47 protein-coding genes and 2 tRNA genes (2 of these 49 only partly in view) are annotated in these 57,671 nt (G+C 46.7%); 23 read left to right on the forward strand and 26 right to left on the reverse strand.

What is annotated here, in order from left to right; genetic code table 11:
• Window positions 1–173: the start of an IS982 family transposase gene (locus tag AC0VXX_RS08420; RefSeq protein WP_475514308.1), read on the reverse strand. The gene continues 715 nt to the left of window position 1, outside the view; the window shows 173 of its 888 coding nt (coding positions 1–173); its start codon is at window positions 171–173; the stop codon falls past the left edge of the window.
• Between the two features lie 91 nt (window positions 174–264).
• Window positions 265–1,995, reverse strand: a complete 1,731-nt coding sequence (gene ggt / locus AC0VXX_RS08425) for a gamma-glutamyltransferase (RefSeq protein WP_475516741.1) — start codon at window positions 1,993–1,995, stop codon at window positions 265–267.
• Between the two features lie 224 nt (window positions 1,996–2,219).
• On the opposite strand from ggt, the gene AC0VXX_RS08430 reads away from it, so the two are divergent.
• The gene (locus tag AC0VXX_RS08430; protein WP_475516742.1) at window positions 2,220–3,431 is read left to right on the forward strand and encodes a GNAT family N-acetyltransferase; all 1,212 of its coding nucleotides are present in this window, start codon (window positions 2,220–2,222) and stop codon (window positions 3,429–3,431) included.
• Between the two features lie 25 nt (window positions 3,432–3,456).
• Here AC0VXX_RS08430 and AC0VXX_RS08435 read toward each other — a convergent pair whose 3' ends face one another.
• From AC0VXX_RS08435 to AC0VXX_RS08445, 3 genes are all read right to left on the reverse strand, one after another.
• Window positions 3,457–4,071 carry a LysE family translocator gene (locus AC0VXX_RS08435; RefSeq protein WP_110458000.1) on the reverse strand — a complete coding sequence of 205 codons (615 nt, stop codon included), beginning with the start codon at window positions 4,069–4,071 and terminating at the stop codon, window positions 3,457–3,459.
• Between the two features lie 120 nt (window positions 4,072–4,191).
• Entirely contained in the window at window positions 4,192–5,232 is a 1,041-nt protein-coding gene (hppD, locus tag AC0VXX_RS08440; RefSeq protein ID WP_475516743.1) for a 4-hydroxyphenylpyruvate dioxygenase, read from the reverse strand.
• A gap of 95 nt (window positions 5,233–5,327) precedes the next feature.
• Window positions 5,328–6,494 (reverse strand): homogentisate 1,2-dioxygenase, encoded by a 1,167-nt coding sequence (locus AC0VXX_RS08445; protein ID WP_475516744.1) that lies wholly within the window; start codon window positions 6,492–6,494, stop codon window positions 5,328–5,330.
• A gap of 173 nt (window positions 6,495–6,667) precedes the next feature.
• Here AC0VXX_RS08445 and AC0VXX_RS08450 point away from each other — a divergent pair, with 173 nt between their 5' ends.
• On the forward strand, window positions 6,668–7,567 hold the full coding sequence (locus tag AC0VXX_RS08450; RefSeq protein WP_475516745.1) for a LysR family transcriptional regulator: 900 nt from the start codon (window positions 6,668–6,670) through the stop codon (window positions 7,565–7,567).
• A 280-nt stretch (window positions 7,568–7,847) separates the two neighbouring features.
• Window positions 7,848–8,207, forward strand: a complete 360-nt coding sequence (locus tag AC0VXX_RS08455) for a DUF6508 domain-containing protein (RefSeq protein WP_475516746.1) — start codon at window positions 7,848–7,850, stop codon at window positions 8,205–8,207.
• 137 nt (window positions 8,208–8,344) lie between these two features.
• Here AC0VXX_RS08455 and AC0VXX_RS08460 read toward each other — a convergent pair whose 3' ends face one another.
• Window positions 8,345–8,575 carry a PGPGW domain-containing protein gene (locus tag AC0VXX_RS08460; protein ID WP_475516747.1) on the reverse strand — a complete coding sequence of 77 codons (231 nt, stop codon included), beginning with the start codon at window positions 8,573–8,575 and terminating at the stop codon, window positions 8,345–8,347.
• 37 nt (window positions 8,576–8,612) lie between these two features.
• On the reverse strand, window positions 8,613–9,023 hold the full coding sequence (locus AC0VXX_RS08465; RefSeq protein WP_475516748.1) for a YccF domain-containing protein: 411 nt from the start codon (window positions 9,021–9,023) through the stop codon (window positions 8,613–8,615).
• A 427-nt stretch (window positions 9,024–9,450) separates the two neighbouring features.
• Between AC0VXX_RS08465 and AC0VXX_RS08470 the strand changes: the two genes are divergently transcribed.
• On the forward strand, window positions 9,451–10,371 hold the full coding sequence (locus AC0VXX_RS08470) for a 1-aminocyclopropane-1-carboxylate deaminase/D-cysteine desulfhydrase (protein WP_475516749.1): 921 nt from the start codon (window positions 9,451–9,453) through the stop codon (window positions 10,369–10,371).
• Between the two features lie 147 nt (window positions 10,372–10,518).
• Here the strand turns inward: AC0VXX_RS08470 and AC0VXX_RS08475 are convergent, their stop codons facing one another.
• A complete protein-coding gene (locus AC0VXX_RS08475; protein ID WP_110457992.1) occupies window positions 10,519–10,692 on the reverse strand; it encodes a hypothetical protein in 174 nt (57 codons plus the stop codon).
• Window positions 10,693–11,461: 769 nt separating this feature from the next.
• Here AC0VXX_RS08475 and AC0VXX_RS08480 point away from each other — a divergent pair.
• Window positions 11,462–12,406 carry a chemotaxis protein CheV gene (locus AC0VXX_RS08480; protein WP_475516750.1) on the forward strand — a complete coding sequence of 315 codons (945 nt, stop codon included), beginning with the start codon at window positions 11,462–11,464 and terminating at the stop codon, window positions 12,404–12,406.
• Here the strand turns inward: AC0VXX_RS08480 and AC0VXX_RS08485 are convergent.
• Window positions 12,403–13,050 carry a hypothetical protein gene (locus tag AC0VXX_RS08485; protein WP_475516751.1) on the reverse strand — a complete coding sequence of 216 codons (648 nt, stop codon included), beginning with the start codon at window positions 13,048–13,050 and terminating at the stop codon, window positions 12,403–12,405. The two genes, AC0VXX_RS08480 and AC0VXX_RS08485, sit on opposite strands and share 4 nt — an antisense overlap.
• Window positions 13,051–13,100: 50 nt before the next feature.
• Complete coding sequence (locus AC0VXX_RS08490) at window positions 13,101–13,460, reverse strand: DUF2750 domain-containing protein (RefSeq protein ID WP_119976890.1); 360 nt, start codon at window positions 13,458–13,460, stop codon at window positions 13,101–13,103.
• A gap of 284 nt (window positions 13,461–13,744) precedes the next feature.
• Between AC0VXX_RS08490 and AC0VXX_RS08495 the strand changes: the two genes are divergently transcribed.
• From AC0VXX_RS08495 to AC0VXX_RS08505, 3 genes are all read left to right on the forward strand, one after another.
• Window positions 13,745–14,923 (forward strand): lytic murein transglycosylase, encoded by a 1,179-nt coding sequence (locus AC0VXX_RS08495; RefSeq protein ID WP_475516975.1) that lies wholly within the window; start codon window positions 13,745–13,747, stop codon window positions 14,921–14,923.
• A gap of 152 nt (window positions 14,924–15,075) precedes the next feature.
• Window positions 15,076–15,558 carry an FKBP-type peptidyl-prolyl cis-trans isomerase gene (locus AC0VXX_RS08500; RefSeq protein WP_119976888.1) on the forward strand — a complete coding sequence of 161 codons (483 nt, stop codon included), beginning with the start codon at window positions 15,076–15,078 and terminating at the stop codon, window positions 15,556–15,558.
• A 132-nt stretch (window positions 15,559–15,690) separates the two neighbouring features.
• Complete coding sequence (locus AC0VXX_RS08505; RefSeq protein ID WP_475516752.1) at window positions 15,691–15,915, forward strand: DUF3389 family protein; 225 nt, start codon at window positions 15,691–15,693, stop codon at window positions 15,913–15,915.
• Window positions 15,916–16,000: 85 nt separating this feature from the next.
• On the opposite strand, the gene AC0VXX_RS08510 is transcribed toward AC0VXX_RS08505, so the two are convergent.
• The gene (locus AC0VXX_RS08510; RefSeq protein WP_475516753.1) at window positions 16,001–16,993 is read right to left on the reverse strand and encodes a glutathione S-transferase family protein; all 993 of its coding nucleotides are present in this window, start codon (window positions 16,991–16,993) and stop codon (window positions 16,001–16,003) included.
• A gap of 375 nt (window positions 16,994–17,368) precedes the next feature.
• Between AC0VXX_RS08510 and AC0VXX_RS08515 the strand changes: the two genes are divergently transcribed.
• The 3 genes from AC0VXX_RS08515 to AC0VXX_RS08525 all read left to right on the forward strand — a co-directional run bounded on the left by AC0VXX_RS08515 (window position 17,369) and on the right by AC0VXX_RS08525 (window position 21,164).
• Window positions 17,369–18,040, forward strand: a complete 672-nt coding sequence (locus AC0VXX_RS08515; RefSeq protein ID WP_475516754.1) for an alpha/beta hydrolase — start codon at window positions 17,369–17,371, stop codon at window positions 18,038–18,040.
• A gap of 589 nt (window positions 18,041–18,629) precedes the next feature.
• A complete protein-coding gene (gene ushA / locus AC0VXX_RS08520; protein WP_475516976.1) occupies window positions 18,630–20,345 on the forward strand; it encodes a bifunctional UDP-sugar hydrolase/5'-nucleotidase UshA in 1,716 nt (571 codons plus the stop codon).
• Between the two features lie 375 nt (window positions 20,346–20,720).
• A complete protein-coding gene (locus AC0VXX_RS08525; RefSeq protein WP_475516755.1) occupies window positions 20,721–21,164 on the forward strand; it encodes an Hsp20 family protein in 444 nt (147 codons plus the stop codon).
• A 142-nt stretch (window positions 21,165–21,306) separates the two neighbouring features.
• On the opposite strand, the gene AC0VXX_RS08530 is transcribed toward AC0VXX_RS08525, so the two are convergent.
• The 9 genes from AC0VXX_RS08530 to rmuC all read right to left on the reverse strand — a co-directional run bounded on the left by AC0VXX_RS08530 (window position 21,307) and on the right by rmuC (window position 39,922).
• The gene (locus tag AC0VXX_RS08530; RefSeq protein WP_475516756.1) at window positions 21,307–22,317 is read right to left on the reverse strand and encodes a D-alanine--D-alanine ligase; all 1,011 of its coding nucleotides are present in this window, start codon (window positions 22,315–22,317) and stop codon (window positions 21,307–21,309) included.
• A gap of 131 nt (window positions 22,318–22,448) precedes the next feature.
• Window positions 22,449–24,365 (reverse strand): exodeoxyribonuclease V subunit alpha, encoded by a 1,917-nt coding sequence (gene recD / locus AC0VXX_RS08535; RefSeq protein WP_475516757.1) that lies wholly within the window; start codon window positions 24,363–24,365, stop codon window positions 22,449–22,451.
• Window positions 24,362–27,955: an exodeoxyribonuclease V subunit beta gene (gene recB, locus AC0VXX_RS08540; RefSeq protein WP_475516758.1), complete on the reverse strand. Its 3,594-nt coding sequence runs from the start codon at window positions 27,953–27,955 to the stop codon at window positions 24,362–24,364. Before recB ends, recD begins: the two co-directional genes overlap by 4 nt.
• 1 nt (window position 27,956) lies before the next feature.
• Complete coding sequence (gene recC / locus AC0VXX_RS08545) at window positions 27,957–31,433, reverse strand: exodeoxyribonuclease V subunit gamma (protein ID WP_475516759.1); 3,477 nt, start codon at window positions 31,431–31,433, stop codon at window positions 27,957–27,959.
• Window positions 31,434–31,580: 147 nt separating this feature from the next.
• The gene (locus AC0VXX_RS08550; RefSeq protein ID WP_475516760.1) at window positions 31,581–33,614 is read right to left on the reverse strand and encodes a transglutaminase TgpA family protein; all 2,034 of its coding nucleotides are present in this window, start codon (window positions 33,612–33,614) and stop codon (window positions 31,581–31,583) included.
• A complete protein-coding gene (locus AC0VXX_RS08555; RefSeq protein ID WP_475516761.1) occupies window positions 33,607–34,698 on the reverse strand; it encodes a DUF58 domain-containing protein in 1,092 nt (363 codons plus the stop codon). The genes AC0VXX_RS08550 and AC0VXX_RS08555 overlap by 8 nt, the downstream gene beginning before the upstream one ends.
• A 4-nt stretch (window positions 34,699–34,702) precedes the next feature.
• Window positions 34,703–35,614, reverse strand: a complete 912-nt coding sequence (locus AC0VXX_RS08560; protein ID WP_475516762.1) for an AAA family ATPase — start codon at window positions 35,612–35,614, stop codon at window positions 34,703–34,705.
• Between the two features lie 668 nt (window positions 35,615–36,282).
• Window positions 36,283–38,217, reverse strand: coding sequence for a transglycosylase SLT domain-containing protein (locus AC0VXX_RS08565; RefSeq protein WP_475516763.1), 1,935 nt, complete (start codon window positions 38,215–38,217; stop codon window positions 36,283–36,285).
• Window positions 38,218–38,416: 199 nt separating this feature from the next.
• A complete protein-coding gene (gene rmuC, locus AC0VXX_RS08570) occupies window positions 38,417–39,922 on the reverse strand; it encodes a DNA recombination protein RmuC (RefSeq protein ID WP_475516764.1) in 1,506 nt (501 codons plus the stop codon).
• Between the two features lie 169 nt (window positions 39,923–40,091).
• On the opposite strand from rmuC, the gene msrP reads away from it, so the two are divergent.
• Window positions 40,092–41,123, forward strand: a complete 1,032-nt coding sequence (gene msrP, locus AC0VXX_RS08575) for a protein-methionine-sulfoxide reductase catalytic subunit MsrP (RefSeq protein WP_475516765.1) — start codon at window positions 40,092–40,094, stop codon at window positions 41,121–41,123.
• A gap of 139 nt (window positions 41,124–41,262) precedes the next feature.
• On the forward strand, window positions 41,263–41,880 hold the full coding sequence (gene msrQ / locus AC0VXX_RS08580) for a protein-methionine-sulfoxide reductase heme-binding subunit MsrQ (protein WP_475516766.1): 618 nt from the start codon (window positions 41,263–41,265) through the stop codon (window positions 41,878–41,880).
• Window positions 41,881–41,986: 106 nt separating this feature from the next.
• On the opposite strand, the gene AC0VXX_RS08585 is transcribed toward msrQ, so the two are convergent.
• The 3 genes from AC0VXX_RS08585 to AC0VXX_RS08595 all read right to left on the reverse strand — a co-directional run bounded on the left by AC0VXX_RS08585 (window position 41,987) and on the right by AC0VXX_RS08595 (window position 45,633).
• Entirely contained in the window at window positions 41,987–43,336 is a 1,350-nt protein-coding gene (locus AC0VXX_RS08585; RefSeq protein WP_475516767.1) for a HAMP domain-containing protein, read from the reverse strand.
• 15 nt (window positions 43,337–43,351) lie between these two features.
• On the reverse strand, window positions 43,352–44,329 hold the full coding sequence (locus tag AC0VXX_RS08590; RefSeq protein WP_475516768.1) for an ABC transporter substrate-binding protein: 978 nt from the start codon (window positions 44,327–44,329) through the stop codon (window positions 43,352–43,354).
• A 989-nt stretch (window positions 44,330–45,318) separates the two neighbouring features.
• Entirely contained in the window at window positions 45,319–45,633 is a 315-nt protein-coding gene (locus AC0VXX_RS08595) for a hypothetical protein (RefSeq protein WP_475516769.1), read from the reverse strand.
• A gap of 219 nt (window positions 45,634–45,852) precedes the next feature.
• Here AC0VXX_RS08595 and AC0VXX_RS08600 point away from each other — a divergent pair, with 219 nt between their 5' ends.
• Genes AC0VXX_RS08600 through AC0VXX_RS08610 form a run of 3 tightly spaced genes read left to right on the forward strand, consistent with a single transcriptional unit; the run spans window position 45,853 to window position 48,806 of the window.
• Complete coding sequence (locus AC0VXX_RS08600) at window positions 45,853–46,347, forward strand: putative 4-hydroxy-4-methyl-2-oxoglutarate aldolase (protein WP_475516770.1); 495 nt, start codon at window positions 45,853–45,855, stop codon at window positions 46,345–46,347.
• Between the two features lie 39 nt (window positions 46,348–46,386).
• Window positions 46,387–48,213, forward strand: coding sequence for an AsmA family protein (locus tag AC0VXX_RS08605; RefSeq protein WP_475516771.1), 1,827 nt, complete (start codon window positions 46,387–46,389; stop codon window positions 48,211–48,213).
• The gene (locus AC0VXX_RS08610; protein WP_475516772.1) at window positions 48,213–48,806 is read left to right on the forward strand and encodes a BsuPI-related putative proteinase inhibitor; all 594 of its coding nucleotides are present in this window, start codon (window positions 48,213–48,215) and stop codon (window positions 48,804–48,806) included. Before AC0VXX_RS08605 ends, AC0VXX_RS08610 begins: the two co-directional genes overlap by 1 nt.
• A gap of 176 nt (window positions 48,807–48,982) precedes the next feature.
• On the opposite strand, the gene AC0VXX_RS08615 is transcribed toward AC0VXX_RS08610, so the two are convergent.
• Both AC0VXX_RS08615 and gloB read right to left on the reverse strand, forming a co-directional pair.
• Window positions 48,983–50,521 carry a LysM peptidoglycan-binding domain-containing protein gene (locus tag AC0VXX_RS08615; RefSeq protein ID WP_475516773.1) on the reverse strand — a complete coding sequence of 513 codons (1,539 nt, stop codon included), beginning with the start codon at window positions 50,519–50,521 and terminating at the stop codon, window positions 48,983–48,985.
• An 87-nt stretch (window positions 50,522–50,608) separates the two neighbouring features.
• A complete protein-coding gene (gene gloB, locus AC0VXX_RS08620; RefSeq protein ID WP_475516774.1) occupies window positions 50,609–51,388 on the reverse strand; it encodes a hydroxyacylglutathione hydrolase in 780 nt (259 codons plus the stop codon).
• A gap of 172 nt (window positions 51,389–51,560) precedes the next feature.
• Between gloB and AC0VXX_RS08625 the strand changes: the two genes are divergently transcribed.
• Entirely contained in the window at window positions 51,561–52,298 is a 738-nt protein-coding gene (locus AC0VXX_RS08625; RefSeq protein ID WP_475516775.1) for a methyltransferase domain-containing protein, read from the forward strand.
• A 4-nt stretch (window positions 52,299–52,302) separates the two neighbouring features.
• Window positions 52,303–53,199, forward strand: coding sequence for a LysR substrate-binding domain-containing protein (locus AC0VXX_RS08630; RefSeq protein ID WP_475516776.1), 897 nt, complete (start codon window positions 52,303–52,305; stop codon window positions 53,197–53,199).
• Between the two features lie 13 nt (window positions 53,200–53,212).
• On the opposite strand, the gene rnhA is transcribed toward AC0VXX_RS08630, so the two are convergent.
• Window positions 53,213–53,692: a ribonuclease HI gene (gene rnhA / locus AC0VXX_RS08635; protein ID WP_475516777.1), complete on the reverse strand. Its 480-nt coding sequence runs from the start codon at window positions 53,690–53,692 to the stop codon at window positions 53,213–53,215.
• A gap of 68 nt (window positions 53,693–53,760) precedes the next feature.
• Here rnhA and dnaQ point away from each other — a divergent pair, with 68 nt between their 5' ends.
• From dnaQ to AC0VXX_RS08660, 5 genes are all read left to right on the forward strand, one after another.
• The gene (dnaQ, locus tag AC0VXX_RS08640) at window positions 53,761–54,489 is read left to right on the forward strand and encodes a DNA polymerase III subunit epsilon (RefSeq protein WP_475516778.1); all 729 of its coding nucleotides are present in this window, start codon (window positions 53,761–53,763) and stop codon (window positions 54,487–54,489) included.
• Window positions 54,490–54,535: 46 nt separating this feature from the next.
• A complete protein-coding gene (locus AC0VXX_RS08645; RefSeq protein ID WP_475516977.1) occupies window positions 54,536–55,819 on the forward strand; it encodes a TIGR03503 family protein in 1,284 nt (427 codons plus the stop codon).
• Between the two features lie 98 nt (window positions 55,820–55,917).
• Window positions 55,918–55,994, forward strand: a tRNA-Asp gene (locus AC0VXX_RS08650).
• Between the two features lie 57 nt (window positions 55,995–56,051).
• A tRNA-Asp gene (locus AC0VXX_RS08655) sits at window positions 56,052–56,128 on the forward strand.
• A gap of 287 nt (window positions 56,129–56,415) precedes the next feature.
• A protein-coding gene (locus AC0VXX_RS08660) for a cation:proton antiporter (protein WP_475516779.1) crosses the window boundary here: on the forward strand, window positions 56,416–57,671 show its 5' portion. Its footprint extends 619 nt past the window's final position; the window shows 1,256 of its 1,875 coding nt (coding positions 1–1,256); it begins with the start codon at window positions 56,416–56,418; its stop codon lies beyond the right edge, outside the window.

Below are 57,671 nucleotides of genomic sequence, written 5' to 3' on the forward strand. Positions count from 1 at the left end.
CGATGATTAGACATATGGAAGGCGATGATAATTGTCATAATTTCACTCATCGTCATTCTGCCTGCGCGCTTACGCTTGCGAGTTCCATCGGTTAGGCACTGTTGTTCCCATTGAGGAATAAAAGCATTACAAAAATCATCGACATCACAAAATACATCCACTAAATTATTCATATGCCCTCTGCGTGATTGATTAATCTTGGTCGAGAGATCTGATCACAAAGAGGGCTATTAGTTCAATTTCTTATCCCGAGTTCAGGTTATGTTAATAACCCGCCGTTTCACTACCCGCACGTCTTGGATCTGATGCGCCATAGATCCCTTCAGGAGTAACCATAATCGATTGGGTCGAGCCAATAGCATTGCCTATCGTCACTTTGTGGCCTTTGGCTTCTAGCAGCTTAATAGTGTCGCGATTGAGGCTTTTCTCAACCCTCAGCTCATCTGGCAGCCATTGATGATGGACTCTGCTGGCATAGCTGGCTTCGGCAATGTTGAGCTTATGGTCAATCACATTCATGATCACCTGTAAGGTGGTGTTGATGATCCGCGAGCCCCCAGGGCTGCCGGTGACAATAAAAGGTTTGCCATCTTGCATTACTATGGTCGGGCTCATTGAGCTTAACGGGCGTTTATGCCCCTCAACCGCATTAGCATCACCGCCAATTAACCCATATCCGTTAGGCACGCCGGGTTTTGCCGAAAAATCATCCATCTCATTATTAAGTAAAATCCCCGTGCCTTGAGCCACTAAACCAGAGCCGTAACTAAAATTAAGGGTGTAGGTGTTCGCGACTGCGTTACCCCATTTATCGACCACAGAATAGTGGGTCGTTTGTGGGCTTTCATAGCCCGAGACTTTACCTGGGTTGATAAGATGACTTGGGGTCAATGTTTCTAAGGTGATGGTTTTAGAACGCTGCTCGGCATAGGGCTTACTGATAAGCTCAGCCACCGGCACAGAGACAAAGTCGGGGTCGCCTAAGTATTTACTGCGATCGCTATAGGCGCGTTTCATCACCTCAGTCATCACATGCAGGGTATCGGCGGTGTTATGGCCCATTTTATCGATGGGGAAGGGCTCGAGCATGTTGAGCATCTCTATGATATGCACGCCGCCCGATGATGGCGGTGGCATAGACACTACCCGATAACCGCGATATTCGCCACTGACGGGTTCGCGTTCAACCACATGATAGTCGGCCAGATCGGCCAGAGTCATGATACCGCCAGCGTCGGTTGCTGCGGTCACGATTTTTTCAGCCGTACTGCCTTGATAGAAGCCTTTACTGCCTTGCTCGGCGATAAGTGTTAGCGAGTGAGCCAGATCCTGTTGTACTAAGGTGTCGCCAATCTCAAAGTTACTGCCATCGGGTCGATAAAAAATTGCTTTCGAACTAGGCCATTGGCTAATGCGACGTTTAAGGCCTGCAAGGGAGGTGGCTAAATCTGGGGTAACGACAATGCCTTGCTTGGCTAAAGTGATGGCGGGGGCGATGACTTGTGCTAGGGTCATGGTGCCATAGTGCGCTAAGGCTAACTCCATGCCCATTACGGTGCCGGGCACGCCTACGGCGAGGCCATGTTCACGGCTGAGCTTAGCGACGGCGTCGCCTTGCGCGTTCAAAAAAATATTCTTATCGGCTTTTGCTGGCGCGACCTCGCGATAATCGATGGCAATAGTTTTATTGTCTTTGGCGATATGAACCAGCATAAAGCCTCCGCCGCCGAGGTTACCCGCGCGCGGTAGGGTAACCGCTAGGGCAAAGCCAACGGCAACGGCAGCATCGACGGCATTACCTCCTTGCTGCAAAATATCCACCCCAATTCGGGTGGCGAGCGCTTCTTGGCTGGCGACCATGCCATGCTTTGCCCATACCGGTTGGACGGTAGCGCTATTACTGTATATTGATGATTCAGCCGCGTGGCTATACTGGCCTAAGGTGAAAGGCAGTGAAAGCGATAGGGCGATAATGAGGGTGTTAAGTGGGCGCACAATTGATCCTTTGTGTCTAAATTTGTCCCTCAATGTGCCGACTATTGCTGTTAAAATCAAGCTGCTGGCATTATTAATAGCAAGTCATTGCTGTCAAAAGAGTCCAGTTAAAACAGCTTTTTGTCAAAGCGTGCTGTCAAAAAGACGCTTATCAAGTAGCCATTAGCAAGTGATGCTTGCCACAGCGCGTTGCTGCACTTAAACCATCATCCTAAAGGAGTCTTGTGCCCTTGTTTACCTTCACGTGCGTCAGTCAGATATGTCAAATAGGCCAGCGGCAGTGGGCGCAGTTAATGGGCAGTGATAACCCCTTTAGCCGCTATGAATTTTTACACGCATTAGAAAACAGTGGCTGCGTGAGTATCGAAACGGGCTGGCAGCCGATGCATGTCATCGTCAAGCGGGCTCAGGATGAAGCGACTTTCGGTACTAATATCGATGCTGAAACTAACGTAGTCGCTGTCATGCCTATGTATCTTAAGACCCATTCCTATGGCGAATATGTGTTTGATTGGGCATGGGCGCAGGCCTATGAGAGGCATCAACTCAACTACTATCCCAAACTCGTTAGTGCAGTACCTTTTACGCCAGTGACCGGGCCGCGGCTGGTAATATCGACGCAGTTAAATGCCGCACAGATGCAGGCGTTGTTAACGCAGCTCAGTCGTTACCTTGAACAGCAGGTTGCACGTGTTGCAGGCTCTGGCTGGCATCAACTGTTTCATCCTCACGCCGAGCATCAGCGTTTGGCCAGTACCGGGTGTTTAACCCGCTTGGGCACTCAGTTTCATTGGCATAATCGTGGTTATCATGATTTTAATGAGTTTTTAGCGCAAATGAGCAGCCGCAAGCGCAAAAACATCCTCAAAGAGCGACGGCAGTTACAGGATAAATCGCTGCATTTTCGGTTTGTTGAGGGGCAGCAGATCACCTGTGATGCATTGCAACACTTTGTGGCGTGTTATCAAGCGACCTATTTTAAACGCTCAGGTCATAGCGGTTATCTTAACTTAGCTTTTTTTACTCAGCTGGTGGCCACCATGGGCGATGCGATACGCCTGTTATTGGTGAGCCAGCAAGAGGAAGGCGGTGAGTCTATGATTGCGGCGGCGCTCTATTTTGTCTCTGACAACACCCTCTATGGGCGTTATTGGGGCACCTTAGTTGAGCTCGATGGGTTGCACTTTGAGGCCTGTTACTATCAGGGGATCGAGTATGCTATTACCCATGGGCTTAAGGTGTTTGATGCGGGGGCTCAAGGCGAACATAAGGTGTTACGGGGTTTTGAACCGGTGGAAACCTACTCGGCCCATGAGATAGTCCATGGGCAATTTCGCGCCGCCATCGCCGACTTTACCCAGCAAGAACGGGCACAGGTGCAGCATTACATGACACAGCTTAAACAGGCTCTGCCTTACAAAAAAGGGCAAGAGTGAAGCGGTTTACGTTAGAGGCTGGCGTCTAACCTAGCGCCAGCCAGCAACCCACACCCACCATTAAGCTTCCGGCGATGCGGTTGAGCCACTTAATATTGTCACCACGGCTTAAAAACAGTTTGAGGGATTTACCGCCGCTGGCATAAGCCAACATGCTAACAAATTCGGTCAACATGATGACGGATAACAGCATCATCATTTGCGGCGCAATGGCGTTATCGACATTGATAAAAGGCGGCAGTAAAGAGATCATAAAGGCCCAGCCCTTAGGGTTAGCGATGGCGGTGACAAAGCCTTGAGTAATAAGGGCGCGATTACTGATCGAGGTCGAGGTTTCTAAACGGGCGAGTTTACCTTTGGCGCGCCACATCTGCACCCCGATAAAGGCGAGATAGAGGCCACCAACCCATTTTAAGATCTCAAATATCTGGGGGTAATTGAGCATCATGCTGGCCACGCCCATTACGGCGGCAATGGCCACGAGTGCCACGCCCACCAATTCACCTATCATCATCCACAGGGTGCGGCGTACCCCAATGCTCATGCCTAAGGTCATGGCTAAGGTCATGCACATACCTGGGGTTATCGAGACAAAGAAAAAGGTCGGTAAAAATACCGCAATAAGAATGTGTTCGGACATGGTGATAAGGACTAATAAGTGAATATAAACAGGCCACTAGTGTAGTGATTTATCGCATGGCTGCCAATAAAAAACCAGCTGTTGAGCTGGTTTTTATTATCCTATGAGAGCCGGTGGGCTTTAGAGCACACCGCGGCGTACTTGATCACGCTCAATGGATTCAAATAACGCCTTAAAGTTACCTTCGCCAAAACCTAAATTGTTTTTACGTTGAATAATCTCGATAAAAATGGGCCCAAATAGGTTTTTGGTGAAAATCTGTAATAGGTAACCCTCTTCATCGCCATCGACCAGTATTTGGTGATGCTTAATACGTTCTCTGTCTTCGGTGACTTGTGGCAGCTTGTCAAAGATGGTGTCGTAGTACTCGGGAATGATGTCTAATGTTTCAATGGAGCTGCCTTCCATCGCATCGAGCGAGGCTACTATGTCGCGGCTGCGAAAAGCCAGATGTTGTACACCCGGGCCATCATATTCTTTTAAGTATTCATCAATTTGGTTTCTATCATCGCCTTTACCCTCATTGATCGGGATACAGAAACTGCCATCGGGTGAGCGCAGTGCATAGGAGATCAACGCCGTTTGCGAGCCTTTAATATCGAAATAACGCACCTCGGTAAAGCCAAACACCTCTTTATAGAAATTAGACCAATGCTCCATGGTGCCTTTGTAGACATTATTGGTCAGGTGGTCGACTTCGATAAAACCTTTCTCTTGGGTGATAACGGGCTCATCTAAGTCAATAAAGTCATTGGCATAAATGTTGTTTTGTTCACCAAAGGTGTCGATAAAATAGATAAGGCTGTCACCAATACCGTAAATTGCAGGATAGGGCAGATCTTTCGCTGCTTCTGTAGCGGGCTTTGCACCGCGCGCCACGGCACCGTCAAAGGCAAATTGAGCGTCTTCCACACGCCAGCCCATTGAGCTAATAGCTGGGCCATGCTTTTTGGCAAAGGCGCAGGAGAACCCTTTTTTGTCATTATTTAACAGAAAGTTGATGTCATTTTGTTTGTAGTAAAAAATCTCTTTCTGCTGATGTTTTTTTAACTTAGAGAAACCAAAGTCGATAAATACCTGATGCATAAACTCACTGTCAGGCGTGCAAAATTCTGTAAATTCGATACCTAATAGTCCTAGGGGATTTTGTTCGCTTGCCATGTCAATGTCCTCGTTCAATATGTTATCTCGCCGCGGTGTATTGCTCCATCGGCCTGAGTTGTGTTGGGTGTTGGCAGCTTGGCTACCATGAGTGGTTATTGTTTTTCTTCTATCCACGAGCGGTTGTAATCTGGGCTCATACAAGCTTGTACGTGCTGGGTGAGTTGTAGTGGGGCGAACGTATCGACCATAACGGCATATTCATATGTTTCGGTTTTGCCTATGGAGGCTTCGGTGCGTCCCGGTTGGGGCCCATGTGGTACCCCTTTTTGATGCAAGGTGAGGTAACCGGCCTCAATGCCAGTTCGGCTCATGAAGTCGCCGTCGACATAATAGAGCACCTCGTCACTGTCAATATTGTTGTGGTAGTAAGGTGCCGGGATCGACTGGGGATGAAAATCATAAGGGCGCGGCACAAAGTTACAGATGACAAAATTATGGCCACTAAAGACTAAATGCTCTGAGGGCGGCAAGTGAATTTGCCCCACTTTTGGCGCGTAATCTTGGATGTTAAACGCCCAAGGGTAAACACAGCCATCCCAGCCGACTAAGTCAAATGGGTGCCATTCCAGTTGGGTGAGCTGGTAGCGCTCGCCAAATTTAGACACTAACGGAAATGTTCCTTGCTCTACTGTGGCGGCTTGCAAGGTTGGCACCCGAATATCGCGCTCGCAATAGGGCGCCGATTCGGTCAGTTGACCATATTCGTTACGAAAATGTTTGGGGACTTCCACCATGGAAAAGGATTCAATTACCAACAGGCGGACATGATCAACATCGGTAAATTTAAGTTGATAGGTGGTGCCTCGCGGGATCACCAGATAATCCCATTTATTAACACTAATGGTGCCATATTCGCTGTAAAGCGTGCCTTGTCCTTCATGAATAAACACCACTTCGTCGGCATAGGCATTACGATAAAACTCGTCGGTATCTTGGGTGACTTTAGCGGTATAGATCGCCACATCATTATTGAAAAAAATCTTATTACGGGCGGAGAAAAAGTGGCCTTGGCGATCCACTTGCTTTGAGTCAAGTTTGTAGTTTTGGATCAGTGGGTCTTGCCAAGTATCGCCGTGGTTTAAGTCATATGGTGCCACCGTCAATGCTTTGGTGGGCATATTGTGGTGATATTTATTGGAGTAAATATTGGCAAAGCCGTGGGTAGAAAACAGCTCTTCACGATAAAGCTCACCATTGTCTTTTTTAAAGGTGATGTGACGCTTGGGTGGGATCTGCCCCTGCTTGACATAAAACGGCATAATGTTCTTCCTCGGTGCTTTACCTGCACACAGATCTTGTTATTGTGGTGAACGCGTTTTTTGTGATCGAGTTATCAATTTAGTTGCTAGCATTAACAAAAAAAAGAATAATAAATAGCTTAACTAAATCTAATATTTAGATAGTTGTATTTGCTTTACGCTTTGGAAGGCTGATGAAAATTGATATTGAAGCATTTAAGGTACTCGAGGTATTAGTCGAAGAGGGCAGCTTTGCCAAGGCGGCAGAACGTTTACACAAGGCGCAATCGGCAGTGAGCTATCAGGTTAAAAAACTTGAGCAACACTTAGGTGTAAAGCTTTTTTGTCGCGATAAGTATCGAGCCGAATTAACCGCAGAAGGCAAGGTTATGTTGGCCGAGGGTCAAAGGCTGCTGCAGTATCTGGGGAATATTGAGCATTTGGCCAGCCGATTTAGCCAAGGCTGGGAGCCTAAATTGGAATTGGTGGTCGATGGATCATTACCCATGGAGCCGATAATGCGCGCGCTTAAGCAAGTGGCCGAGCAGAATATCCCCACTAAAATCCAGCTTAATGTTGAATTTTTAGGTGGGGTGCAACACAGGTTTGAGCGTGACGCCGCCGATCTTATGCTGGTGAAAGATTATCGCTCTGGCCCTAACTATTGCCCTCAACCTTTGCCCATCATTAACAGTGTGCTGGTGGTCTCGCGCGAGCACCCACTCGCCGCGATGCAACAAGTGGCCTTATTTGAGTTATTGCAGCATGTGGAGCTCACTATTCAAGATTCATCCCCCAGTGTGCACCACAGTGACCAATTACAGTTTGGTGGCGATAAGGTGTTTTATTTATCAGGTTTTATTATGAAGAAAAATGCGCTGCAGATGGGCTTAGGTTTTGGGTGGATGCCTGAATTTTTGATTCAAACTGAACTGGCCTCGGGGGTATTAGTGGAAGTGGACTTTGTCGGCGCCAGCCGTTACAGCTTTACTCCGCAACTTGTCTCCACCATGGAGCGGCCTTTAGGCCGAGCTGGTCGTTTATTTACCGATTTGATTTTAAAGGAGTTTGCACTGTATCAGCACTCGCTCTGATAGGTTATATCAGCAGCGACTTCTTTAATTAATTTGCCAGTGAATCTGAGCGTCCATTTATATGACTATCCCTCTTGTGCGGCGCTAGTCTCTCGAATTATGATCCACCGCTAGGCATATTATTAGCCGTTAAGCCATGGTTCAGCCGCGTTGACTTAGCCTAATTACCCGTTAGTTGGTAAAGGTGACGTGCTTATCTCTTTTGTCGTTAGTTCAGTGCTACGCGCCCCATTGTTCATTGTTGGTTGCGTGTTCTGACATTTCGCTTTAGGAGGTCGGTATGAGTGATATTATGTCAGTACAAATCGCTGCATTATATGCGCAATATGCTAAGCATTTTACCCAAGGAGAACACCTTGTGTGTAGCAGTAAACTGCATGACTTTACTGAGCAGTTGCATGAGTGTGGTCTGTTACTGGATCGCTTGGACTGGAATGATTGGTATCAAAATAGCCATCTTATCGATAGACCTGAATATATTGGTGATGCTAGCTTGCAAGAGTGTCAGTTGCTGCTGACCGCTATGACGCGTCTTGAACGCTTTAGTGCAGGCTTGCTCGACAATATGCGTCGCCAAGGGGTGTTATTAGCCATTTTAGAGCGACTTAACCAGATGACCCATAGCCCAAGCAAACGCTAGCGAGATTAATTTAAGCAAAATCATTATAGGCTGCTCCTTAATTGCTTGTCGGAGCTATGAGCGCTTGGCAATATGACTGTACTGGCAATGAATAACGCGCAGCAACTAATTACTGCGCGTTATTTACCTTGCTTAACTTAACTTTTCCTATTGGCCCAACGTTTATCTAACCAAAGTGCCGATTGTTTCATCTGGCGTTGACTCAGTTTGAGCCAACGCTTGGCCCATGGGTATTCCACACTCAATACTGCTAGCCCTATAGGCAGTAGTAGCCATGCAGGGCCTGGCAGTATTATTAGTACAGCACCAAGCAATACTAAGCTGCCTCCTATCATGGTGATAGCCATTTTACGCAATGGGTTACCCATTAATGATTACTCCGCAAATAGTGATCAACATATTGAGTTAAACGGCTTTGCTTTTGATGGTTTGTCCTATTGGCGTTAGGCTGAGTAGGGCCAGTTTTAAATGCTGGAGCCCAAATGGAATGCCGATAATGCTGACAAATAAAGCCAGTGCATGGGCAAGGTGGCCTATCGCTAACCAGAAACCAAATAATATAAACCAGATGACATTGCCTATCATACCCAATGAACCGGTACCCAGATCCTCAACGCCAGTCAGCGATTTACGGTTGTGGCTCTCTTGACCAAAGGGCCAAAAAGCCATTTCGCCAATCACAAAGCAGGCGCGGCCAAAGGGAATGCCAATAATGCTGATAAAACAGAGTAGGCCTGCTAACCACCAGGCTAACCCCATCACTAATCCACCTAAGATGAACCATGCAATATTGAGTAGTAAACGAATGACGGTCATTGAGCGCTCCTATTATTATTTTCACTTATGCGATCGATTTAATGCCGACCTAAAGTATTCAATACATCGGTTTTTGAATATCTGTTGTTAACTAAAATGTACCTTGATGAATAGCAACTTATTATGGGGATGATCGCCAGTTACAGGCTAACGCATCTCACTTTATGACAGTAAGTGTTAATCATCTAGAAATGCAATAAAGCGATAATCGTGCCAATATTTAAACTGCTGTTTATTATGCCTTTTAATTTTTATTACAATCACAGATGGTTTTTTTCACTACTGTTTAGCGCATCAGACTAACGAATAGGGGGGCAAATCATGCTATCTAGATAGAGCGCCATTGAGGCGCTAAGGTACTTGAGATTGAAGTTAGCCAAGGCGTAACAGCCCGTGTAAAATGGAGTTCTTTATCTATGATCTGCTTATGATACAACTGACTGATACACCGGTGCATATGCTACATGTTGATGGGCATGATGTTTTTGTCAAACGTGATGACTTGCTCCATCCGGCATTTTCTGGCAATAAGGCGCGCAAGTTTGCCTATTTTCTCGAGCAGGATTTCCCCGGCATTAGCACTGTGGTTGGTTATGGTTCACCCCAGGCTAACTCACTTTATTCGATGTCCGCGCTGGCTAAACTTAAGGGCTGGCAATTACAGTTTTATGTCGATCATATTGCCAGTTATCTGCTTAATCATCCGCTGGGTAATTACCGTGCTGCGCTGAAAAATGGCGCCAATATTATTGATTTAAGTTCGCGTAACGATAGGGCAGATCTCGATTGTGCGAGCTATATTGAGCAATGCGTATTGCCGGGCCGTGACGATCTGTTATTTATTCCAGAAGGTGGTCGCTGTCAGTATGCCAAACCGGGAGTGCGACAATTGGCGTGCGAAATCATAGCGTGGAAACAGGCCGAGCAGTTAAGTCAGCTCGTGGTTTTTTTACCTTCAGGTACAGGTACGACAGCCTTATTTTTACAAAACAGTTTTACCGAACTTGATGACAGCATTCAAGTGATGACGTGCTCAGTTGTTGGCGGTGATGATTACCTTAAGCTGCAATGGCGAATGTTGGCTAGCGATGAGTCAATGTTTCCTCAAATTTTAAGCCCGAATAAGCGTTACCATTTTGGTAAGCTCTATCCCGAATTTTTTCAAGTATGGCAAAAGCTTAAGCAAGCAGGGATGGAATTTGAATTACTCTACGATCCACTGGGCTGGCTAGTATTACTACACTATCTTGAAAATAATCCAATGCAAAAGGTGCTCTATCTGCATCAAGGAGGATTGCTGGGAAATGAGTCTATGTTGCCGAGATATAGGCGAAAATATGGTATTTAGCATCATTTGGCTAGGTCAGTATCTGTGAAAGTGATACAACCTAAGCCAAATGAAGTGTGCTCAGTCGTTGACGAATGGTGTCAATCCTACTTGTTGCGTTAGCAACCTTCGATACGGTGAGAGGAGGTGTATCGAATAGCGTGAAGGTTATTTATTGCTTGAAAGTAACCATTTCATAAACTGTAACGCTTCGGTACGTTTTGAAAAGGTTTGTCTATTTTTACCAACACTGTCAGTAAATGCGATAGACGTTTTGTTTGATGATATTGAGGCCACTGGAAAATTAACCGTGATCTCTTGACCGTTCATATTGTACGACATAGGCCATACTCCTTTAATAATGACTGCTTGGTTAGCAGTTGAAATTTAATAATAAAAATATCCTTAGCTTTAGCGAAAGATGAATTCTAAGTTACTGAGACTATCCATTTCTTTAGCGCTAATCAAGTCGACGTTGTGGGTTATCTGATAATCCTTGTTAGACAGATCACAACATTGAAATGTTAGCCTATAGAGTTAACCATCTTTTGATGACAAATCTATGACAAAAGAGATGCTGCTGATTTTTGTTGGATGCGATGACTGAAGGGTCGAGCTACACAAGCAAATGGGGCAGGAAGTTCAATTGACCGAGTATATCGACAAGCTAACCTTTGTCAACATATTGCAGTCATTATTATCGTTTTATTTCATTCGTTAGCCTTATCGCTATCATTATGTGCATTTTACGCAACATACGTGAGTGGCTAAGTGAGTGATAAATGTGTGTCGTTTTAACAGGGCGCTGTCTTTAGGTATTGTTTTATTAAGGCTTGTTTGCTCAATGAGTGCTTTTAATATTAGCTAATATGCTCGCCAAGGTTTGATGCTGGAGTTCGTTGAATAACCTTATGGCAACACTATTGGCAACATCATGACGATTGCAGAGGTTAGCTTGATACCTTTGATGAGGCAAAGTGGCGAAAAGGTCATTAAAAATATAGATAACATGTGATCTTCAATGGCTTAAGGTGATTCTAAATCCGGCTATACGAGTTATAATCAACACCAAATAAGATACACACATTTAAAAGCAGTAACGGGAAGATGTATGGCTAACGTGTTAGATTCAGTTGATCAAAGAACAAAACTGGTGGGTGAAAATCGTTTAGAGCTCTTATTGTTCCGTATTAATGCCACCCAGTTGTTCGCCATTAATGTCTTCAAAGTTAAAGAGGTGGTTAAACTGCCGGCGTTAAGTCATCTTCCTGGTAGCCATGACAGCATTAAAGGCGTGGCCAATATCCGCGGCGTATCGATTCCAGTGATCGATTTACGTCGCGCCATTGGGTTTCAGCCGATGGCAGAGAACCTTGAGGCTAATTTAATCATCACTGAATATAACCGCAGCGTACAAGGTTTTATGGTGGGTAAGGTTGAGCACATCATTAATATGACCTGGGGCGACATTATGCCGCCTCCGAAAACCGCTGGTAGTAACAGTTATTTAACCGCCATTACTAAAATTGAGGTCGATGGTGGAACACAATTAGTGTCAATTATCGATGTAGAAAAGGTGCTGGCTGAGATCATCCATTACGATATCACCCTATCGGATGGCGTGTTAGATGAGTCATTGGTTGAGAATATGGTGGGGCGTAAGATTTTAATTGCCGATGACTCCTCAACGGCTAGGCGGCAAATTAAAGAGACCTTAATGCCCTTGGGTATCGAGGTGATAGAGGTATCCGACGGTTTGCAAGCGCTGAAGTTGTTGCAAACCTGGTGTGATGAAGGTATTAACGTTTACGATGAGATTTTGATGTTGATAACCGATGCAGAAATGCCTGAAATGGACGGTTACCGGCTCACCCATGAGATACGTAATGACAAACGCATGCAGGAATTATTCATCACCCTCAATACGTCACTCAGTGGTAGTTTTAATCATGCTATGGTCGAAAAGGTGGGCTGTAATAAATTTATCTCAAAGTTCCAGCCGGATTTATTGGTCGGTGTGGTGCAAGACCGTCTCAGGCAGTTAGTCGAGGCTTAAACTTGAGTTTCTTGGCTGGCGATGTCAGCCAAGATTTGCCGTTTGACGGCTTTAGTACTAACGATATTAAGGCGGCAGACTCTTACCGCGTAGGCAAAACGATCTCGCCCTACGAGCGTGACAATATCATGTAAAAAGTGGCGGTCTAATCCTAGCATCTGGCTGTAATGCTCTACAGCATTGGCAATACTGCGATACTGAACCCCATCAAATTCAAATGCCAGTTGATAATCTTGATTGTCAATCAGCACTCCATTGATGCTCAATTGCCAAGGCGTAGCACTTACACGGGTTTTAGCCACTTGATACATAAACCAAGCACTCTTTTTAAACCCCTCAAACACCTTACACGAAAACTCTGACTCGGCGAGTTCTTGCTCTGTCCAGTTTTCACCTATGGCTAAATGTTTGGCATAAATACGCATCAACTCATCTTTAACTGCCATATGGCAATCCCAAATAGAGGTTAATGGTGAGCGTTTGGCAATGCAGAGGCACTCTTTACAGCTGGGAACGGCTAATGAGGGGTGGGGAGTGTAAGGCTGTGCTTCATAATGCAGCACGCAATCGCAAGGCTCGGCACAAAACCAACAGGTATGACGTTGCTCAAATGGGATATCGATTAACGGGATGTCAGCAGACAAGGGAAGTTTCCTCGGCTGCTGACATCACTACAATAAGACTTGCCAAGGAATTATTCTTGCTCGATATCGACTAAGTTTTTAGCTAGGCCGATAGGATCTAACTCTAAGCACTCTTGCTCAGCTATCCAGTCAACGCCCACTAATACACCATCATCATGCAGGTCTTTAACCCAGTATTCTAAAAACTCTTCTAGGCTAATGGCTGCGGGTTGATAATCTTGCCATTCGTCGGTGCAATGCACTTTTGCCTGCGCTTCACTTGACCACAGCGGCATTACATCCGTTTCTTCATATTCTGAAGAGTCACATACCACCCAGCCTTCGCCAGTTTCGTCTTGAAGACCCCAAACGGCTTGGTGTTCTTTTACGTTGTCGATAAAACTTGCTAATACGGGATTGCTATCAGTCATGTTGCTCTCTTAGAAGTCGATTAAAAACGGCCCTATTATACGCCAAGTGAGTGCTCGACCAAGTGATTGTTTTATGAAAAAGTGCACTATTTAAACGCTCACTCTTAAAAGCGGCAATTCCAACAATAATTAATCATAAAATACTTAGTATTAATAGTTTCTATCGCTATGATGTCAGTACGCTATCATCTTTTTTAGGCTGTCAGTTATTGGGTAGCGTGTATATTCAGCCCTAGTATTGTGGAGTCCCTATTTTGACTAAAATGTTCACCCTTGCCTCATTCATGTTTGCCTCGAGTCTCAGTGCTTTTTCAGCCTTGGCTGTTGACCCCATTAATGCGGAACAAGATTTCAATATTTGCGTCGATAATCTTAAGCAGCAAGCCATAGCCGCTGGCATTTCGACCAAAACCATTGATGAAACCTTGGGTCAGGTTAAGTATGTGACACGCGTTATTGAGCTGGATAAAAAGCAGCCTGAGTTTAGTCAAACATTTGAAAATTATTTTACTAAGCGCGTGACCGATTGGCGTGTACAAGAAGGGCGCCGTTTATTAAAGCAACACGGTCCATTACTGAGTCAATTACAACAGACCTACGGCATTCCTCCTCAGTATTTGATGGCTTTTTGGGGGCTAGAAACTAATTTTGGCTCTTATAAAGGTAAGATGCCAGTGATTGATTCGCTGACCACGTTAGCCTGCGATCAACGTCGCAGCCGTTATTTTAGTGGCGAATTACTTCAGGCATTGAAGCTCAAGGAAGCCTATCAGTTTGATACCAGTGACATGGTTGGCTCGTGGGCAGGTGCCATGGGACACACTCAGTTTATGCCGTCGGCTTATGCACAATATGCGGTCGATGGTGATGGTGATGGTAAAGCCGACTTATGGAACAGTACTGCCGATGCGCTTAGCTCTGCGGCCAACTTTTTAAAACAATTAGGCTGGGCACGTAATGAGCGTTGGGGCCGTGAAGTCTTGGTCCCTAACGCCTATGATTATCGTTATTTGGGCGGCAAAGCCACCTTACCACTTACCCAGTGGGCAACACTTGGGCTAACTAAAGCTAATGGCCAGCCGCTGTCGACCCCAGATATGCAAGCGGCCTTATATTTACCGGCAGGTTATACTGGCCCTGCATTTTTAGGCTATGACAATTTTAATGTGATCATGCGTTGGAACCGCTCTGAATTTTATGCCATCGCGGTAGGGCACTTAGCCGACCGTATTAATGGCGCGCCGCCATTACGTGTAGCGCCACCGCAACAAGCTAATATCAGTCGTGACAAACTCAAAGCGTTACAGACTAAGCTCAATGAAAAAGGGTTTGATGTCGGCACCCCAGATGGCGTACTTGGTAGTAATTCGCGAGCCGGTTTACAGGCCTATCAGCGCAGCGTGGGATTAATCGCCGATGGTTTTCCAAGTGATGAAACCTTCAAGCTGCTGGGTTTGGAATAATCATCGAGCGCTTCATGATGCGTCCATGGCGGTGGGCATTATTGCATTAGCCTAATTAAATCGTGCCTAGGCAGTGATAGCGCTAGAGCAATGAAACAAGTTTTGTTAAGCTCTGGCGAATTTTATTTTTGAACAGAGACAAAGGATCCTTGATGAGCATTAAAGATGATATGGTGGTGCAGTTTAACTACACGTTACGTGACGAAGCGGGCGACGTGCTTGAGACCAACGAAGGGTTAGATCCCATCGCTTATCTTCATGGTCATGACAATATGATGCCCGGTGTCGAAAATGCCATTACCGGTCGCGAAGTGGGTGACAGTTTCTCCGTGACATTGCCACCAGAGTTGACTTACGGTATTCGTAATGAAGATGCTGAGCAGCGGGTTTCAGTTAAGCACCTTCAGGGCGCTAAAGTGTGGAAACCCGGCATGCGCGCCATTATCAACACTGACCAAGGTCAGCGCCAAGTGACTGTGGTTAAAGTGGGTAAGTTTATGGCTACCGTGGATGTTAATCATCCTTTAGCCGGTCGCGAGTTAACATTTGATTTAACGATTGTCGATGCGCGCGAAGCCAGTGCCGAAGAGATTGCTCATGGTCACGCCCATGGGGTTGGCGGCCATCACCACTAAATCTTTAATGCCTTAGCCTCAGTGATTAATCAGTGAGGCTAAGGTGAAAATTAAGTGCCATATCGCTAAAAACCCAGACAAGCGTTTGGGTTTTTTTATGTTCATACTCAACGCTAGAAGACGGGTCTAATAATGGTGATTAATTTCGCTCAAGGTAAGATTGTGGTGTCGATGCTGGAGATCCAAATATTGCTTTCGGCAACGGGCGTGTCGTTATATGCCATGGCAGAAGACATTAAGCTGATCCGCAGCGCGCTCACCTTAGTGGCCGATGCGGGCGCAGTACGTTGGAGCATTAAACTCGACTCTATCGAACAGTTCGATGACGTGGTAAACGAGCTTGGCATTGACGGCTAAGCTCGCTGGCAACTTAAGCTACTACATCAATATTTAACCATGGTGGCTCTCACTAAGCATATTCTCATGGCGCATTGAAACGACCTTAATCACGACCATGGGGACTGAGTAGATCCAGCCTTGGCCCAACAGGCACAATTCGAGTGGGATTAATTTGCCCATGGCTGAAATAGTAGTGCTGCTTAATGTGTTCAAAATTAACCGTTTCTGCAATCCCGGGGTATTGATACAGTGCTTTCATATAAGCGTGAATGGCAGGCATATCGGCCAGCCTGTTACGGTTGGTCTTAAAGTGGCCCACGTACACAGCATCGAAACGGATAAGCGTGGTAAACAGGCGCCAATCGGCTTCGGTGATGGTATCACCAGTGAGATATCGTTGGGTCGTCAGGCGTTGCTCTAAAGTATCGAGCGCACTAAACAGGGTATCAAATGCCTGCGCATAGGCGTGTTGAGTGGTCGCAAACCCCACTTTATAGACGCCATTATTGATGGTTTGGTATATCCAATCATTTAGCGTATCGATTTCAGTTCGAAGTTTACTGGGGTAAAAGTCGGTGGTATTGCCAGTAATATCGTCAAACGTATCGTTAAACATGCGGATGATCTCCGACGACTCGTTACTGACAATGGTGTTGTGGTGCTTATCCCACAAAACAGGGACGGTAACTCGGCCACTATGATCCGCTTTTGCTTGTTGATACAGTTGATACAGATAATCATGGCCATTAAGGCTATCTGGCTCAGCCCCGTCAATATGTATGGCATCACTACTCTGGTTTGGCCCACTAAACTCCCAGCCATTAGCCAACATATGCGGCTCCACTACGGTCACATCGATATGTGATTGCAGTGACTTTAATGACCGAAAAATTAAGGTGCGGTGTGCCCACGGGCAGGCCAGCGAAACATAGAGATGGTAACGGCCCGATTGAGGTTCAAATGTGGGGTGAGGGTTGTCAGGGGTTGGCTTTGTTATCCAATGACGAAAGGCGGCATCTTCTCTTACAAATTGCCCCTCGGTTTTTTCTGTGTCGTACCATTGGTCGACCCACTTACCACCTTGTAGTAATCCCATTAGTTTGCCTCGTTATTAGCTGGTCTATTGAGTGTATAAGCCCACCAACGAAATAAAAAGGCCAGAAAACGGCCTTAAAATATCGAATTTTTCGAATAGTTGGGAGTGTTCAGCCTTCCTGTTATGATTGCGCACCAGCGGATTGGCTTAATTTTTGTTGGCCATTCCCCTTAAGTGTGCTTAATAAGTGTGCTCAATGGCGAGGTGAGAGCCATTGACGAGTAGGGCTATCGTTTCGGTGGCGCTTCAGATAACAACCTAAACCGTGACACTCATTTTTTCGACTGCGCGTGTGTGAATTGAGCAACATTAGCATCATCACTGCGGTCATCATTACCGTAAACAATCAACCATTTCTTGTTAAAGGATATAAAAATGTCGAATCAGCCATTAGAGCAGATCACCATAGAACCCAAGTCAGCCGCTAAAGCTTGCGTGATCTGGTTACATGGATTGGGAGATTCAGGGGCAGGTTTTGCCCCAGTAGTCCCCATGTTGGGCATGCCAGATGCGCTAGCTGTGCGGTTTATTTTCCCTAATGCTCCCACTATGGCTGTGACCATTAACCAAGGGTATGTCATGCCCGCTTGGTATGATATCAAAGGGATGGACATGGATAATCGCGCCGATATGCCTGGCGTGTTGCATTCAGAAATAGCAATCGCCGCTTTAATCGATCAACAGGTAGCAGCTGGGATCCCAGCAGAGAACATTGTCTTAGCAGGCTTCAGTCAAGGTGGGGTGATGAGCCTATTTACCGGATTACGTTACCCTAAAAAATTAGCTGGGATCATGGCGCTTTCTTGTTATCTGCCAACAGGCAATGCATTACCAACGCAGCTAAGTGAAGCCAATTTAACGACGCCTATGTTACAGCAGCACGGTGAGCAAGATGAGGTGGTACCGTTATCTTTAGGGCTGGCGGCATTTGAGCTCATTCGCGCCGCAGGTTATCCAACCCAGTGGCAAACCTATCCTATGGGGCATAGCGTGCTGCCTAATCAGCTACAAGATATTGGCCGCTGGTTAACTGACTGTTTCAGCTAAGCACAAATTAGCTGCCGTTGATAAGCCATGATGCGACGTTAGCGGCTCAATATTATGTTAGGCGTTAAGCCGTACCCTCCAACTCAACCGTTAACGCTATATCGCGCTTATCTAGTCTCCTAAGTTAAGCGCGCCGCAAATCACTTTTGTGGCGTGCTGTTAAGCATCCACACACAGGCATCGCTCCTATTGACGCTTTAACCAGCAATAATGACCTTGAGTTAACCAATAAAAAGCATAAAAGTTTCATTTTCGTAGCAATCACTAGAGGGTTGTTACTGCTTTGTTGTTTTGCAAAGAGGATGCTGGGTAATGCCAGCTTGGCTTGTGTAAGTGATTTAAATGTAGCGATTTTATTTCAAAGTGAAGCGCTAATGTTTGTGTTTGTTTTTTAGTTTTAAATGCCCTTGTTTTTGTCAACGAACAATGGCATTGATAAAATTGTTTTAAAATAATGAGTTAGCTCAAGCTTGTTCATAAAAGTGCCACAATTTAGGTGTAATGTTTGTTATTATATTGGCTGGCGATAACTCCGATTCGCCGGCACAAGAATAATGGTTATTAAAAACTAAAATTAGGGGTTGATGTAATAATGAATAAGCTTATTAAAGGATTAGTTGCGACAGCAGTGCTCGCTGCACTTGCTGGTTGTAATAGCGATGATGATCAAGTTAAAACAGCATGTGAACTTGCAGGTGATGCTTGTAAAACATTTACTGTGATCCACACCAACGATAACCACGGTCGTTTTTGGCAAAACAGCAAAGGCGAATATGGTATGGCCGCTCGTATGACGGTCATCGAACAGATTAAAGACGAAGTTGAAAGCCGTGGTGGCCAAGCCATCGTTTTGTCTGGTGGTGATATCAATACCGGTGTTCCAGAGTCTGATATGCAACAGGCTATTCCCGATTTTGTCGGCATGAACCTATTGGAATACGATGCAATGGCTGTGGGTAACCATGAGTTTGATAACTCATTAGATGTGCTCGATATGCAGCAAACGCTGGCGAGATTCCCCATGTTAGCGGCTAACATTTACCATAAAAATAGCGGTGAGCGCTATTTTGAACCCTACCGTGTGTTTGAGCTTGATGGTGTTAAAGTGGCCATTGTCGGTTTCACAACCGTTGATACACCTAAAATTGTTAACCCGGAAAATGTTGAGCCACTAAGCTTTACCGATCCACAGGTCGAGCTTAAAAAAGTATTAGCTGAAATTGAACAAAATGAAACTGTGGATATGGTATTTGCACTAACCCACATGGGCCATTACGCCAACGGTAATCATGGTACTGAGGCCCCAGGTGATGTGTTGTTAGCCCGCTCAGTGGAGGCTGGCCAATTACAAGCCATTATTGGTGGTCATTCGCAAAATCCAGTGTGTATGGAAGGCAGCGAATATGCCGACTTCAAACCTGGTGATGAGTGTAAACCTGATGTGCAAAATGGCACCTATATCATGCAAGCCCATGAGTGGGGCAAATATGTGGGCCGCGCCGATTTTGAATACCTAGACGGTGAGCTAACGCTGGCAAGTTATAAGTTGATCCCAATTAACTTAAAGACTGAAGATGACGCTGGTGAATTGGTTTACGTGACTGAAGAGATTGAGCAAGACCAAGATGTGTATGCCATGCTCAAGCCTTACCAAGAGCGCGGTCAAGAGTTGCTTGATGTGGTGATCTCGTACACCGATGGGGTATTTCAAGGTGAGCGAAATGTAGTACGCGCTCAGCAAACTAACCTAGGTCAATTACTGACAACCGCATATTCTGAATTTGTGACCAATAACTTTAATGTGACGGCCGATTTTGGCGTAATGAACTCTGGCGGTATTCGCGCATCGATTGCACAAGGTGATATTTCTTATCGTGATGTACTGACCGTGCAGCCATTTGGTAACTTTGTGTCATACGTCACCATGACCGGCGCTGAAGTGCAAGATTACCTGGCCGCTGTTGCTGTTAAAACCGGTGGTGGTTACCCACAATTCAACAAAGTCGCAATGCAGGTTAATTGTGATGCAGGGACTGTCGATATTGCTCAATTAGGTGGCCGCGCCTTTGACCTAGAGCAAAATTACACCTTTGCACTGATCCATTTTAGTGCAGCGGGTGGTGATGATTATCCTATCGTTAACCAACACCCAAATTATATTGACACTCAGTTGACCGATGCCGCGGTATTCCGTGATTACTTCGTTAAAAACCCAAGCCTATCGATAGCCGATTATGCGCCGGTAGATGGTGAGCTCACGTTCACTAAAGCAGGTAAAGTCGTTGCAAGTTGTGCAGCAGAGTAATGACATGATTTAACTAACACCTTGCTTATGCCAAAGGCGTTAGGGTTATTACCGTTACACTTTACAGCGTAAAAGCAGCCGCAAGGCTGCTTTTTTATTGGCGGTTAATAGATAAGTTAGACGCGATAAAATTTTTTGCATTGATGACTTGAAAACAATTTGGCCTATCCCTATATAGTCTGTAGGAAGCGCTCAATGAGGCTTTCGGGTCGATTGAAATACAGTGCCTTTGGGGCTGTGCAATCGATCATTAACAGGGCTGTCACCCTCAGTGAATTAACGTGATCGAAGTGGCAGTCAAACGGTGCGACTCAAGCCCACTATATGGGCGGTCGGCCAAATTTTCACTATATTGCTTAATACAAGGATATAAAAATGCGTAATTATGATCTATCTCCCCTTTATCGCAGTGCCATTGGTTATGACCGTTTAGCTCAGCTTGCAGAGCATGCTGCAGCGAACAAAGGTAACTCAGGTTATCCACCTTATAATATCGAGTTACTCAGCGAAAACCGTTACCGTATTACTATGGCTGTAGCCGGCTTTTCGATGCCAGAATTAGAGATCACCAGCGAAGGTGATAAATTGATTGTGAAAGGCACAAAGGCGGAACAAACCAACGAACAACGCAAGTACTTATATCAAGGTATTGCTGAGCGTGGTTTTGAGCGTACGTTCCAGTTAGCCGATTATGTCACCGTGATTGGTGCCGATTTAGAAAACGGCTTACTCAATATTGATCTCAAGCGTGAGATCCCTGAGATGCTCAAACCGCGTAAAATTGAGATCAACCACTCAGGCTTGCTCAATAAAGAGTAATATCGCTTTAGCCAATGCGGCTTAGCCAGCATAGCTAACGCCAACAAAAAAGGGAGCCTAGGCTCCCTTTTTTGTTCTCAATTGGTGCTAATGACATAGAACACCTTACAACCTACACCTTAGGACAAGCTCATTAAACGGCTTATTTTGCCGCCGATAACCCCGCCATAATGGTTTCGTGTAAAAACGCACTAAAATCGTCGCCATGGTTGGCTAGCATCTTCGGAAACATAGAGATTGGAGTTAAGCCCGGAAAGGTATTGATCTCATTGAGTAAGATCTCACCTTGCTCGGTTAAGAAAAAGTCGATACGTGACAAATGACGCAGTTTCATGCCATCAAATACTTTGATGGCATACTGCTGTATTTGCTGGGCGATAGCCGGCGAAACATCGGCAACCACTTGCGTAGTCGCCTTACTGTTAGCTGCATATTTTTCATCGAAAGTATAAAAAGTGTCGCCAGCACAGATCACTTCACCAGGCAGGGTCGCCACTGTCTGCCCTTTATATTGATAGACAGCCACCTCTAATTCCCGTGCCTTGATGGTTTTTTCAACGACCACATAGGGGGAATATTTAAAGGCATCGGTCAGCGTAGTTTGGATAAGCGCTGCATCATCCACCCGGTAGCAGCCAACAGATGAGCCTTGTGAGGCGGCTTTAATGAAAATTGAGCCCCAGTCCGCCAAGGCTTGCTGCGTTTGTTTAATGGCATCGGCATCGAGTTGATTTAAAAACAGGTAGGGGGTATTGGGGATCCCCAGTGCGCTAAACCACATTTTTGCGGTGACCTTGTTAAAACAGTTACTCGAACCTTCTGAGTTACAGCCAAAATAGGGCAGTTTTATTAGCTCAAAATAGGATTGAATATCACCCGTTTCACCCGGATAGCCATGTATACAAGGAATGACGTAATCCACAGGCCAAGGCGCTATGCTGTCATCTTCGAAACGGATCTCTTTACGATTAGTGAGCTCACAGCGGTGGCCGTCTTTGGTGGTGTACTGACCATGGCCGTCAAGTTCGACACGTAGCACATTCACTTGGTCTAATTTTGCCAGCGAAGTTTCAAAATAGTTAGCTGACAACAGTGAGATAGCGTGTTCATCACCGCCACCACCACATAACAATAATAGATTGGTCGGACTCATCGGGTCTCCGTTTACAACTGAATGTAGATGTTATGATGCACTATGACGCGCTAATAATTTTATGCAAGTTTTGCTATCAAGCGCCGTTATCGTTTGGCGATTTTATAGGCTTGCCAGCCTATTTTATGTTGTTACTGCCATAAGCGTTTCGCCAGTCCTGATGCGCGCTGTGTGGCTTGACGGCAGGCCTGTTCAAACACACGCTGGCTACCTAAACAGGTAAAATGGTGTTTAGCGCGAGTGATCGCCGTATACACCAACTCTTTGGTGAGCAGTTGCCGCTGGGCGACACTTGGGCGAGGTGGCATGACTAACGCCACGTGGCTAAATTCGCTGCCTTGGCTTTTATGCACTGTCATCGCATAACAGGTGTCGTGGCTTGGCAGGCGCGCCGGTAACACTTTGAGTAAGGTGCCATCGGCTTGAACAAAATGGGCCATCAAGCGATGTTGGTTATGGGTATCGGGCAAAATAATGCCGATATCACCATTAAACAGACCAAGGTTATAATCGTTACTTTGGATGATCACCGGCCGCCCTGCATAAAATTCAGTGGCCGGGTTGACCAGCTTTTCCTTGGCGAGGGCCTGGGTGATACTGGCATTAATGCCATCAACGCCATATTCGCCAGCACGCATGGCGCACAGCACGCGGTAACGATTGAAGCTGTCGATAATACTCATGGCGTCTTGCGCTTGAGTGATCGCCTCAAGGTAGTGACGATATTGCGCCACGCTGCGCTCGAGCAAGGCGTTTAAGCCCAAATTGGCTTGCTGATGAATCTGATGCTCAATCCACAGCAGTTCCTCATAACCGCGCTGCCAGACCTGCATTATGGCCGCTAAATTACTGATGTTAACGGCGCTGGCCAGTTGACCAATGCCGGCATCCCCCTTAAAGCGGTGGCTGTGCATCAGCATCGCCAAACTGTCACCGAGCTGGGGTGATGCACTGACAAAGCCATTAAGATCTGTCCCCGTGAGCTGGCTGAGTAATGCTGCCTTATCTTGCGAGTAGCGCATTGACCATTGACCATTTCTGTCTTTTAACCCAGCGCAAATATCGGCCAGCACAGCGCCGGCTTCTACCGAGGCCAGCTGATCCTGATCGCCAAGTAAAATAAGCCGAGCATGACTAGGCAAGGCATTAAGCAGTTTATACATCATAGGCAGATCCACCATTGAGGCTTCATCGACCACCAAGAGATCCAGTCGCAGTGGGTTGTCGCTATCGTGGCGAAAACGGTGCGAGTTGGGGATAACCCCCAGTAAACGGTGTAGCGTCGAGGCTTCCTCTGGCACCTGCTGTAATGCGTTAAGATCGATAATGTCACTGAAGGGGGCCAGTTCAGTGGCTAGGCGCGCTTTAGAGGCTTTAATCGACTCACTTAATCGCGCTGCGGCCTTACCCGTGGGCGCAACGAGGCGGATAGTCATGGTCTCTTGCTGACACAATAACAAGAGTAGCTTAGTCACTGTGGTGGTTTTACCCGTCCCAGGGCCGCCCGTGATCACCGCCAGCTTTTGAGTGAGCGCTGTGGCCGTGGCGATTTTTTGCCAGTCATATTGCCTCTCGGTAGGGGCAAATAAGCTGGCGAGCATATTGGTGCTTGCGCCGATATCACTCACCCTAATGGGCTGGGCTAAGGCATTGAGTTGCTGTCCCACGCGAGATTCAAACTGGTAATAACGTTGCAAGTAGAGGTTGGAACCATCAAGGATCAGCGGTTTATCGAGTTGCTCAGGCGCTAAGCCGACCGCATCGCAGCGACTCAGCTCAGCGATGATCTCCTGTGGACTTAAGGTGATACGGCATTGAGCTTGCTGCTCACTCATGGGGTTGTCGACATCGATCTGCTCAATGGGCAGGCAGCTATGCTGCAGTGACAGTTGGCGGCTGAGCAGGGCGCAGATTAAGATAAACAGCTCATTGCTGCTCGGATGCAGCGCACTCATCTGCAGTGCAAAATGGCGATCGAGTGGGGTTAATAGTCGTTCTTGTTCCCACTGTTTTAACAGTGCCGTTAAGGGTTGCTCTAAGGTTATCATAGTGCGAGCTCCGCAGATGTCCCACTGCCCAAAGGCTGATGGGGGGCTTGGAATAGATGGTCGAGTCGCTCTATCAGGGCTTGGCTGGGTTTATCATAAAACACCCCAGCACCAGGTGCTTGCTGTGACATACCGCGTAAAAATAGGTAGTAACATCCGCCGATATGCTGATCGTAACAATAGTTGGCTAAGCGCAGCTTAAGGTAGCGGTGCAGCGCCAAGGTGTAGAGGATGTATTGCAAGTCATAACGGTGGCTACTAATGGCCTGTTGCATCTGGCCTTGATGATAATGACTCACATCGTTACCCAAATGATTGGACTTATAATCGGCAATGTAAAATTGGCCCTGATATTCGAAGGTTAAATCGATAAAGCCTTTTAGCATGCCCTGTAGTGCATCGAAGCTGAGTTCGGCGCTATAACCAAACTCGCTAAGTAGCTGATTCAATGCGCTGGCCTGTAAGTGCGATATCGGTAGGTAAAATTCCATTTCGACTAAGGTTTTGCTTGCTGGAAGTTGCGCCAAGCACAGGCCACTGTCATTGAGCGGCGCACCGAGCAGGTCCATATACCACTGGTGCAGCACAGGTTGCCAGACGCTATCGATGCCAAATTTTTCCATCGCTATGGGCAGTTGCTCCTGTAGCGTGACATCGGCGCGGGTAAAATCAATCAGCTCTAATACCAAGTGCATAAAGCTACCTGCATTGGCGCCGCGCTCGAAGGTGAAACGTGACATCTGATTATCGAGATCATCTTCAATCACGTTGAGCTCAGGAAAGGCCTCATCGTCACCGCCGGGCATGACACGTTCATGGGCTTGGTTTTTTACCAGCCCCGAATAACTGCCGACCCGCCATGGGGTGGTTTGAAGGCGTCGCAGTGCCTTAGGCGCTAGGCTTAGGTTATCGACACTCGTTGGCGCCAGCACTGTGGCGCTGGCTATTTCCTCGATGCTGGTGACACTTAACGCATCACTTGCCAAGGCTTGGGCACGCGCTTGTATATCGCTAAATTCACATTTGGCCTCTTCGATGCCAAGCAGATAGCCAATGGCGGTTTCGTGTAGTTGGCTGCTAATGCCCGCTTTTTTGGTGTAGCGCGAGTGGTTTGCCACATACAGATAACAGGCGAGCACGGGGCGAGTCAACGCCACGTAGAGTAAGCGTAAATCTTCGGCCAGCGTTTCCCGTTTATGCCGCGCCCAGCCCTCATCACTCTGCTCTATGTCCCACAGCAGTTGGTTATCTTGGTGGTACAACATGGGGGCCGGCTTACGGCGGTTGTCGCGGGCAAGGCTGACAAAGGGCACAAAGCAAACTGGGTATTCTAGCCCCTTACTCTTATGGATAGTGACTATCTGCACAAGGTTTTGCTCGCTTTCGAGCCTGAGCTGCGCTTCTTCTGTGCTGTGGCTGTCGAGCAGCGCCTGCTGATACCAATTGAGCAGGGCGCTGATCCCGTCAAGCTCGCTGGCTTTTTGCTGTAACAGTTCGCCTAAATGCCTAAAGTCGGTTAAGCGGCGCTGGCCGTCAGCGGTACTTAACAGCCGCTGAATAAGCGCGGTATCGCTGGCCATGGCCAATAAACAGGGCATAATGCCGCGTTTTTGCCAGATCTGCTGCAAGCCATTAAATTGTTCCAGCAGTTGCTGTCGGCTGTCTTCATCGAGGTTAAATTGATGAATAGCTTCGGCATTGTAGCCCAGCAGCTGGGTGGCCAGCGCGCTTCTTAGCGCGCGCTCATCCTTTGGATTAGCAATCGCGACCAACACCAGTGCCAGCTCTTTAGCTTCGAGGGTGGCAAATACACTGTCACGGCTGAGAAACACTGCGCCTATCTGGCGCTCGCTGAGGGCGGCTTTAATGTAGGCGGCTTCGTTACGGTCTCGAACCAGCACCGCAATGTCTTTGGCCCTAAGGGGTTTATCGTCCAGCAGGCATAAACCTTGCTGCGCCTCGGTTAATAGTCTGGCTATCTCATTACAGGCATCTTCGGCGAGCAAACTTCTCGCGGTGGCTTTATTGAGCCCTTTGTCGGGATCTTCACCGAGCAGTTTGAGCCGCAGTGCACTGTTATCGCTATTGGCCTCGATTAAACGTTTGTTATCGGCAAAGGGAGAGGGCGCCACGATCTCAAACGGAATAGCTTCGCTAATAAAGGGATCGTGATGTTGGCCAAATAACTGATTCACGCCGGCTATCATATTGCGACTCGAGCGGAAGTTAGTGTCTAAGCTGTAGTGGGCTTGAGCCTGCTGGCGAGCGTCAATATAGGTGTGAATATCGGCGCCCCTAAAGGCGTAAATGGCCTGCTTGGGATCGCCAATCATCAATAAGCTTTGCGCCGGATGCGCTAGGTTCTCGCCCTGCTGATAGATGTGGCTAAAAATTTGATACTGCAGTGGATCGGTATCTTGAAACTCATCGATAAGCGCAATAGGAAAACGCTGGGCGATGCTGTGAGCCAAACTCTGCGCTGCGTCGCTGTTATCTTTACTCGGCGCGCTCAGTGCACCCGCAAGGGTGAGCAGCAGATCGTCGGGTGTCAGCAGATTACGCTCCTGTTTTTGCTTTGCAAAACGGCTCGAGATCCCTTGGCGCGCCGCAAACAGAAAGCTGGGCACAAACTGAGTTATCAATTGATTCAGATTGTCGATATGGGCCAACAGCGGCGCTTGCTCAGCCGTTGGGATCTCGCCGCCTTTATTGAGTTTAAGCTGGCTTAACGCGAGCGCATCGAGCACTTTGCTATCGGGCAGTGATTGGCCATGATGAGCCCAATTGTCCATCGCCGCTAACATGGCAGCGAGTTTGGGAAAACCTTGATCTTTTTTACCAAACCGCACTCCATTGAGCGGCAGCTGCAGCAAGAGTTGCTCGAGTGCATCGCGCTCACGCGGCCAGATGAGTCTTAAGCGACTCAGGCTTTGGCTCAGCGCCTGGGCTATCTGTTTAAAGGGCTGCGGCGTGGGAGTCGCTTTGGCTTGACTGGCGCCGAGCAGCGGCCTGAGTTGCTGGGCCAATCCATCGGGATCGCTAAACTTACCTTGCACAATTTGGGCAAGATAGCCGGGCAGCGGATAGCAGGTTTCTCGCCAGAAATCGCGCACCGCATGGTGTAAAAACTCACTATCATCGAGGGTAAATTCAGACTCAAACAGCAAACCCGATTCAAACGCCATGTCGGCTAATATGCGCTGACAGAAACCATGAATAGTAAAAATGGCCGCCTCATCGAGGGATTTAAGCGCCAAATCGAGTCGTTTACGCGCCAGCGGTAGCTGCTCTGCTGGGGTCTGTGCGTAGAGCTGCTCAATCAGGGGATCGCTCACGGGCAGGCCAATAAAACAGCGATAAGCCAGCTGGATTTTTTTACGAATGCGATCCCTCAGTTCACCTGTGGCGGCATTGGTAAAGGTCACCACTAATATTTGCTCGCAGCGCAGTGGCTGCGGGCAACCATGACCCAGCAATAGGCGCACATATAGGCCCGCGATAGTATAGGTTTTACCTGTGCCGGCGCTGGCTTCAATAAGACGGGTGCCGTCAAAAGGGAGGGTAAGGGTGTTGAGTATGGTGGTGCTCATGTTAGCGTCCCTCCACAAAGGTGGCCAGCTCACTTAATGGCGCCTTATAAAGCAGGCTAATTAAGGGCGATAATAGTGTTGTGGCAGGCTCGCCAAATTGGGCCTCAGTGAAATCTTCTGGAAAACGAAATAGGCGCTGGTAATGGGGTTCGAGCCCTTCACCCATGGCACCTTGATCATCAAGCCACTGTTTCTGCGCCTCGGCAAGTTTGCCTGTGTGGTCGCCTTCGGCTTCGACATAGCTCATGGCCGTGCGCGGAATAAACATCAACGGCTGATGTTGGCCACGGTGAAAATAGTCGACCCACACACTGAGCTGATTGATGGCTTGCTCGCACGTAATTGGGGCAAACCCATAAAAATGGCCAATATCGAGCAGATAACTGTCGCCAATGGCTTGGGTGCCCATGGCGTTAAGGCAAAGGTGGCGCAAATAAACCCGAATAAGATCGCGGGCGTTGGCCGTGCCTGGACGATAATTGACGAGCCCTTTGGCCGATAGTGAGTCTATCCGCCCCACTAGGTGGCTTTGGCGGCTATCGTTAAGGGCGATAGCTATCTCTAGCGCGTGGGATTGTTCGCCTTTTAGATAGTTAGCTCTGCCGATAATGGGTTTAATATCGTGTAGATATTGATTAAGCAGCAGATCGTCAAACGGCGCTAGTGGCAGTTGGCCCGCCAGTTTGAGTTTATGCAGCAGTTGCTCGTCGGGCAGCTCTTGCTGCCGCTTAATGGCATCATCAATCAAGTGGGCTTGCAACTTGTAGCGAGATAATGGATTGAGGTTAAAAGGCTCATCATTGTCATCGGCTTGAATATCTAGGCCTAAATCCAGTTTCAGCGAGCGGTTAAAGAAATACTGCGCGGGATTACGATAAAACCGGATCAGCGCCGAGAGCTCGATTTCACGGCTGTCATCATCACTGCTAACCTTGAGCGCTTGCTCAATAAAGCGGCTCTGTTGGCCTTGCGCGTCGCTGCTGTGACTGGCAACGGGGCACCATTGCTGGCTATAACTGTGCTGTAAGCCTTGGCCGGCTTGATACAGACGCTCATCGAAGGGCTGTAGCGGCTGCTGTTTTATCAACTGCGCGGCAATGGTTTTGTCAATGGCATCAATATCGACAGCGCCAGAGTCTGGCTCATTAACTGTAGCTTCGAGCGATGCAGGCAGGTAACACAGCTGGCAATATTCTATCAGCTCTGAGACCAGCATCGAGGGGATGCGCTCACTGTTATCGCGCTCACTATGACCTATGTAGCTGATATACAGTTGCTGCCTTGCCGATAACATGGCTTCTAAAAACAGGTATCTGTCGTCGAGTCGGCGTGAACGATCGCCTTTGCGCGCACCAAACTGTGCGACTAAATCAAAGCCTACCGGATGTTGTATCCTAGGGTAGACACCATCGTTCATCCCCAGTAAACACACCACCTTAAAGGGAATAGAGCGCATCGGCATTAAGGTACAAAAATTGACACTACCGGCTAAATAACGTTGACCAACGCGGGATTCTGACAGTTGGCTAACAAACCAATGTTGCAGTACGCTAATATCCAGTTCGCTGCTGTATTGGCTCTGGTTTAGCTCTTCACTTAGGCGGCTAATGGCGCCGCGAATTGCTTGTTCTTGATTAAGCTCCTCCTCATCGCAATCATAAAACTCATCGACTAACTGCTGCAGCAGGCCGATACGCTCATTGAGCGAGCAAGGTTGATTGAGCGCCAGGGTAAATTCATCGAGCGCTTCGATAAAATTGAGTAACTTGCCTAAGGCCTGAGCCGATTGACCTTCAATGCCCTCTAACGCCAAGTTGTCTTGGTAGATAGGGGCGTGATCGCTAAAGCTGTAACCTAAAATCAATCGCTTAATACCAAAGGCCCAAGAATTTTGCTCAAAGGCGGGCAGTTGTTGTGCCTGACGCGCCTTGGCATCACGGCCCCAACGCACGCCAGCTTGCTCTAACCAACGACGAATAATACCCAGTTCATCATCACTGATATCGAAGCGGCGCAGTACCGCTGGCACTTCCACAATGCCTAAAATATCGGTGAGGGCGAAGCGGCTCTGATTTAGGGTTAACAGGTGTAAAAAGCTGCTGATCAAGGGCGACTCTTGGGCGGCGCCGCGATCGGCAATGGCGTAAGGGATATAGTGCGCGCCACTTTTAGCCGCAAACACGGCGTCGATATAGGGCGCGTAGGCCGCAACATCAGGCATCATCACCACTATGTCTTTCGGGCTGATGGGCGTTTCGCTGCCCTCTTGCTGTGCCAGTAGCGCCAATAAATGATCATGCAGGGTTTCAATTTCGCGCAGCGCACTGTGGCAGCTTCGAAGGGTGATAGAGTCATCATTGGCGTGTAACCGTCGCCGCCCTTCGAGGCTTAAATAGAGCTCGCCATCGGGGCCAAGGCTCTTACCGCGGGTGGTAAGCTCCAAAATATCCTGCTGCACGCCGTGTAATAGGGTGTTATTGCCGGGATCTTGATAGCATTCGAAGTTAAAATTGGTATCTTCTTCAGGCAGTTCGAGGATCAAATCCAGCAGTTCACGGCCCATCTTGCCATTATTGGCAAGCAAAGGGTTACCCACTTCCAGTTTATCTTCCCAGTCCATACACAGTTGCTGCTTATCTGCATATTGCAGCGCCATACGGGCGCGCAGACGAGGGTCGACAATGTCGCCCCAATAGTGCTGACAAGGGCTGAGGTTGAGCATCACCACATCGATGCGTTTGGCTAAGAAATAGAGCACCTCTAGGGTTTGCGGTGCCATGGATGAGATACCAAATACAAACAGTCGTCGAGGTAAGCCACTTAAGTCGCAGTTAGGATCATCTAAGGTATCAAACAGTGCCTGATGCAGGTTGGCCCTGTGGTAGGTGCTTTGGCCTAACTCTTGATTGTTGTATTGGATAAGCGCGCGCCAGAGTACAGGTTGCCACTCTTGTGCTGGGCTAAGGCGCTCATTTTTGGGTGGCAGCAAAGGCTCATTAGCCTCCCAAGCTAAAATCCAATCGGGGCGATAGACCAAGTATTGGTCAAAAATATCGGCGATTTGACCGCATAACTGATACAGCTTAAGCGAGTGAGTCGCGTTGAGATCATCTGTGATGGCATCATCATCTAGATAGTGTCTTAGGGGCGCAAACACAGGTTGTGCCAGCAACTGCGGCAACAGCTCCATTAATTTCCAGGTCATCGCCGCTTTGGTGTAGGCATTTTCTTTGGGCACGTTAGGCAGCAGGGTGTGACACAATTGCCAGATAAAGCTTGAAGGCAGGGGAAATTCGAGCGCCGCAGCAATGTGGTTGTGCTGTGCAATCGCCAGACGCAGCCAAGTGGACATGCCCGGGCTTTGCACCAAAATTTGCTCGCACGATAACAGCGAGTCCATGGCCTGAGGCGATTTCAGCTCATCAGCCAATAATTGGGCTAACGATTCCATTCGATTTGACTGAACCAAGTAAAGCATAGTGGGCCTTTATCTTTATGATGCTGCGCGCGAAGGTGTGCGCAAAGAGTGACAAACTTATAGGGGTTATTCTATGGTGTTAATGCTTGATAGCCAATCATCAAGGTCAATTTTATCGAGTGAAACAAACATTTGCCTGAAAAAACATCAGCGCGTAGCTTGGCGGCTATTAAGGCTTAATATCGCCAAGCGTAACTGCCTGCGATACCTCGTTATCTGCTGTTGTAACGCTTGGCGCTCACTAGGGCTGTGAGGCTGGTATTTTAACGCCATGTAACAGTCGATATACCGCTGCAAGGGAACGGCGAGTGTCGGCAAGTGCGTTGCAACGCGCTGAGCATAACGCTGCGGCGGTTCGTCGGTTTCACGGGGCAGGCCTTTTTTTGCCAGCAAGGCGGTGATGGCATCGAAGCCTGCTTTAAGTCGGTCTGGCTGGCGTTGAAACTGCAATAATCCAACACTGTAGGCAATAGCGACGCCAATAAGGGCCATGGTACAGATAATCAATATGGCCAGTTTAGTACTGTCAACATCGCCCAGCAGGCGTTTAAGCAGTTGCTGCTGACGCTGGTTATCAAAGCCTAATACCCATTTGCTCCAGTAGTAGTCGATACTGGCAATGGATAACCTGAGCTGGTTAAGTAAGGGGTATTGTCTGAGCCGCAAACTACTAAAAGGACTCTCTTGTAGATAGCTATCTGCGGGATTAAAAAAGGCATCAAATCCCTGTTCGACGCGCTCTGGCGCAATCATAGCGGTGGGATCAAATCGGGTCCAACCGTGGCCAGGAAGCCATGCTTCGACCCAAGCATGGGCCATATATTGATACACGCTGAGATATTGTGCGCTTTGGTTCCACTCTCCGCCTTGGTATCCGGTCACTAAGCGGGCTGGAATGCCAGTTTGACGCGCCATAAAGGCGAGGGCGCTAGCATAATGCACGCAAAAGCCCGCTTGGTTTTCAAACAGAAAATCATCTATCTGCTGTGGTCCAACAGGTGGCGGTTGCAAAGTATAGTAATAGGGCGACTCATTGAAATAGCGCATCATGGCAGCCATACGCTGCTGAGGATCTGGATAGCTTTGCTTAAACCGCTCGGCTAACGCTAGCGTTTTGGGATTACTGCGTGCGGGTAACTGTAAATTACCTTGGATTTGCGCCTCGCTTAACTGGATGTCTAAACTCGCCTCAGTGTAGGAGGCGACGCGATATTGATATTGCTGCTCCACCGAGCTTATGGCGTATAGCCGACCGTCGGGTAGGTTAATCACCCCATCGCTTGGGCTGTAGGCAAGGTCTAGGCCAAATAACCAGTGCTGATGACTGGGCTCGGCGATCACTTGATATTGCAATGCTTGACCTACAGGGCGTTGCCTTTGCGCCGCTTTAGCTTGACTGGGGTTGGCTTCAAGCTGCTTTATTGCCGCAGAAGGGGTCCAGCTTTTACCGTCATAATGCTCCATCACTAAGGCGCGCCAATAGCGTTGGTGGTGCTGTGGCGGTTCGTTGTCGAAGCTGACCCGAAACGCCAGTGCAGGCGAACGGGTTAATTGGTTGATATCACCGAAGGAAACCGTATCTGACAGTCCTGTAGTGGCATTATTGGCGTTAGGCACCAACCACAGTGGGGGTAATCGCGGTAGCACGATAAATAACAGGATCGCCAGTGGCACGCTTTGTAACAGCAGCTGACTCGCCCGCTTGGCGGTATGCATCATCGCCTCATTTTCACGGTATAAACTGAGTAACACCGCTAAATTAAGGGTGGCGACTAGGGTCAGTTGTAGGGTAAACCACAGACTTTGTTTTTCGATAAAGGTGATGGCGATTAAGAAAAAGCCGACCATGACGACCGCGCGCACATCGCGGCGGTCTCGCATCTCGATATACTTAAGTGCGTAACCTAAAATCAGTAAGTTAATCAAACCATTGAGCATGCCTATTTGGCTGGTGACTAACACTAACGTAGCGGCCGATGCAAGCGCGAGCAGGGTGACCAGATAGCGCGGTGGACGAGCGACTTTGGCGCTAAAAATGCCCACACGCCAGACGAAACAGATGGCGCAGATGGCGAGAGTCCAACTGGTCATTTTATCGTGCAGTGGCGCCAGCACGGCAATATTAACCAGTAGTAACCAGGCGAGCGTGTGGCGCGTGATGATCTCCTGCTGATCAGCCATTATGCTGCTCCTGCGAGCTTGTTGGCTTCTCTGGTGTAGTAGCATTTGCTTGTGTATAGCTCGGCTCCTTGGCGTGGAACATTACGTGCGGTGAACCTGAGCTGACAGCGTTGGGAACCTCCGGGTAGACGGCTAGCGCGGTGAGGCATTGCAGCCGATGTGCTGCGCCGCTATTGGGAGCAATAGTGTGCATCGGGAGCTGTAAACCAAATACCTGCTGAGTTTGCGATAAGGTGTCTACCGTCCATGTCAGTTCACTGAGGTGCTGCTCAATGTCAGGATGCTGGGCGTTGAGTATTAACCAGGTGGGCGCGCTCACGGGCTCACCAAATGATTTGGTGAGCATACCTCGGCCTTGCGCCAACTGTTTCCATGCGATTTGGTTGAGCGACTCGCCGCTGACATACGGCTTTAAGGTATTAAATTCTTCCACCCCCGCCGCCAAACTTCCCTTTAGATGAGCTTGCTCATGGGCGTGAGTTGCAGGTTGGCGAAGTGGTGTCATTACCGCTTTAGGCGCCGCAAACACCAGTTGGCGGTTGGCCAAATCGATAACCGACCAAGCGCGGCATAATCCCAACGGGTAGCGAGTCTCAACGGTTAATCGACCTGGGTGGATCCAGCCACGACCTTGATTGGTAAAGGGCAATAATAAGCGCTGTTTTTTATCATCGACACGCGCCGCGCTAAGCGGCGCATTATTGCCATAACGCAATTGGATTTGGTGTTGGGCTTGCTTAGCCGTTAACTCAACAGGATAGAGCACATCTTCCCCCGCATAGACCGCGGGGCCCTGTGCAGCGTTAAGGGTAAGGCCTGCGAGATTGCGGTAACTGTAGATAATACAAGTATTAAAGATACTCAGTAGTAAGAGGCTTAGGCCTATCACTAAATTGTTTTGGTAGTTGGTACCAAACAGAAATAACAGTACCACCACCCCAAGCCAAAATAATCCAAATGCGCTCGGCAAAATGAAAATACTCTTATGCGCTAAGGTTATTGGGGACTGCGCAGGTAAGCGGCGCGACAACCAGTGTTGCCACCAGCGCTGATAAGGTTTGAGTCCAGCCTTAGCCTGTTGCATCGGATTAGCGTATGGGGTTCGTGCTGCTAAGCAATTTTTGCGATAGTGCCTCACCTTGTTGCTGGCTGGTGTGACGCAGGCGATGCTCTGCCACTGATGCAAATACCGCTTGTACATCTTCGGGGACGATATAGCGTCGCCCGGCAATAAAGGCCCATGCTTTGGCGGCGCTCAATAGTGCTTTACTGGCTCGCGGCGACAGCCCGTAACCTTCATGTAACTGACGTGACCCATCGACCAGAGCCAAAATATACTGCAATAACGCATCGGAGGCGCTGACCGTACTGACCTCTTGCTGCAAGGCGCTTAAGGTGACAGGATCGATGCATTGCGGCAATGGCGCACTTTGTGGTGATAAATCCTCTCCCTTAAGCATCGCCAGTTCTGCCGCCGCGCTCGGGTAGCCAATGGTAAGGCGCATCATGAAGCGATCGAGTTGTGATTCTGGTAAGGGAAAGGTGCCCGATTGCTCGCTCGGGTTTTGCGTGGCGATCACAAAAAATGGCTTGGGTAGTGGGTGAGTAATGCCATCGACTGTCACCTGATGTTCAGCCATGGCTTCGAGCAGCGCACTTTGGGTTTTAGGGCTGGCACGATTGATTTCATCGGCGAGGATCATCTGTTTGAAAATCGGCCCGGGATGGAATACAAATTGTGACTGTTCTTTATCGAAAATCGATACGCCAATAATGTCGGCTGGCAACATGTCACTGGTAAATTGCACCCGCTGATGACTCAAGCCCAAACTTTGAGCGAGTCCCTGAGATAGGCTGGTCTTACCCATGCCGGGCAGATCTTCTATCAATAGATGGCCTTTGGCCAAAATGCAGGCTAATGCCAATTTGATCTGTTGTGGTTTACCCAGTAACACCCGTTCCAGTTGGGTTAATAATGATGCAATTGTGGGATTAGCCATATCAGTCCTTTTTAGCCTAAATGGTAACTTAACCTTGGCGTGTTAAGTGGCAAATTATCGATAGTTGCAAGTGAAGATTGGCAGCTTAAACGTCACCTGGGTGCACTTTTGTATTTCGCACTTTACCCTGTGGCTTAATGGTGCCGACCGGGTTAATTGTTAGGCCTAAATATTAAAGTGAGTTGAACAGCTATTTCAATCAAATACTATCTATATCAATTGCTAGCTATATCAATTGCTAGCGAGATTAATTGTTATCTCACCATTCATTACTTCAATGTAATGAAAAATGATCACTTATTTTTATGCCCTGCAGCTCAGTGTTGCAAGGTCCTGAGTCTATGAGTCCAGCGTCGTCATTTCAGCGTCGTCATTTCAGCGTCGCCATGATGTTAACACTGGCTCATGTTGCGCTTAACCATACTCATCAAAGGGCTCAATGACAACCGCTTAAATATGGCAAGGCTGCTAAGCCCTTAAATTGGGACGAATGATGGATGTCGCTAGGCGCGTTGAGTACCATAACATGCAGTTGACGCTACAGTTTGCAGTCAAGCTTAGCTTGTATGAGGCGGATATGAACCCCCGCCGATATTACAGCAACGCATGCAGCTTGGATGATAACGCGTTGATTGATGCTAATGATCCCTTGGGAGTTTAGCGATGACTTAATACTTGAACTGCCATTCTTGCGCCGAAAACAGGTCGACAGGCTTGTCCTGTTTGACTTGGTATATCACTCGATAGCTCAGCACCGCTTGCACGTATTCGCGGGTTTCGCGAAAGGGAATAGACTCTATAAAGGCGATAACATCCAATTGGCCATTACTCTCGTCGAGCCAGCGCGTCACTCGGTGGGGCCCAGCGTTATACGCGGCGGTAGCCAGCACGCGGTTATTATCGAAGCGCTCAAGCAGGCTGGCATAATATCGACTTCCCAGCTGGGTGTTGAATTGGACGTCATATAGGCTTTTTTTACCTAGGTATTTGAGGCCACTTTTATTGGCGGTTTCTTTAGCGGTTGCAGGCATGAGTTGCATCAGGCCTCTGGCTCCAACACCAGATGTGGCATAAGGGTAAAAAGCGGACTCTCGCCGTGCAATGGCTCTTAAATCGTCAATATCAACTTTCGCTTGTTGGCTAGCGATTTCAAAAGCGCGGTTTGCCGCAAACGGAAACCGCAGCGTCATGTCGTTCCATAATTTACCTTGAATGGTCGCTTGTACCGCTAAATCATCCCACTGGTTTTGCTCTGCCAGTAATGCGTATTGCGCCTGTAAGGGTGTATCGTGCCTGCCAAGCAGTAACACCCATTCGGCACGGGCATCGATAGTTTTATCTAAGGCTAATAACTCGGTCACTCGTGCAAGCCCTGGGTCATTGGTTAATGTGGTGGCTAAAGTGGCATCAAAAACGGTCGCCTGGTGTTGCAACTGCACTTGAGTGTTGAGTAAATAAGCCGCGCAGAAACCATAAAAATTCCGCTCCTTACTCAAGGTCGATAATAGTGTATTAGCCGTTTTTTCATCTTGGCTCAGTGCGCGTTTAGCTGCCCAAAATTGCCAACGGGATTTGGATTGTTTAGCGCTACTTAAACGAGGTAAATAATTGTCGATATTTTGCTGATCCTTATCTCGTATCGCCCAGCGTAAACGCAGCTCTTTAAGGTCGTCACTGTCAATTAAAGGCAGCAGGTTATCGACAAAAGGTTGCAGATCAAGATTTTGAGTTATCAGGGCGCGTCTGACCAAATAGTGACTGAGTTTACGTCCTTGATGCTCACTGAAACGACCCGCTTGCTGGTAAGTAACGTATAACTTGACGCTTTGCTGTAGATCTTGTTTGGCTAAGCGGCGTAATCCTGCATCGACAATGTCAGCATTAATCGGCGCAGACGCCATAAATTTTTGAGTGTGGCGCAGACGCTGCGGATCTTTATACACCGCCAAGAGTTGTTTCGCTTGGGTTTGATTATTGACCTTAGAGGCTAAGTAGCGCAGCAAGCTATATTGACCACTATTGAAGGCGAGTAACATACGTGACCAGACTAACGCTTGGGTGCGATAGCCGGCTTTTTCCCAAGCATGAAACAGTGGGTCGCAGGCTTTAGGGCGAGACTGGCCATAGAGCCACAATTGCTGTGCGCCTTGATAAGCCGTTTCAGATTGTTGTTGAGCCAAGTTAGCCCGATAAAAATAGCATTGCAGAGCCACATCACGTGGTGTTGTGGGTGAGATTTTCAGAAAATCTTGCCAGCGTTTATCTTGACCTGCAGCCAGTAAATAACGGTAACGGGCTGTCGCGTACAGTGGTGTATCTTGAAATCGCTCGAGTTGCCCCAGTGCTTGCTCTGCTGGTAACTGGAGCATATCGTCCAGCTTGGCGTGAAAGTCTAAATAAGGGGTCAGGGGATAACCTTCTAACTCTTGCCTAAGGGCGAGATAGCGCTCAGTATCACCTTTTGACAGTGCTGCCCTAGCATCGAGGTATTGCTGCTGTTGTGGCGTAAATGTGGTGCTATGAGCCGCAGCGCTGAGTAGCGCGGCGGCAAGGGCAAGAGAATAACAGTGACGTTGAGCGTGTCGGCGTAACCTCTTAAACATGTTAATGACCTCTATCACAATTAAATTATCCATTTTGGTGAAGCAAGCCGCTATGTTTAACAATCTCTATGTAACACTCACTGCTCTATCTCACTGTGCTATGTCATGTCACTGTTATTCGTCACTGTTAATCAAGGTTAACTGCTTTCATTCAAACTATGCCACGCTGGTGCTTGTTGATGACAGCTAGGATCTTAGATTAATTAAGCTTCATTTCGGCATTAGGGACACTTAAATGTTCGTCAAGCGCCTTATCAAGTAGCTGACTATCTAGCTGTTTTGAGGTGGTGACGCCAAGTTGCTGCATCTGGTGTGCTTGCCTAATCAGATTGCCTTTACCCGTACTGAGTTTGCCCATGGCGTTATTATAGCTCTTGTCTAATGAGTCGATGCTACGGCCAATACGTTCCATATCTTCAAGGTAACCACATAATTTGTCGTATATTTTACCCGCTTGTTTAGCAATACGTTGTGCATTTTGATTTTGATACTCATAGCGCCAAATATTATTAATGGTACGTAGGGCAACCAGTAAGTTGGTCGGGCTGACTAACATAATATTATTGTCTAAAGCATAGTTGATAAGCCCGGGTTCATGCTCTAACGCGAGTAAAAATGCAGGCTCTAGTGGAATAAACATTAGCACATAATCTAGGCTTGTTAATCCGTGTAGCTGTTGATAATCCTTTTGACTTAGTCCCTTGATGTGATTTCGAATCGAGTTGCAATGTTCTTTAATGGCGGCAGCTTTAGTCAGCTCATCGTCGCTATTGAAGTAGCGCTCATATGCCACAAGAGACATCTTTGCATCGATCACCACATCCTTATTTTCCGGTAGGTGCACGATCACATCTGGCTTAAAGCGCTGGCCTCGATCGTTTTTAAGATCTTGTTGAGTCTCATATTCGTGCCCTTCGCGGAGGCCGCTTTCTTGTAGCACTCGTTCAAGGATCACTTCGCCCCAATTGCCCTGTTGTTTATTATCGCCTTTTAAGGCTTTAGTCAGATTGATTGCATCTTGACTCATCTGCAGATTGAGGGCTTTTAACGATTCCAGTTGATGATTAAAAGCACTGCGCTCTGCCTGTTCAACCGTATAGGATTCTTGAACTTGCTTTCTAAATCCTTCAAGCTGCTGTTTAAAGGGAGACAGTACATTTGAAAGGTGTTGCTCACTTTGGTTTTGCAAATTTTGTGATTTGGCATCAAAAATTTTGTTAGCTAGATTTTCAAACTGTTGCGTTAACCGTGCTTCTGACTGATCCAGGTGAGCTATCTTGTCTTGCAGTGCCTGTTGCTCGGTTTCAAATTTGACCGTGAGGGTTTGCTGCATCGCATTGGCTTTTGATAATGCCAGTTGGGTTTCAAGCTGTTTGCGCTGAGCTTGTTGCAGCTGCACTTCCAGTTCGCTGGCACGCTGGGCTTGAGCTTGACTCATACCCAGTAAGCTAAGTTGATGGTCTAACTTTTGCTGTAACGCATTGTGTTGATCTTGCTTGTCGTCGAGACTGGCTTGCATAAACTCGAGCTCATGCTGACGATGTTGCATCTCTTGGGTATGCTCATCGATTAACTGCTGTTTTACTGCCTGCCATTTACTGCGGGTTAATTTTTGATTGAGTAATGCACCAATTAATAGGGATAATAATGCTACTGCTGCTAAAACAATGAGTTCGGGTAGAGTGAATGGGATGGCTGTTGGCATAAGGGAGACCTGTCTTTATCGATGGCATAAGCCTCTCACGAGCTGCTGTAGGGTTCAAGTACGCACTGGCTAAATGATTAACAATTAGTGGTTAAATATGTTTAATTGAAATTTTTTTGCGCGTATCTCTTTCTAATGGATTACAACGCACATATTGGTGAGGTTTCTTGTGGCGATAAATAAAACAACTAAACGTACCGTTAGCTCAAGCTGGAATGAAAAAGCGGCTCATGTGACACCCGAGGCGGTGTTTAATGACAGACGTAACATTATTAAAGCGCTGGGCCTTGGCGCGATAGGCGCCAGTATTCCTGGACAGGTGCAGGCGGGGATTTTTGACCTGTTCGGTAAGACAACATCCTCGACCCCCTTTGTGACGCGTCCGTTAAGTTTCAGCGCAAATGCTGCGTTTGGCCAAGGGGAAGTATTAACCCCTGAGCAGAAAGTGATCTCACATAATAATTTTTACGAATTTGGTACCAGTAAAACCGATCCTATTGATAATGCTCAGGGGTTTAAAGTTGACCCTTGGGTGTTGAAAATTGAGGGGTTAGTCGATACGCCATTGACGCTGGATCTTGATGATTTGACGCGCTTGTTGCCGTTAGAGGAGCGTATTTACCGGCTTCGTTGTGTTGAAGCTTGGTCTATGGTGATCCCTTGGGTAGGATTCTCGCTTGGGGCATTGCTGAAAAAGGCTGGGGTCAAGGCTGGGGCGACCCATGTGGCGTTTGAAACCTTGTTCGATCCTGATCAAATGCCGGGACAACGCAGTCGTTTAATGGGCGGCGGCATTCATTATCCTTACGTCGAAGGGTTACGCTTAGATGAAGCGATGAACGAGCTCGCCTTTATGGCGGTTGGTCTTTACGGCAAAACATTACCAGCGCAAAATGGAGCGCCCATTCGTTTAGTGGTGCCCTGGAAATACGGTTTTAAAAGCATTAAGTCAGTGGTGCGTATTCGCGTGATGGATAAACAACCGCCAACCAGTTGGAACCAGCTTGCGTCCCATGAATATGGTTTTTTTGCCAATGTGAATCCCGCGGTCGATCATCCAAGGTGGTCTCAAGCCACAGAGCGGCGTATTGGTGAAGGGGGGCTCTTCTCGGCGACGCGTATCGCCACATTACCTTTTAATGGGTATGGTGAGCAGGTCGCCCACCTCTATAAAAATATGGATTTAAAACAGTACTATTAATTTTGTAGCTTACAACTTTGTAGCTTAGTAATGTAATTGCTTAGCCTTCCGGTGGCAGTTGTTTGTCATGTGAAAGAGAGCGCTTGGCAAGCATGTTATATCATCAGGTGTTAGCCGCTATATATCCTTGGAGTGTTGTTTGTTGAGATTAAAAGCCAGCCATGTGATGGCAATTAAGTCGTTATTTCATCTACTGGCTCTGCTGCCCATAGGGTATTTGGTGTGGACGGTATTGGCCGGGCGTGCTGGTGGCGATCCGGTGCAGTACATTATTCATTTTACCGGGATGGGAGCATTAAACGCACTGCTGGCGGTGTTATTAGTCACCCCGGTTGCCAAACGGTTTAAGATCGGGGCAATAATTCAGACTCGGCGTTTATTAGGGCTGTATGTATTTGCCTATGCAACGCTGCATATCAGTGCATTTATCAGTTTAGATTTACTGTTTGAGTGGTCACTACTTGCCAGTGAAGTGGTTAAGCGCCCCTATATTCTTGTAGGAGCCAGTGGGTATGTACTGCTGTTGTTATTGGCTATGACCTCGGTCAATCGCGTGAAACGCAAAATGGGTCGTCGCTGGCAAACCTTACATAATGGGGTTTATCTAATTGCGATATTAGCGCCGATTCATTTTTATTGGTCGGTGAAGTCAGAAGTTATTGAGCCGAGTATCTACCTCATCCTGTTCAGTGCCTTACTTTTAGTTAGACTAAATTGGCGTCAGTTAAAAAAACGTTTTCAGGTGCGAGCCTGTTAAGCTTTGTTGCTTTGTTGCTTTGTTGCTTTGTTGCTTTGTTGCTTTGTTGCTTTGTTGCTTTGTTGCTTTGTTGCTTTGTTGCTTTGCACGATGCTGACAAAAGGGGTTAAGGTTGAAGCTGATCTGATGATTCAAGGTGAAGATTAATTAATTTTTTACTGGCCAGGTGACTAAAACAAAAGCTATTGCCCGCGACTTTTTTGGCCGCATACATATTTTCATCAGCCACTCTAATTAAGCGTAGACGGCAAATGTCATCGTTTGGATATACGGCAATGCCGATGCTAACGGTCAGATTGACCTGTGTTTCTTTATAGACAATAGCAGGTGATAAGTGGTCAATAATTTTCTCTATGACCATTTGCACCTCGTCTATTCCATTGATAGGCTCAAGCCAGACTACAAATTCATCTCCGCCTAAGCGACCACATATATCTGAACTCCTTAAGGTATGTTGTAAACGATTCGCAACCGTCACTAACACCTTGTCACCGACATCATGGCCAAGGGTATCATTGACCTGCTTAAATTTATCTAAGTCAATAAACAGCATTGCTGCTAAAGAGTGAGTTCGCTGACACCTTGCTAAGGCAGTATCAATTTGGCGCTCAAATGCGCTGCGCGAGTAAAGCCCTGTTAAGTCATCATGTTCTGCGACATATTTTAATCGCTCTGTCTGCAATGTAAGCTGCTTTGTTTGTGCATCAACCTCTTGCTGAAGAGCATCTTTCTTTACCGTCGTTTCAAAGAGCCGTTTGCTCATGGTGTTAAATTGTTGAGTGACCGTTGCCAACTCGTTTTTACTGTTGATCTTAATCTCGTTACCTAAGTCTCCTTGCGTCAAGCGAACAATGCCGGCGGTTAACCCTTGTAAGCTTTGATTAAAACTGTTTAGGGTCGAGATGGTTAATAATACTAATACCACTGAGCCTATGAGTAATACGAGCACCGCTACGAGCAGAATCAAAGCTTGTTGCTGGGCTGATTGGTCGAGTACTTGTCGTTGCAGTTTAGTCAACTCTTCACTCATGGTTTGTATGGTGATATTAAAGCGTGCAGTGAGCATACCATTGGCTGAGGTTATCCCTTGATGAGGTTGCGAAACAATATCATCGCTAGCAATGGATAATAGCGAGCTTAAGTTATTGACCATTCTGCGTAGGTTAAGTATGTAGACATTGTTACTTGGTTGCATAGGTTTAGCGATGGTTAATTGTTTTTTGAGTTGTAATAGCGCCGCTTCGGTTTGCATTAAAGCATCATTATCTTGAAACTCTTGCAATACCCACAAGCGGCTGCGCAATACTTCAACTGATTCGTCGAGTTCAATGATGTAGGTCAGCTTATCTAGGCTTTGTTGTTGTAATAATTTTAAGCCTGCAAACACAACTATAATGAGGGTTGTTAAGAATAAACTCAATATTAACATTAACTTAAGTCTTGTTTTTATCATCATTTCGCTACAGCTTCCCTAGTGAGTAATGGCCTGAGCCAGTGCAGAATCGTCTAGGTATAACCTAAAGTCGGGTAAGGGTTGTTTTGCTACTGCTTCACTGGCAACAGCCCAGCGCGCTTGGGTTTGCAGCATTGATAATAAAGAGTTATTTAGCGACAACCTAAAGATATAGTCGTTCCATGACCACTCCACAGCGGCTATGGACATATTGAGATAGTCACTAACAATTTGTTTAGCAAGTTCTGGTGACTGGATTATGAATTCTTGTGCTTCATTGAGTGCTTTAAGAATATTCACATGTTGCTCGTAATGCAGTGAACTGTTGATCTCATTACTGACTAAATTAAACGACAAGTTATAGGCGCCTTTACTAGGATATTGATAAATATCATCACCGGCCTGTTCAAATAGTCGATAGCCATAGGGTTCCCATACGGCAATGGCATCAACCTCTTTGGCTAACAGAGCAGGGCCTAATGCTTGGGCTGACATGTAGATCTTTTTGAAATTTAAATCCTCTTGTCCTGTGACGATTAATAACGAATCAGTAAAAAACTCGCTGGCACTGGCTTTTACGATGCCGATTTTTTTATGCTTAAGTTGATTGATATTACGATTATTATCAGTATTAAGCGTGAGCAGTTTAAGGTCATTATCGGATTCGGCAAAGCTGGCCAATAAACGAAAATCCTGACGGCTAAAACTATTGAACATCACCACAGACTCTGAGCTGGTGGCTAAATCGACATCGCCATTTATCATGGCATCAAAACACAGGTGCCCACCTGGCAAGGGCAGCAGTTCGACATTCACATTATGGCGATTAAATAGCCCTTGTTGCTTGGCTATTATTACAGGAGCACTGAGGGGCGTGGTTGATATCGCGATTCGAATCGTTGTTATTTGAGGTGATGATGAGGTGTTGGATAAGAACAAAGGTAGGGTAATACCTACGATAAGTGCTAACGCTATAATTATTCCTGTTGGCTTCATATTGCAGTCTCACCCTTTATTATCGAATTTTTATTATGGCGATATTTTTATTGTTTAAGCGCTCACTGGTAACGTTGCGCCGCCGTATCACAACAGATCGATATCTCAGTTAATCCAAGTAAGTGTAGTTAGATTTAACTAAAGGGGTAAAATATGTCACAGGTGTTTAACCCTTGAGTGGGGGGATTAATAGCGTTAGCGATAGACCTTTGTATGAAATAGCCGATGCACTGATAGTGAGTCTATGATGCCATGCAGGTGCATTGGTTATCATGCGGTGAGTCATGGCCTTGTAACATTGACCTTGTAATATTGATTAACCATTAGCCATTAGCCATTAGCCATTAGCCATTAACATTTGTGTTAACTAAGCCGCTATCGCAGATCAACATAATGGGTGGCATCAATGGATGGGGAAATGCCCAAGTGTCTTGTATCACAAAACTTAACGATGAAATATTAGACTGAATGTGATCAGTATACTGTCTAGTTTCAATAGGACTTAATCGATACGCACTTTAATATGCGGGTAATAGGGCGTTTTATTATGGTTTAAAGCGTACTTACTTCCATAGTGACATACCTATGATAGGCGACTGACATAGCATTCCATGAATGGGTAAGGAAGAGGCGACTCAGGTGATATCGTGAGCTAGATATAATAGTAATTACTGGGTTACAAATGGTAATAATAGTGGTCAATCATAATGTTCATTAACATAATGGCACCCATTAATTAGGCTATTATCTGCATTCTAGTTTAACAATTGAACAAGCTAATTTTTAGTGCTCTTATTCAGTGCTCTTAATGTCACTACTCTGAGTTTCACTACTATGATTTTCAGTACCCTCAGTACCCTCAGTACTCTTAGGCTTTAGCTATCAGCTTTAGTCATCTGAACCTTAGCAAGGCGTCAATTAGTTATGCTGCATGCACTCACATCACGGTTATGCTAATTACCGTGATGATTGCGGGTTGAGAGCATAGGTTAACTCTTCTGCTGGCGCATAATCTCTACAACTTCATCAAATGAGAGGTTGTATTGACGTGATAGATTAATGATTTTGGATTTATAAGTTTGGATGTTTTCTTTTTTAGCCTGCTTATATTCTTCTTCATCGACCAATTTATTGACCACAGCTTGTAACGTGGTTAACCGGCGTAAATTATAATTAAGCGACTTAAGGTACGTTTCCATTTGGTTGGCATTACGAGCGTTCTCTAATCCGCTGGTTTGCTTCTTTTCGTAGCCGTATTCGTCGAGAGCCGAGATGGCATCTTGTAGATCAAAATTATCAGTCATGTTATCTCAAGTAGATCGATAGTAAGGGAAATAAAATCAATGTCACCCACAATCCTACAACTGAATATGCCACAGAGATAGGGTCTGTTAGGGATTTCGACTAATTATAGATTGTTAATAGATATTCTAAAACTACTTAATTGTAAATTTATCTCATGTTCATTTTAATGTTGCCTTGCTATAGTAACTTATTCATTTTATTGATGCACGGAGGCGCATATGCTTGACTTACTGCCCGATCTTTTCGACCTTTATGAGTCGGATTTATCTTTACTTTCACCTCATTATCGCCAATTTGGTCAGAAATCCATATTTTGGGGTGAGGTGGTGACTGTTAAATGTTTTGAGGATAACTCTAAAGTTAAACAGATATTATCCCAGCCCGGTGAGGGCAAAATATTAGTAGTTGATGGTGGTGCATCCACAAGACGTGCGTTATTGGGGGATATGATAGCCCAAAATGCAGTAGATAATGGGTGGAGTGGCATTGTCATTAATGGATATGTTCGTGATGTGGCTGCATTGAAACAGATGCCGATAGGGATCCAGGCATTAGGAGCTAATCCGATAAAAACGGATAAACGCGACATAGGGGATGTTAATGTCCCATTAGAGATAGACCGCGTTATAATTAAACCCGGCATGATGCTTTACGCCGATGATAATGGTATTGCGGTGTCGTCAAAACGACTCGAATTACCTCTAGAGTATTAAGCGTATCGCTATCTATTCATTCACCAGATGGAACCTGTTATGAAATTTATTAAATGGTTGCTACTTGCTGTCGTTGCATTATTTATTGTACTGGCCCTATATTTAACCGTGATATTTGACCCTAATGATTTTAAGCCGCAAATTGTCGATGCGGTAAAAAAACAAACGGGGCGGGATTTACTCATCAATCAAGATTTAAGTTGGACCTTTTTCCCTGCCATAGGTATTTCTTTGGGTGACATTACCCTGTCTAATCCGCAAGGGTTTGAACACTCAACCATGGTTAGTGTTGATGGCATTGTGGCTGAGGTTGCACTATTGCCCTTGCTCAGTAAAGAGGTGGATATTGCGCAGCTGAATTTAGACGGTTTAACCGTTAACCTTGATACCTATAAAGATGGTCGTAGCAGTTTTGATGGCTTAACTTCGACTAAGAATAAGCAAGCCGATGACGCGGCCAGCGAACAGGCTCCAGCCAATGTGCAACTGAGTCGTCTCAATATTGGCGGCGTCGCCATTACCAATTCTCAAATTAATTTATATGATGAGGCGAGCGGCAAGGTTCAAGTCTTCAGCCTTGATGAACTTAATTTAGGTGTGTTTTCATTGGGGCAGCTAGCGGATTTGTCATATAAGTTTAGTGCCAGCATGCCTGATGTGAAATTGGTTAGCGAAGGCGCTGGTCAATTAACCGTGTCTGAAGATCTTAAGCAAATTAGCTTAAGTGATTTTGCCGTCAACAATACCATCAAAGGCGCAGGTATCCCCAATAAAGCAATGACCGTTGATTTAATGACTCAAGTGACGGTCAACACCCAAGATAAACAAGTCGCGCTTATGCTTGAACGTTTGGCGATCGACTCAATTACTGCTAGCGGTAAATTCGATATTCACTATGGTACTGCGGTGCCTAATGTGATTGCGTCTCTGGCATTTGATGATATTAACCTCGATAACTTGCTACCTAAGAGTGAAGCGGGTGAGGTCACTGAGGCGACTCAAGCAGCAGAGACTAAACAACAGGAGCCCGATCTTGCAGGCCTGAAGGCGGTTAACTTAGCCTTAGATTTGAGCATCAAATCGATTGTGGTTAATAATTTGACCACCAATAATTGGCTAATGAAGCTGGTGTTAAAAGAGGGTGTATTGGATGTTAAGCAGCTATCGGCTGAACTTTATCAAGGCACCTTAACCTCATCGGCACGTCTCGATGGACGTCAAGCGGTGGCCAACTATCGTTTTGACAGTAAGATCTCTGGCGTGAAAGTACGGCCGTTATTGACCGCTGCCGCAGATGTCGATTTGTTAGCGGGTACCGCCAATTTTAGTATTGCGGGTAACGGACAAAGTTTAATTAGTGACAATATTAAACGTAATCTAATTGCTAAAGGTCAATTTAGTGTGACCGACGGTGCGCTCTATGGGGTGAATATCCCGCAAATGCTTCGTGATGCTAAAGCAAAGTTAAGCGGCGATCTTAATGCGACATCAACAGGTGAGAAAAAAACCGACTTCACCAGCCTAACGGGCAGTTTTTCACTGGCAAAAGGGGTGTTCAATAACCCTGATCTGGCGATGGCCTCACCACTTATTCGCCTCAGTGGCAAAGGTGATGCCAATATTATTACCCAAGCGCTAGATTATAAGTTGACAACATCTGTAGTCGGGTCTCTTGAAGGTCAAGGTGGAAATGAACGTGATGCCTTACATGGTGTTGAAATTCCTTTTGCGATAACCGGAACCATGACCGAGCCCGAGTTTAAACTTGATACGGCGGCCTTGTTTGATGCCAAATTAAAACAAGAAACGGATAAAGTGAAAGACAAGCTCAAAGATGAACTGTTTAAAAAACTAGGAGGATTCTAATGCTGAAGACTTCAGTCATATCTCTGCCCTTGTTACTCTTTATTACGGGCTGCGCTTATGCTGAACAGCCTGTTAAACCAGCTGCAGTTTCTGCAGAGGTACGCGCAACAGAGCAGGCAAGCAGTGTAAACGTGGTGAAAGGCCAGTCTCCGTTTGCCGATCGCAAGGCGATTGACCATCCTACAACTGAGCGACCAATGGATCCTAAAATGCCTCAAAAGAGTTTATTTAAAGGTGAGTTGACTTCGACGTTAACCGATAAAGGCCTTAAAGTGACCCTAACGGTGAGTAATCCCAATGATTACGGCGTGCCAATTCAATATCGTTCAGGCATGACAGCGGATCTCTGGGTTGTCGATGCCGATGGCAATCGCTTGTGGGCATGGTCCAATGAGATGATGTTTACTCAAGCGTTGAGAGATGTCGTCATTGCGCCACATCAGCAGGTTAAGGCTAATTTTATGATCCCAGCGGCACAGTTAGCGGGTTTTCCCCCAGGTGCGATGCTTCTAGCACGTTATGACGGTGTAGCAACCGAGTCTAGCGAGCAACAGGTGGCATTGACGGATATTACCGTGCCATTGGCTCGATAGTGTTTACGCCAAAGGTAATTCAAGCTGAGGTGTGAACATTTAGTTAATTCGTGATGGTAATTCAAGATGGTGAGTCAAGATTGCCCACAGCCCAAAATGAAGTGGTTCATTAAGCTTGATAAAGTAAAAAAGCGATGCCTAAGGCATCGCTTTTTTTGTATGCATCATTTTCTGTTTTAGACTCTGGAGCGGGTGACATCAACATGCACAGTTAACTTTTGCCCTGGCTGTAAATACTTTTCCCCAGAGAGATTATTCCACTGCACTAATTGATTAACCTGTACCTTAAATTTAGCGGCAATTTTTGCCAGTGAATCGCCACTGCGAACGGTATAGTTGACGGTACGAGTAACACTGCTTTTATTGCTTTGTTGCCAAATGACTAAGGTCTTGCCGAGTTTTAATGGATCTTTTGGCGCCATCGCATTCCACTTGGCAAGGCTCGACACCTTAACATTATGGGCTTTGGCTATTTTCCAAAAAGAGTCACCAGGTTTAACGGTATAGTTAAGCTTGATACCTTTGCCACTGCGAGATTGCTGTTGTTGCAAGCGCTGTTCTGCCGACAATAGGTATTGCGAGGGATCTTTCGCCGCGACGGGGATCAACAGATGCTTGCCAGCAATGATCGTATTGCTTTGCATATCGTTAACGGCGCGCAGTGCCGCTGGTGTGGTGTTGTAGCGCTCGGCAATCTTGCCTAAGCTGTCTCCTGATTTAATCTTATAACGTTGCCATGTAAGGCGATCTGCGGCCTCGCTTTGAGAAAGCACTATTTCAAATGCTTCGGCTTTATCGATTGGCAACACTAATTTGTGTGGCCCTTGTGGCGCAGTGGCCCATTGGTTAAAACCTGGATTAAGCGAATGCAGTTCATTAAGTGTCATATCTGCCATTTTCGCCGCGAGTGCCAAGTCGATTTGGCTGCCTATTTCAACCACTTTAAGTTGTGGCTGGTTAGGGATTGGGTGCAGTTCAATGCCATATGCTTCGGCGTTGTTAATGACATCGGCTAAAGCAATTAACTGTGGCACATAACGCTCGGTCTCACGCGGTAAATCAAGCGACCAGAAGTCACTGGACATCCCTTTACGTTGGTTGCGCTTAATGGCATTAAGCACTCGACCTTCGCCTGTGTTATAGGCCGCAATGGCGTATAACCAATTTTGATGGGTTTTTTGGTAAAGGTATTCCATCATATCGAGTGCCGCGGTGGTCGCCGCTGGCACATCGCGGCGGCCGTCGTACCACCAGTTCATCTCTAAGCCAAAATATTTAGCCATTGGCGAGGTAAATTGCCATAGGCCAGATGCGGCACCATGGGAATAGGCAAAGGGGTCAAACGCACTTTCAACTATAGGCAACAAGGCTAGCTCTATAGGCAAGTTACGCTTTTCAATTTCCTCAACAATCAAGTACATAAAGGGTTCAGCACGCTCAGAGACGCGAGCTAGGTGTTGTGGATGCTTGATATACCAATCGCGATATTGCTTAACCAGTTTTTGATCCGGCACCGGCATGGTGAGCCCTAAGCGGATACGTTGCCAGACATCGGTGACCACGACAGGCTCAGGTTGCTCCGCAGTGGGTTTAACAAGCGGGGTTACAGGCGTTTCAACCTGTGATGGTAGCGGTGTTACGGGTTGTACGGTTAAGTGCTGACAACCAGCAAGCAGGGAAAACCCTGCCGCCATCAGGACAAGTGGTAAGCGCATTAAACATTATTCCTTACAGATATGTCCCAGTATCGTACCTCGGATGAGAAGGGGGGACTTAATTAGCGCGCTATTGTAAATGATTTCCTAGAAGTTGTCTTTCCATTGCCTAAGAAGCGTGAAACTGGTGGTTTTATCCTGGATAGGTTGTTGAAATTGCTTGTTGAGAGATTGCTGTATCTTGGGGTCATCAGCACGCAAAAAGGGATTAATTGCATTTTCATGGGCGATAGTGGTGGGGAGTGTTGGACGATTTACTGCTCGATATTGCTGTGCTTGTTGAACATAGGTGTGTAGCGCACTATTGCTCGGGTCAACCGTCAAAGCAAAGCGTAAATTGGCCAATGTATATTCATGGGCCGGATAAACAAGGGTGTCGCCATTGAGCTGACTGAGTAAGGTCAACGAGCTCAACATTTGCTCAGGTGTGCCTTCAAATAACCGACCACACCCGCCGCTGAATAAGGTGTCACCACAGAACAGGTGCGAGCCTATATGGTAGGCGATGTGCCCTAAAGTGTGTCCCGGTAAGTGAAAAATCGCCACTGGTGTATTAATGCCCTCTAAGGTGATCGCGCTAGTGGCTTGAGTGATGTTGTCAGTTATGCCCGCGATGTTTTCGCTTGCGGGGCCATAAACCTTCAACATCTGGTTAAAGTGTTGCTGCAACTGAGCAATACCGCCAGTATGATCATGGTGATGATGAGTGATCAAAATACCTGTTAATTCAAGTTGATGTTCGGTCAAATACGCGATGACAGGCTGGGCATCACCAGGATCGACCACATAGCAATGGCGTGAGTCTGGCGATTTGATCAGCCATATATAGTTGTCGTCAAAGGCTAAAATAGGAGTAACTGAAATCATAATAATGGGTGCCTCAAAAAAGTGTGTCAGCTTGAGTAGTTTAATGAGCGAGGCTATTGCGTGTATAGTCCTTTAACGATTTAATACAAAATATTGATTTATAAAGATCGCATTTAATAAAACGGCAAGACTTACCCCATTGATACCACTTGTTGCAAAACGGGAGCGCATTGTGTTTATAACGGCCAGCAAACCACAGCGATGGCAAGACCTGCCTAATGGTCAATGGTTGCAAGAGGCCATTGAAGATAAGCTGGCGCCATGGTGGCCTAAAGTGTTTGGCTATCATCTGCTCAACCTTGGTTCACTCAGCGCCGGGATAGATAAACCCAATTTACCCGTTGGCAAAACATTTTCTATCGCGCCCGAGGGCGAGGCATCGCTGGCTGGTCATTACAGTGAATTACCCATCCAAAATGGGGTTATTGATGCAGCGGTATGCAGTTTTTTACTCGACTTTGAAACTAACCCTTACAGCGTACTGCGCGAAACCGATCGTGTATTAATTTCAGGCGGCTATCTGTTTATTGTCGGTTTTAACCCGTTAAGTCCGGCTATTTTGGGGAAAATACTGCCCCGTTATCAAGAGCGGCTCCCTTGGTCTGGCCGATTTTTTACTCCAGCGCGGGTGAAAGACTGGCTGGGATTGCTGGGTTATCAAGTGGTAGGTGATGAGCGGCTTGCCTATCACCATTTGATGACAGATATCACAGATGAAAGCATTTGGCAGCACGCTCTGCAAGCCTGGTTGCCTGGTAGCGGCGCCGTGTACATTCTAGTGGCGCGTAAATTAGAAACGCCTTTGACTCCCATCGCCGATCGTCAGCGAGTGCGCCAACCCAATTGGTCGGCAGCGCCAACCGCTGGCCGTAATGGGCCTTTGCGGGTTTATGATAATGATAAAGAGTGAATAAATGAGAATCACCCTAAAGCAACTGATGATTTTTGAGGCAGTTGCACGCAGTGGTCAAGTTGCAAGAGCCGCTGAGCTCGTCAATTTGTCGGCTCCAGCGACCTCAATGGCACTGGCCGAACTGGAAAAGCAGCTCGATACGCGTCTGTTTGAACGGGTCGGAAATCGATTACGCCTTAATGCTCAAGGCAGTTTGTTATTACCCTTAGCCACTGAAGCCTTACAAAAAGTAGAACAGATTGAACAACTGTTTTCATCGCCAGAGGCTTCTTTGAGCGGTACCTTAAATGTGGCCGCCAGCTCGACCATTGGTAATTATCTGTTGGCGAAAAGTGCCGTGGCGTTTTGCCAGCAATTTACCTCATCAATGGTGGATCTTAATATCACCAATACTCAAGCAGTAATCAAAGCGGTATTGGAGTTTAGCGTTGAAGTGGGTTTTATCGAGGGGCAATGTTTAGACAGCCGTATTAAAGTTGAGGCATGGCATAAAGATAAACTGTTGGTATTTTGTCATCCAGGGCATCCACTGGCAGGGCAGCAGGTAGAGCCTGAGCAGGTGCGTGGCCAGCATTGGGTGATGCGTGAATCTGGCTCGGGTACGCGCGATTATTTTATCAATGCGGCGAATATGCTCGATCTGCAGCCGATTGAAAAATTCAGTTTTTCTACCCCAGATGCGATTAAACAAGCAGTGAGGCAAGGTGCAGGCCTTGCGGTATTGTCGGAGCTGACGTTAGAGAAAGAGTTAAATCGTAAAGAGTTGGCGGTGATTGAAGTCAATGGTTTAACCCTAGCGCGGCAGTTTTACCGCATTAGGCACAAGAGCCGTAACCCGAGTGCCCTTTGTGATGCATTTGATCATTTTAGTCAGCGATTTTTAAATATCGCCCCTTGATACAGGTCGCCGATCACTGGGCGTTATCGATATATCCTTTATCTACTTGCGTGGGTTTGGCTTCGGCGGCGAGACGTGCCAAGGTGTCGCAGCGCTCGTTTTCTAGGTGACCAGCGTGGCCTTTAACCCAGCGCCACTCAATCTGGTGAGATTGAGTGGCGGTATCCAGGCGTTGCCATAAATCGATATTTTTTACTGGTTGTTTACTGGCGGTGAGCCAGCCGCGTTTTTTCCAGCCGTGGATCCATTGGGTTATCCCTTGGCGCATGTACTGGCTGTCGCTGGTTAGGATAATATTGCATGGCTCATGCAGTGCTTCTAGGGCGATGATCGGCGCCAGCAGCTCCATGCGATTATTGGTGGTGAGGGCAAAACCATCGGCAAGTTCTTTCACATGGGCCTTATATTTCATTACCACGCCATACCCACCGGGGCCGGGATTTCCTAAGCAAGATCCATCGGTGAAGATTAACAGTTGTTTCAGTCCAGTCATCAAGTTGCTACCATAGCGAATAATCTGGGCAGTATACCCAAAAATGTTAGATAAAAGCGGTCGTAAACATGAATCTTATCTCTAGCGCAAAGCGCCAAGTTATTCTCGATACCGAAACTACCGGTATGAACCAAGGTGCTGGTGCCATTTATTTTGGGCATCGTATTATTGAAATTGGTTGTGTTGAGGTGATTAACCGCAAGCTCACGGGGCGTCACTATCATGAATATATCAATCCGATGCAGGCGATTGATGAAGAGGCGATAGCCGTTCACGGCATCACCAATGAATTTGTCGCCAATAAACCGGTATTTGCACAAATCTCACAATCCTTTATCGATTTTATTGCTGGCGCTGAAATCGTGGCACATAACGCTAACTTCGACGTTAGCTTTATGGACCATGAGTTTTCGCTATTACAGCCAAAAGGACCTAAAACCAGTGATATTTGTCAGATCCTCGATTCGCTCGAACTGGCCAAATTTTTACATCCTGGGCAAAAAAATAACCTAGATGCATTATGTAAACGCTATGGCATAGATAACTCTCGCCGCGATCTCCATGGCGCATTACTCGATGCCGAGATTTTGGCCGACGTCTACCTCATCATGACGGGTGGCCAAACTAAGTTTGAGTTGTCTAATGAAAAACCGGGGCAAGAGGGTGGCGGAATTCAGCGTTTAGCGCCTAATCGCGTAAAACTTAAAGTGATCTCAGCTGCGGCCGATGAACTAACTATGCATGAAAAAAGGTTAGATTTAGTTGAAAAATCAGGGCAATGTATTTGGCGAGGATAAGCGTCATCCTATGAAAAAATGGTTAACATCCATCAGTGTGACATTGATGCTGGGTTTGGCTAGCATCAATGTCGGCGCACAAGTGGTCGATTCGACTTATGCTAAAGCATTAAAAAATCGCTTTCGAATTGATCATATGGTCGATGAGGTAACCTTGTTTATACAACGTGATTACGGTAGCTCACCTGTAATTGTGGTGCTACCCGATGGGTCTAAATGGTATCAGTCGCGTCATCCTGAGTCTGTTAAATGGGCCGATGGTTTAAGTGGCGACATCATCACCATCAAAGATCCCATGCCCGGCCCATGGCAACTGTTAGGCCAGGTGGTGCAGGGGTCAACAGTTGAGCAAGTCTCCAAGCTGAATATCGATGTTCAGCCATTACCACAGCCGGTTTATCAAGGAGAGCGCCTTAAAGTTGTCGCCAAGTTAATGGGCGATGAGCAGCGCATGCGCATGCCTGGGCTTGATTATCTCGTCAATTGGACTGTGCGTTTTGTCAGTGAACATCGCCCAGGAGACGCAAACTTTGCCGAAGGCACCTTAATTGTGGGCAGTTATAAAGATAATGGCGAACAATTTGATGAGCAACCCGATGATGGGGTGTTTACCAGCGAGATCAATTTAACCCAGCCTTGGGGCCATTACCGCTTTCAAGTGACGGCAGAAAATAATATTTTCAACCGCGAGTTTCGTCGTAACTTTGTGTTGTCACCTATGCCCATAACCTTACAGATAATTGAACCAGACGATCATCTTAATGGACGTTGGCAATTGCAATTGGCAGTGGATGATAGCCAGCTGGCGCTAGAGACGACCCATTTTGAGTTTGAACTGGTCGGCCCCGCTGGGATGAGGTTAAACTTGCCGCTGCGGAGTATCACGCAAAAAAACGTTGAGCTGCAACTGCCTAAAGTCACCGAATTTGGTAGTTATCGAATTAAGGGCTCAGCGGTATCCACTACCCTCAGTGGACGTGAAGTGGTACTTAAACTACCTGAACAATTTTTTAATTTAGTTCCGCCGCCTGCACCTATGCCAACGCCAGAAGAGTTAGCCGCCATCGCCGCCCAAAAAGCCGCCCTTGCTGAAGCAAAAGCGAAAGATGATGCGTTATTTTGGATAATGACCATTAACGGCACCTTGTTGATACTAGGCCTCATCGGTTTAGTCGTGTGGCGCAAACGGCAAAATTTGCACCGTGCTTTGGCCGTAACCGAAGCGCGTTTAGCGCAAGAGCGGACTCAAGATATAGGGCCAACACTGGACGAAATAGACTTATCAATGCCAGAAGATCAGCCAGCAGATAAGACAGAAAGTAATCGATAAAGTCTAAATTGATGATTTTTTAACTAATCAAATCGTTTTGTTAAAATAATGATTGACGAGGGTTTATCGCCTCAGTAATATGCATCGCAACTTGATGTGGAGCGGTAGTTCAGTTGGTTAGAATACCGGCCTGTCACGCCGGGGGTCGCGGGTTCGAGTCCCGTCCGCTCCGCCAATCAAGTGCCTAATTTAGAATGTAATATTAGTTGTTTTAAGATTACATGACCTTTTTGGAGCGGTAGTTCAGTTGGTTAGAATACCGGCCTGTCACGCCGGGGGTCGCGGGTTCGAGTCCCGTCCGCTCCGCCAAATTAAAAAAGCCCTAGCATCACTGCTAGGGCTTTTTTAATTTACATTTTTTATACTCATTCATGTCAATACCACTGCGGCCGAGTTCACTGCGCCAGCATTCCCCTTATGGCTTTACTGTTGCATACCATCGACATTGATTCTCCTATTGTCATTGTGGGATATGACTGATGTTTACCATGGTTATGCGCCGCATAATTGATGGAATTAGAAAAAAATCGACAAGCATGCACTGGGCACGCATGCTGTAGAGTGTATATTTTTGATTAAAACGAAAGGACATATCAATGGTTGAGCAGATCACTGCCATGTTAGGATTGGTCGGTATTTTATCTATTCTTTGCCAATGGTTAGGCTGGAAGCTTCGTTTACCTGCCATTTTACCGCTATTGATATGTGGTTTGCTCGTCGGACCAGGCTTTGGGATTCTCAACCCTGACGCTGTATTTGGTGACCTACTGTTTCCGATCATCTCTCTTGGTGTGGCGGTGATTCTATTTGAAGGTGCGCTGACACTTAACTTTTCTGAGATCCGTGAACACGGCCGAATGGTAACCAATCTTGTCAGTATAGGTACTTTAATTACTTGGGCCATCATAGGTTGTGCGACCCATTTTATCATGGGATTCAGCTGGGAGTTGTCGATGTTATTTGGCGCCTTAGTGGTGGTAACTGGCCCAACTGTGATTGTGCCCATGCTGCGCAGTATCAAACCTAAAGCACAATTAGCCAGCATTTTGCGTTGGGAAGGCATAGTTATCGATCCCATTGGTGCTTTGCTGGCGGTGTTAGTGTTTGAATACATTGCCGTGGCCGCCGATCCAACGACCCATGTGCTTCACTCTTTAGTCTATATGTTAGGCATTGGTATCGGCTTAGGAGCGAGTGCTGGCTACGCCATCGGCATTGTGATACGCCGTGCCCTCGTGCCGCATTATTTGAAAAATACTGCCGTATTAACCATCATGCTGGGCGTGTTTGTGTTGTCAAATTTGGTGCAAGAAGAGTCAGGCCTGCTGACTGTGACTGTGATGGGTATTTGGCTGGCGAATATGCGCGGCGTTGATATTGACGATATTATTGAATTTAAAGAAACCCTCACTGTGTTGTTTATTTCGGGCCTGTTTATCTTACTTGCGGCGCGCTTAGACTCGCAAGCATTGCTGGATTTGGGCTGGCAAGGTATTGCATTACTGTGTGTGGTGATGTTTATCGCGCGGCCCGTTAGTGTGTGGTGTTGTGGCATAGGCAGCTCTTTAGCAAGAGCAGATAAATGGTTTTTAAGTTGGGTGGCTCCGCGAGGCATTGTAGCCGCTGCGGTATCATCATTGTTTGCCATTAAACTGGAAAGCCAAGGTTTACCCGGCGCCGAACAGATAGTGCCCTTGGTGTTTCTTATTATTATTGGCACAGTGGTGGCGCAGAGTCTTACAGCCAGCCGCTGGGCCCGTTTTTTGGGAGTGAAATCAGGGTCATCACAAGGTTTACTTATTTTTGGGGCCTCAAAGTTTGCCAGAGCACTTGCCAAAGTCTTATTGAGTAA

This window comes from Shewanella sp. QJM3NY_23 (assembly GCF_056173105.1).

Excerpts from the sequence above, each read along its gene's own strand:
- rmuC (WP_475516764.1), bottom strand. The coding sequence starts at position 39,922 with ATGCCAACAGCCATCCCATTCACTCTACCCGAACTCATTGTTTTAGCA.
- AC0VXX_RS08490 (WP_119976890.1), bottom strand. The coding sequence starts at position 13,460 with ATGACTGATAGCAATCCCGTATTAGCAAGTTTTATCGACAACGTAAAA.
- AC0VXX_RS08555 (WP_475516761.1), bottom strand. The coding sequence starts at position 34,698 with ATGCAACAGGCTAAGGCTGGACTCAAACCTTATCAGCGCTGGTGGCAA.
- dnaQ (WP_475516778.1), top strand. The coding sequence starts at position 53,761 with ATGAATCTTATCTCTAGCGCAAAGCGCCAAGTTATTCTCGATACCGAA.
- AC0VXX_RS08560 (WP_475516762.1), bottom strand. The coding sequence starts at position 35,614 with ATGGCTAATCCCACAATTGCATCATTATTAACCCAACTGGAACGGGTG.
- AC0VXX_RS08595 (WP_475516769.1), bottom strand. The coding sequence starts at position 45,633 with ATGACTGATAATTTTGATCTACAAGATGCCATCTCGGCTCTCGACGAA.
- recD (WP_475516757.1), bottom strand. The coding sequence starts at position 24,365 with ATGATAACCTTAGAGCAACCCTTAACGGCACTGTTAAAACAGTGGGAA.
- AC0VXX_RS08465 (WP_475516748.1), bottom strand. The coding sequence starts at position 9,023 with ATGACCGTCATTCGTTTACTACTCAATATTGCATGGTTCATCTTAGGT.
- gloB (WP_475516774.1), bottom strand. The coding sequence starts at position 51,388 with ATGATTTCAGTTACTCCTATTTTAGCCTTTGACGACAACTATATATGG.
- AC0VXX_RS08615 (WP_475516773.1), bottom strand. The coding sequence starts at position 50,521 with ATGCGCTTACCACTTGTCCTGATGGCGGCAGGGTTTTCCCTGCTTGCT.
- AC0VXX_RS08505 (WP_475516752.1), top strand. The coding sequence starts at position 15,691 with ATGGTGATTAATTTCGCTCAAGGTAAGATTGTGGTGTCGATGCTGGAG.
- AC0VXX_RS08495 (WP_475516975.1), top strand. The coding sequence starts at position 13,745 with ATGTTTGCCTCGAGTCTCAGTGCTTTTTCAGCCTTGGCTGTTGACCCC.
- AC0VXX_RS08610 (WP_475516772.1), top strand. The coding sequence starts at position 48,213 with ATGCTGAAGACTTCAGTCATATCTCTGCCCTTGTTACTCTTTATTACG.
- AC0VXX_RS08525 (WP_475516755.1), top strand. The coding sequence starts at position 20,721 with ATGCGTAATTATGATCTATCTCCCCTTTATCGCAGTGCCATTGGTTAT.
- AC0VXX_RS08645 (WP_475516977.1), top strand. The coding sequence starts at position 54,536 with ATGCTGGGTTTGGCTAGCATCAATGTCGGCGCACAAGTGGTCGATTCG.
- AC0VXX_RS08510 (WP_475516753.1), bottom strand. The coding sequence starts at position 16,993 with ATGGGATTACTACAAGGTGGTAAGTGGGTCGACCAATGGTACGACACA.
- AC0VXX_RS08605 (WP_475516771.1), top strand. The coding sequence starts at position 46,387 with ATGAAATTTATTAAATGGTTGCTACTTGCTGTCGTTGCATTATTTATT.
- recB (WP_475516758.1), bottom strand. The coding sequence starts at position 27,955 with ATGAGCACCACCATACTCAACACCCTTACCCTCCCTTTTGACGGCACC.
- recC (WP_475516759.1), bottom strand. The coding sequence starts at position 31,433 with ATGCTTTACTTGGTTCAGTCAAATCGAATGGAATCGTTAGCCCAATTA.
- AC0VXX_RS08445 (WP_475516744.1), bottom strand. The coding sequence starts at position 6,494 with ATGCCGTTTTATGTCAAGCAGGGGCAGATCCCACCCAAGCGTCACATC.
- AC0VXX_RS08565 (WP_475516763.1), bottom strand. The coding sequence starts at position 38,217 with ATGTTTAAGAGGTTACGCCGACACGCTCAACGTCACTGTTATTCTCTT.
- rnhA (WP_475516777.1), bottom strand. The coding sequence starts at position 53,692 with ATGACTGGACTGAAACAACTGTTAATCTTCACCGATGGATCTTGCTTA.
- AC0VXX_RS08600 (WP_475516770.1), top strand. The coding sequence starts at position 45,853 with ATGCTTGACTTACTGCCCGATCTTTTCGACCTTTATGAGTCGGATTTA.
- AC0VXX_RS08530 (WP_475516756.1), bottom strand. The coding sequence starts at position 22,317 with ATGAGTCCGACCAATCTATTATTGTTATGTGGTGGTGGCGGTGATGAA.
- AC0VXX_RS08455 (WP_475516746.1), top strand. The coding sequence starts at position 7,848 with ATGAGTGATATTATGTCAGTACAAATCGCTGCATTATATGCGCAATAT.
- AC0VXX_RS08590 (WP_475516768.1), bottom strand. The coding sequence starts at position 44,329 with ATGAAGCCAACAGGAATAATTATAGCGTTAGCACTTATCGTAGGTATT.
- AC0VXX_RS08630 (WP_475516776.1), top strand. The coding sequence starts at position 52,303 with ATGAGAATCACCCTAAAGCAACTGATGATTTTTGAGGCAGTTGCACGC.
- AC0VXX_RS08435 (WP_110458000.1), bottom strand. The coding sequence starts at position 4,071 with ATGTCCGAACACATTCTTATTGCGGTATTTTTACCGACCTTTTTCTTT.
- AC0VXX_RS08470 (WP_475516749.1), top strand. The coding sequence starts at position 9,451 with ATGATACAACTGACTGATACACCGGTGCATATGCTACATGTTGATGGG.
- AC0VXX_RS08450 (WP_475516745.1), top strand. The coding sequence starts at position 6,668 with ATGAAAATTGATATTGAAGCATTTAAGGTACTCGAGGTATTAGTCGAA.
- hppD (WP_475516743.1), bottom strand. The coding sequence starts at position 5,232 with ATGGCAAGCGAACAAAATCCCCTAGGACTATTAGGTATCGAATTTACA.
- AC0VXX_RS08480 (WP_475516750.1), top strand. The coding sequence starts at position 11,462 with ATGGCTAACGTGTTAGATTCAGTTGATCAAAGAACAAAACTGGTGGGT.
- AC0VXX_RS08585 (WP_475516767.1), bottom strand. The coding sequence starts at position 43,336 with ATGATGATAAAAACAAGACTTAAGTTAATGTTAATATTGAGTTTATTC.
- AC0VXX_RS08500 (WP_119976888.1), top strand. The coding sequence starts at position 15,076 with ATGAGCATTAAAGATGATATGGTGGTGCAGTTTAACTACACGTTACGT.
- AC0VXX_RS08550 (WP_475516760.1), bottom strand. The coding sequence starts at position 33,614 with ATGGCTGATCAGCAGGAGATCATCACGCGCCACACGCTCGCCTGGTTA.
- AC0VXX_RS08515 (WP_475516754.1), top strand. The coding sequence starts at position 17,369 with ATGTCGAATCAGCCATTAGAGCAGATCACCATAGAACCCAAGTCAGCC.
- AC0VXX_RS08460 (WP_475516747.1), bottom strand. The coding sequence starts at position 8,575 with ATGGGTAACCCATTGCGTAAAATGGCTATCACCATGATAGGAGGCAGC.
- AC0VXX_RS08475 (WP_110457992.1), bottom strand. The coding sequence starts at position 10,692 with ATGTCGTACAATATGAACGGTCAAGAGATCACGGTTAATTTTCCAGTG.